The 57671-nt window shown below is 52.8% G+C and carries 54 protein-coding genes and 1 tRNA gene (2 of these 55 cut by a window edge); 25 read left to right on the plus strand and 30 right to left on the minus strand.

Annotation, left to right across the window (positions count from 1 at the left end):
• From AB1483_06020 to AB1483_06050, 7 genes are all read right to left on the minus strand, one after another.
• Positions 1–1448, minus strand: the 5' portion of a protein-coding gene (locus tag AB1483_06020; protein MEW6412017.1) for a UvrD-helicase domain-containing protein. It extends 754 nt beyond the left edge of the window; the window shows 1448 of its 2202 coding nt (coding positions 1–1448); the start codon lies at positions 1446–1448; its stop codon lies off the left edge, out of view.
• 161 nt (positions 1449–1609) lie between these two features.
• Complete coding sequence (gene rpmA / locus AB1483_06025) at positions 1610–1876, minus strand: 50S ribosomal protein L27 (GenBank protein ID MEW6412018.1); 267 nt, start codon at positions 1874–1876, stop codon at positions 1610–1612.
• A gap of 210 nt (positions 1877–2086) precedes the next feature.
• Positions 2087–4540: an ATP-dependent Clp protease ATP-binding subunit gene (locus AB1483_06030; GenBank protein MEW6412019.1), complete on the minus strand. Its 2454-nt coding sequence runs from the start codon at positions 4538–4540 to the stop codon at positions 2087–2089.
• A gap of 75 nt (positions 4541–4615) precedes the next feature.
• Complete coding sequence (locus tag AB1483_06035) at positions 4616–5671, minus strand: protein arginine kinase (protein ID MEW6412020.1); 1056 nt, start codon at positions 5669–5671, stop codon at positions 4616–4618.
• Between the two features lie 20 nt (positions 5672–5691).
• Positions 5692–6222 (minus strand): UvrB/UvrC motif-containing protein, encoded by a 531-nt coding sequence (locus AB1483_06040; GenBank protein MEW6412021.1) that lies wholly within the window; start codon positions 6220–6222, stop codon positions 5692–5694.
• Between the two features lie 14 nt (positions 6223–6236).
• Positions 6237–6929, minus strand: a complete 693-nt coding sequence (locus AB1483_06045) for an ABC transporter ATP-binding protein (protein MEW6412022.1) — start codon at positions 6927–6929, stop codon at positions 6237–6239.
• A gap of 104 nt (positions 6930–7033) precedes the next feature.
• Positions 7034–8260, minus strand: a complete 1227-nt coding sequence (locus AB1483_06050) for an ABC transporter permease (GenBank protein MEW6412023.1) — start codon at positions 8258–8260, stop codon at positions 7034–7036.
• 121 nt (positions 8261–8381) lie between these two features.
• Between AB1483_06050 and AB1483_06055 the strand changes: the two genes are divergently transcribed.
• Positions 8382–8582, plus strand: coding sequence for a DUF1858 domain-containing protein (locus AB1483_06055; GenBank protein MEW6412024.1), 201 nt, complete (start codon positions 8382–8384; stop codon positions 8580–8582).
• 77 nt (positions 8583–8659) lie between these two features.
• Here the strand turns inward: AB1483_06055 and AB1483_06060 are convergent, their stop codons facing one another.
• Positions 8660–9025: a hypothetical protein gene (locus AB1483_06060; GenBank protein ID MEW6412025.1), complete on the minus strand. Its 366-nt coding sequence runs from the start codon at positions 9023–9025 to the stop codon at positions 8660–8662.
• 516 nt (positions 9026–9541) lie between these two features.
• On the opposite strand from AB1483_06060, the gene AB1483_06065 reads away from it, so the two are divergent.
• The 11 genes from AB1483_06065 (at position 9542) to tsaD (ending at position 20051) form a co-directional block, all read left to right on the plus strand.
• A complete protein-coding gene (locus AB1483_06065; protein MEW6412026.1) occupies positions 9542–10309 on the plus strand; it encodes a sulfite exporter TauE/SafE family protein in 768 nt (255 codons plus the stop codon).
• Between the two features lie 109 nt (positions 10310–10418).
• Positions 10419–10500, plus strand: a tRNA-Leu gene (locus AB1483_06070).
• 90 nt (positions 10501–10590) lie between these two features.
• On the plus strand, positions 10591–11859 hold the full coding sequence (tig, locus tag AB1483_06075) for a trigger factor (protein MEW6412027.1): 1269 nt from the start codon (positions 10591–10593) through the stop codon (positions 11857–11859).
• Positions 11860–11920: 61 nt separating this feature from the next.
• Positions 11921–12538: an ATP-dependent Clp endopeptidase proteolytic subunit ClpP gene (gene clpP / locus AB1483_06080; protein ID MEW6412028.1), complete on the plus strand. Its 618-nt coding sequence runs from the start codon at positions 11921–11923 to the stop codon at positions 12536–12538.
• A 63-nt stretch (positions 12539–12601) separates the two neighbouring features.
• Positions 12602–13879 carry an ATP-dependent Clp protease ATP-binding subunit ClpX gene (gene clpX / locus AB1483_06085; protein MEW6412029.1) on the plus strand — a complete coding sequence of 426 codons (1278 nt, stop codon included), beginning with the start codon at positions 12602–12604 and terminating at the stop codon, positions 13877–13879.
• 145 nt (positions 13880–14024) lie between these two features.
• Positions 14025–14366, plus strand: a complete 342-nt coding sequence (locus AB1483_06090; GenBank protein ID MEW6412030.1) for a carboxymuconolactone decarboxylase family protein — start codon at positions 14025–14027, stop codon at positions 14364–14366.
• A 160-nt stretch (positions 14367–14526) separates the two neighbouring features.
• Positions 14527–15282: an endonuclease V gene (locus tag AB1483_06095; protein MEW6412031.1), complete on the plus strand. Its 756-nt coding sequence runs from the start codon at positions 14527–14529 to the stop codon at positions 15280–15282.
• Between the two features lie 4 nt (positions 15283–15286).
• Positions 15287–16489, plus strand: a complete 1203-nt coding sequence (locus AB1483_06100) for a M20 family metallopeptidase (protein ID MEW6412032.1) — start codon at positions 15287–15289, stop codon at positions 16487–16489.
• Complete coding sequence (locus tag AB1483_06105) at positions 16486–17961, plus strand: two-component regulator propeller domain-containing protein (GenBank protein ID MEW6412033.1); 1476 nt, start codon at positions 16486–16488, stop codon at positions 17959–17961. Before AB1483_06100 ends, AB1483_06105 begins: the two co-directional genes overlap by 4 nt.
• A 95-nt stretch (positions 17962–18056) precedes the next feature.
• Positions 18057–18977 carry a CdaR family protein gene (locus tag AB1483_06110; GenBank protein MEW6412034.1) on the plus strand — a complete coding sequence of 307 codons (921 nt, stop codon included), beginning with the start codon at positions 18057–18059 and terminating at the stop codon, positions 18975–18977.
• A 6-nt stretch (positions 18978–18983) separates the two neighbouring features.
• The gene (gene tsaD, locus AB1483_06115) at positions 18984–20051 is read left to right on the plus strand and encodes a tRNA (adenosine(37)-N6)-threonylcarbamoyltransferase complex transferase subunit TsaD (GenBank protein ID MEW6412035.1); all 1068 of its coding nucleotides are present in this window, start codon (positions 18984–18986) and stop codon (positions 20049–20051) included.
• 13 nt (positions 20052–20064) lie between these two features.
• Here tsaD and AB1483_06120 read toward each other — a convergent pair whose 3' ends face one another.
• The 7 genes from AB1483_06120 to AB1483_06150 all read right to left on the minus strand — a co-directional run bounded on the left by AB1483_06120 (position 20065) and on the right by AB1483_06150 (position 28419).
• Positions 20065–22077, minus strand: a complete 2013-nt coding sequence (locus AB1483_06120) for a tetratricopeptide repeat protein (protein ID MEW6412036.1) — start codon at positions 22075–22077, stop codon at positions 20065–20067.
• Positions 22074–24089 carry a tetratricopeptide repeat protein gene (locus AB1483_06125; GenBank protein MEW6412037.1) on the minus strand — a complete coding sequence of 672 codons (2016 nt, stop codon included), beginning with the start codon at positions 24087–24089 and terminating at the stop codon, positions 22074–22076. Before AB1483_06125 ends, AB1483_06120 begins: the two co-directional genes overlap by 4 nt.
• Positions 24090–24255: 166 nt before the next feature.
• A complete protein-coding gene (locus AB1483_06130; protein ID MEW6412038.1) occupies positions 24256–26274 on the minus strand; it encodes a tetratricopeptide repeat protein in 2019 nt (672 codons plus the stop codon).
• A gap of 206 nt (positions 26275–26480) precedes the next feature.
• Positions 26481–26669 (minus strand): hypothetical protein, encoded by a 189-nt coding sequence (locus tag AB1483_06135; protein MEW6412039.1) that lies wholly within the window; start codon positions 26667–26669, stop codon positions 26481–26483.
• A complete protein-coding gene (locus AB1483_06140; GenBank protein MEW6412040.1) occupies positions 26662–26892 on the minus strand; it encodes a hypothetical protein in 231 nt (76 codons plus the stop codon). Before AB1483_06140 ends, AB1483_06135 begins: the two co-directional genes overlap by 8 nt.
• Positions 26885–27541, minus strand: coding sequence for a hypothetical protein (locus AB1483_06145; GenBank protein MEW6412041.1), 657 nt, complete (start codon positions 27539–27541; stop codon positions 26885–26887). Before AB1483_06145 ends, AB1483_06140 begins: the two co-directional genes overlap by 8 nt.
• A gap of 14 nt (positions 27542–27555) precedes the next feature.
• Positions 27556–28419, minus strand: a complete 864-nt coding sequence (locus AB1483_06150) for a DUF4388 domain-containing protein (protein ID MEW6412042.1) — start codon at positions 28417–28419, stop codon at positions 27556–27558.
• A 315-nt stretch (positions 28420–28734) separates the two neighbouring features.
• On the opposite strand from AB1483_06150, the gene AB1483_06155 reads away from it, so the two are divergent.
• The 7 genes from AB1483_06155 to AB1483_06185 all read left to right on the plus strand — a co-directional run bounded on the left by AB1483_06155 (position 28735) and on the right by AB1483_06185 (position 36385).
• Positions 28735–29382: a regulatory protein RecX gene (locus tag AB1483_06155; protein MEW6412043.1), complete on the plus strand. Its 648-nt coding sequence runs from the start codon at positions 28735–28737 to the stop codon at positions 29380–29382.
• Positions 29345–32005: an alanine--tRNA ligase gene (alaS, locus tag AB1483_06160; GenBank protein ID MEW6412044.1), complete on the plus strand. Its 2661-nt coding sequence runs from the start codon at positions 29345–29347 to the stop codon at positions 32003–32005. The genes AB1483_06155 and alaS overlap by 38 nt, the downstream gene beginning before the upstream one ends.
• Positions 32006–32009: 4 nt before the next feature.
• Entirely contained in the window at positions 32010–32777 is a 768-nt protein-coding gene (locus AB1483_06165) for a geranylgeranylglyceryl/heptaprenylglyceryl phosphate synthase (protein MEW6412045.1), read from the plus strand.
• Entirely contained in the window at positions 32774–33361 is a 588-nt protein-coding gene (locus AB1483_06170; GenBank protein MEW6412046.1) for an SIS domain-containing protein, read from the plus strand. Before AB1483_06165 ends, AB1483_06170 begins: the two co-directional genes overlap by 4 nt.
• Before the next feature lie 2 nt (positions 33362–33363).
• Positions 33364–34650, plus strand: coding sequence for an O-antigen ligase family protein (locus AB1483_06175; GenBank protein ID MEW6412047.1), 1287 nt, complete (start codon positions 33364–33366; stop codon positions 34648–34650).
• Positions 34651–34685: 35 nt separating this feature from the next.
• Positions 34686–34940 (plus strand): hypothetical protein, encoded by a 255-nt coding sequence (locus AB1483_06180; protein ID MEW6412048.1) that lies wholly within the window; start codon positions 34686–34688, stop codon positions 34938–34940.
• Positions 34941–35206: 266 nt separating this feature from the next.
• Complete coding sequence (locus tag AB1483_06185; GenBank protein ID MEW6412049.1) at positions 35207–36385, plus strand: class I SAM-dependent rRNA methyltransferase; 1179 nt, start codon at positions 35207–35209, stop codon at positions 36383–36385.
• Positions 36386–36629: 244 nt separating this feature from the next.
• Here AB1483_06185 and AB1483_06190 read toward each other — a convergent pair whose 3' ends face one another.
• Both AB1483_06190 and AB1483_06195 read right to left on the minus strand, forming a co-directional pair.
• Positions 36630–37424: a DUF3800 domain-containing protein gene (locus tag AB1483_06190; protein ID MEW6412050.1), complete on the minus strand. Its 795-nt coding sequence runs from the start codon at positions 37422–37424 to the stop codon at positions 36630–36632.
• A gap of 58 nt (positions 37425–37482) precedes the next feature.
• Positions 37483–38229, minus strand: a complete 747-nt coding sequence (locus AB1483_06195; protein MEW6412051.1) for a hypothetical protein — start codon at positions 38227–38229, stop codon at positions 37483–37485.
• 118 nt (positions 38230–38347) lie between these two features.
• Here AB1483_06195 and AB1483_06200 point away from each other — a divergent pair, with 118 nt between their 5' ends.
• On the plus strand, positions 38348–39487 hold the full coding sequence (locus AB1483_06200; GenBank protein MEW6412052.1) for a glycosyltransferase family 4 protein: 1140 nt from the start codon (positions 38348–38350) through the stop codon (positions 39485–39487).
• On the opposite strand, the gene AB1483_06205 is transcribed toward AB1483_06200, so the two are convergent.
• The 7 genes from AB1483_06205 to AB1483_06235 form a co-directional block, all read right to left on the minus strand.
• The gene (locus tag AB1483_06205; GenBank protein ID MEW6412053.1) at positions 39475–41976 is read right to left on the minus strand and encodes a sugar phosphate nucleotidyltransferase; all 2502 of its coding nucleotides are present in this window, start codon (positions 41974–41976) and stop codon (positions 39475–39477) included. The genes AB1483_06200 and AB1483_06205 overlap by 13 nt on opposite strands.
• A 29-nt stretch (positions 41977–42005) precedes the next feature.
• On the minus strand, positions 42006–42665 hold the full coding sequence (locus AB1483_06210) for an MtnX-like HAD-IB family phosphatase (GenBank protein ID MEW6412054.1): 660 nt from the start codon (positions 42663–42665) through the stop codon (positions 42006–42008).
• A complete protein-coding gene (locus AB1483_06215; protein ID MEW6412055.1) occupies positions 42662–42949 on the minus strand; it encodes a hypothetical protein in 288 nt (95 codons plus the stop codon). The genes AB1483_06210 and AB1483_06215 overlap by 4 nt, the downstream gene beginning before the upstream one ends.
• Positions 42946–43722 (minus strand): sulfite exporter TauE/SafE family protein, encoded by a 777-nt coding sequence (locus tag AB1483_06220; protein ID MEW6412056.1) that lies wholly within the window; start codon positions 43720–43722, stop codon positions 42946–42948. The genes AB1483_06215 and AB1483_06220 overlap by 4 nt, the downstream gene beginning before the upstream one ends.
• Positions 43722–45293, minus strand: a complete 1572-nt coding sequence (locus AB1483_06225; GenBank protein ID MEW6412057.1) for a S41 family peptidase — start codon at positions 45291–45293, stop codon at positions 43722–43724. The genes AB1483_06220 and AB1483_06225 overlap by 1 nt, the downstream gene beginning before the upstream one ends.
• The gene (tmk, locus tag AB1483_06230; protein ID MEW6412058.1) at positions 45290–45931 is read right to left on the minus strand and encodes a dTMP kinase; all 642 of its coding nucleotides are present in this window, start codon (positions 45929–45931) and stop codon (positions 45290–45292) included. The genes AB1483_06225 and tmk overlap by 4 nt, the downstream gene beginning before the upstream one ends.
• A 74-nt stretch (positions 45932–46005) precedes the next feature.
• Positions 46006–47220 carry an inositol-3-phosphate synthase gene (locus AB1483_06235; GenBank protein ID MEW6412059.1) on the minus strand — a complete coding sequence of 405 codons (1215 nt, stop codon included), beginning with the start codon at positions 47218–47220 and terminating at the stop codon, positions 46006–46008.
• A 144-nt stretch (positions 47221–47364) separates the two neighbouring features.
• Between AB1483_06235 and AB1483_06240 the strand changes: the two genes are divergently transcribed.
• A complete protein-coding gene (locus AB1483_06240) occupies positions 47365–48024 on the plus strand; it encodes a TetR/AcrR family transcriptional regulator (GenBank protein MEW6412060.1) in 660 nt (219 codons plus the stop codon).
• A 76-nt stretch (positions 48025–48100) separates the two neighbouring features.
• Here AB1483_06240 and AB1483_06245 read toward each other — a convergent pair whose 3' ends face one another.
• From AB1483_06245 to AB1483_06270, 6 genes are all read right to left on the minus strand, one after another.
• The gene (locus AB1483_06245; protein ID MEW6412061.1) at positions 48101–48442 is read right to left on the minus strand and encodes a tRNA-binding protein; all 342 of its coding nucleotides are present in this window, start codon (positions 48440–48442) and stop codon (positions 48101–48103) included.
• Between the two features lie 3 nt (positions 48443–48445).
• Positions 48446–50128 carry a hypothetical protein gene (locus AB1483_06250; GenBank protein ID MEW6412062.1) on the minus strand — a complete coding sequence of 561 codons (1683 nt, stop codon included), beginning with the start codon at positions 50126–50128 and terminating at the stop codon, positions 48446–48448.
• A gap of 174 nt (positions 50129–50302) precedes the next feature.
• Entirely contained in the window at positions 50303–51871 is a 1569-nt protein-coding gene (locus AB1483_06255) for a hypothetical protein (GenBank protein ID MEW6412063.1), read from the minus strand.
• Between the two features lie 218 nt (positions 51872–52089).
• On the minus strand, positions 52090–52644 hold the full coding sequence (locus AB1483_06260; GenBank protein MEW6412064.1) for a nitroreductase family protein: 555 nt from the start codon (positions 52642–52644) through the stop codon (positions 52090–52092).
• Between the two features lie 38 nt (positions 52645–52682).
• Positions 52683–53618: a PfkB family carbohydrate kinase gene (locus tag AB1483_06265; GenBank protein ID MEW6412065.1), complete on the minus strand. Its 936-nt coding sequence runs from the start codon at positions 53616–53618 to the stop codon at positions 52683–52685.
• A 100-nt stretch (positions 53619–53718) separates the two neighbouring features.
• Positions 53719–54342, minus strand: coding sequence for a CDP-alcohol phosphatidyltransferase family protein (locus AB1483_06270; GenBank protein MEW6412066.1), 624 nt, complete (start codon positions 54340–54342; stop codon positions 53719–53721).
• A gap of 246 nt (positions 54343–54588) precedes the next feature.
• Here AB1483_06270 and obgE point away from each other — a divergent pair, with 246 nt between their 5' ends.
• The 4 genes from obgE to ptsP all read left to right on the plus strand — a co-directional run.
• Complete coding sequence (obgE, locus tag AB1483_06275) at positions 54589–55572, plus strand: GTPase ObgE (GenBank protein ID MEW6412067.1); 984 nt, start codon at positions 54589–54591, stop codon at positions 55570–55572.
• Entirely contained in the window at positions 55553–56671 is a 1119-nt protein-coding gene (gene dprA / locus AB1483_06280; protein ID MEW6412068.1) for a DNA-processing protein DprA, read from the plus strand. The genes obgE and dprA overlap by 20 nt, the downstream gene beginning before the upstream one ends.
• Positions 56668–56937, plus strand: a complete 270-nt coding sequence (locus AB1483_06285; GenBank protein MEW6412069.1) for an HPr family phosphocarrier protein — start codon at positions 56668–56670, stop codon at positions 56935–56937. Before dprA ends, AB1483_06285 begins: the two co-directional genes overlap by 4 nt.
• Positions 56938–57015: 78 nt before the next feature.
• On the plus strand, positions 57016–57671 hold the beginning of the coding sequence (gene ptsP / locus AB1483_06290) for a phosphoenolpyruvate--protein phosphotransferase (protein MEW6412070.1). The gene runs 1108 nt beyond the window's last position; only the first 656 of its 1764 coding nucleotides appear in the window; its start codon is at positions 57016–57018; the stop codon falls past the right edge of the window.

Genomic DNA, 57671 nt, shown 5'->3' on the forward strand with positions numbered 1-57671 from the left:
TCCACCAGGTCTTGCGCGAGCAGATCTATCGGCTCGGTGTCTCGCTTCTGGCGATACTTCTCGACCAATTCGACGAAAGGCGCTATTCGTTTCGCGCGAGATGACAGTTCGGGTATCTCATCGAGTTTAAGTAACAGCTCGTAAGCGGAGACACCCCGCTCGCGTGCCAGAGCTTGGATGTCGGAGAAAGTTTTGGCGCCGATACCTCGCTTGGGATAGTTTATTACCCTCTCCAAAGCGACATCATCCTTGATGTTTACGATCAGCTTGAGATAGGCCATGAGGTCCTTGATTTCCTTGCGCTGATAGAAAGAAATGCCGCCGACTATCTGGTATGGGATATTGTTTCGTCTGAGTTGTTCCTCGAAAGCTCTTGACTGCGCGTTGGTGCGGTAGAGCACCGCCATATCTTTCAGGTTCGTTTCGGCCCGCTCCCTGCCGAGGAAGTCAACAACCGCAATCGCTTCTTCTTCCGCCGAATCCACCAGAAGCAACTGCACCCGGTCGCCTCCCTGTCTCTCGGTCCACAGTTTCTTAACCTTGCGCGCCTGGTTGTTGGCGATTACGCTCGAGGCGACGCCGAGAATTACTGTGGTCGAACGATAATTCTGCTCGAGCTTGATTATTTTAGCGCCCGGGTAGTCTTTTTCGAACTCGAGGATGTTTCTTATATCCGCTCCGCGCCAGCCGTAGATAGACTGGTCTTCATCGCCCACCACGCAGATATTGTTGTGCTCTCCAAGCAGATGCTTAAGAAGCAGGTACTGAACGTGGTTGGTGTCCTGGTACTCATCGACAAGCAGGTATTGATACCGCGACCGGTATCGCTCGCCGATTTCTTCGCTGTTTTTGAGGAGCATGACGGAGTTGAAGAGCAGATCATCGAAATCCATGGCGTTGCATTCGCGAAGACGGCTCTGGTAGAGTTTATAGATGTTGGCCGTGCCGGTTTCGAAGTATCCGGAGGCGCGCTCGGCGAAGGTATCGGCGCTGATGAGCTTGTTTTTGGCGTTGGATATTTTCCGCATCTGCGCCCGCGGCGCAAATTGACTGCCTGTCAGACCAAGATCTTTGAGACAGTTTTTGACCAGTGTCTCCGAGTCGCTGTCGTCGAAAATCGTGAACTTGTTATCGTAACCGAGAATCTCTCCCTCACGCCGGAGAAACCGGGCGCAGAAGGAGTGGAAGGTGGAGACGTTGAGCGATGGTATCTCGCCTCCCAGAAGCGCGTTGACGCGCTCTTTCATCTCCCCGGCGGCTTTGTTGGTAAACGTAACTGCCAGCACCTGGTGCGGCTGGGCCAGCCGCTCGAATAGAATGTAGGCGACACGGCGGGTCAATACCCGCGTCTTGCCCGAGCCGGCTCCGGCGATGACGAGAAGCGGCCCCGATGTCGTGGTTACCGCCTCAAACTGGTCGGGATTGAGGTCTTTCAAAAGTCTGCTCATAGCGATAAGTCTGAATATATGAAGGTTGAAGACATGTGCAATCGCTTTGTGACTTTTTCAGACACGATTAAGATCGATTTTTTGCGGATTAATAAAAGAAAGGGTTGATCGACTATTCAATCAACCCGAAATCTTCTGTGTGTCGTCAATCAAATCGCTGATTAAGCCTGCGGCTCGATCTCGTAAACGGAAACTCTCTTGCCGCTGCGACCGACACGCTCATACTTGACCACGCCGTCAACTTTGGCAAAGAGAGTGCAGTCCGTACCCGTGCCAACGTTGTAGCCGGCCCTGATGGGGGTGCCGCACTGGCGCACCAGAATCGAACCCGCCGTGACAGTCTCACCACCGTAGACTTTGGTGCCCCGGCGTTGTCCCTGAGAGTCGCGACCGTTCTTTGATGAACCTACACCTTTTTTGTGTGCCATATCTTACTCCGTCGAATTTTCCCTATTTCAAATTGTGCCGATTGAATCGGCGCAAGAGCCTGTAATTATAACCAATCCCGACAAAAAAGCAAACGAAAATTATAATCTTTTATCTGACAACAACTTAAAGACAAAGGCGTACGCTCCGTCAGCAAAACAGCCGGACTATATCCGGCTGCCTGCTTTTATCGATATTATCCTGACCTCTGACTATTTCGTCACTTTCTCCTGCGACTCCTGTTTGCTGTCGTTGAAGGTGAAGGTGAGGTGTTCTTCGGCGGCGCCGATAATCAGGTCGCAATCGCCGGCATACTGCCCGCGAAGAATCTCTTCAGCCAGCGGATCTTCGAGATATTTCTGCAGAGCTCTCTTCAGCGGACGAGCGCCATAAGCCGGCTCGAAGCCTTTGTTGACCAGGAAATTCTTGGCTTCATCGGTCAGCTTGAAACTGATGCCCTTCTCGGCCAGACGTTTGGCGATATCGGTGACGAGAATCTCGATAATCTCCTTGATGTGGCCGCGATCAAGAGCGTGGAATATTACGGTTTCGTCGATGCGGTTGAGAAGTTCCGGGTTGAAGAGCTTTTTGAGCTCATCTATAATCCGTTTCTTCATCGTGCCGTGGGAGCTATCCACCGACTGCGAATCGAACCCAACCGTTTTGGAATCGCTGATCTGACGCGTTCCGATGTTGGAGGTCATAATCAGGACGGTGTTTCTGAAGTCAACCTTGCGTCCGAACGAATCCGTCAGCGAGCCATCATCCATCAACTGCAGCAGGATGTTGAAAACATCGGGGTGGGCTTTCTCGATTTCATCGAGCAGCACCACCGAGTACGGTTTGCGACGGACTTTCTCGGTCAGCTGGCCGCCTTCCTCGTAACCGACATATCCGGGAGGAGCGCCGATCAGGCGGGAGACCGCGAATTTCTCCATGTATTCGGACATATCGATCCTGATGAGCGAGTCGACATCCTCGAACAGGAAATTCGCCAGGGTGCGGGCCAGTTCGGTTTTCCCCACGCCGGTCGGGCCGAGGAAGATAAATGTTCCAATGGGACGACGAGGGTCGGACAATCCGGCGCGGGCGCGGCGAATCGACTGCGAGATAACGCGAATCGCGTCTTCCTGACCCACGATGGACTTTCTCAACTCGTCTTCCATCCTCACCAGACGTCGGGATTCGCTTTCCTCGAGACGGAACAGCGGAATACCGGTCATCTTGGCCAGCACTGTCGCGACATCATCGGCCGTAAGCACGACCTTTTCGTTATTGCGCGTTTCTTCCCAGCTTTTCTGAAGCTCGGCGAGTTTTTCCTTTTTCATTTTTATTTCATCACGAAGCTGCGCGGCGGTCTCGAACGCCTGATTCTTGACAGCCTTCTCTTTCTTTTCCTGAAGCTCGGTGATGGCGGTTTCGATTTCGGCGAACTCCCCCGGGCGCGTGTAAGTGGCCAGGTGAGCGCGCGACCCCGCTTCGTCGACGAGGTCAATCGCCTTATCGGGCTGGAATTTGCCCGACACGTAGCGGTTGGACAGCTTCACGGCCGCCTCAATAGCCTCATCGGATATAATCAGCTTGTGGTGTTCTTCGTATTTGGTCCGAAGACCTTTGAGAATCTTGATAGTGTCTTCTTCCGACGGTGGTTCCACCATAACGGTCTGGAAGCGACGGTCCAGGGCGCCGTCTTTCTCGATATACTTGCGGTACTCGTTCATGGTGGTGGCGCCGATACAGCGCAGTTCACCGCGCGAGAGCGACGGTTTGAAAATGTTGGAAGCGTCGAGGGAACCCTCGGCGCCGCCGGCGCCCACGATAGTGTGAATCTCATCGATAAAGATGATAACATCGCTGGCGTTGATGATTTCGTTCATGACCGCTTTGAGGCGTTCTTCGAACTGGCCGCGATACTTTGTTCCGGCCACCAGAGAGGCCATGTCGAGCGTGACGACTCTCTTGTTCTCGAGAGTCTGCGGTACTTTGTTATCGACAATGCGCTGGGCCAGACCTTCAGCGATAGCCGTCTTACCCACCCCCGGCTCGCCGATAAGAACCGGATTGTTCTTTTTGCGGCGGGAGAGAATCTGCGCCACGCGTTCGATCTCGTCTTCGCGGCCGATAATCGGGTCGAGTTTTCCGCGGCGGGCCAGTTCGGTCAGGTCGCGGCCGAAATGATCCAGGGCGGGCGTTTTGGATTTTTTGCGTTTCTTTTTGAACGATGACGGCTTGCCGCTCTGTATGTTCTTAAGTTCTTCGTAAGCTTCCTTGTAATCGATCTCATATGTGGACAGCACCTGAGCGGCGACTCCTTCTTCGTCCTTGAGAAGCGCCAGAAGAATGTGCTCGGTGTCGATATCCTTGGACTTCAGCGCCCGTGCTTCTTGACCCGAGACTTCGAGAGTCTTTTTGGCCCTGGCCGTAAGCGGCAGTTGGCCCATGGTCATGGTCCCGCCCGACGGCTGCACGACTTCTTCGATAGAGGTCTTCAGATCAGCGGTATCGAGACCGAGATTGGAAATGATCTCGTTAGCGCGACCCTCGCCAAGCCGGATGAGACCCAGCAAGAGATGCTCCGTCCCGATATAATCGTGCCTCAAGCGAGCAGCTTCATCGCGAGCGAACTCAATCGCTTTTCGGGCAGCTTCGGTAAACATCTCGTTCATGGTCTATATTCCCTTATGTTATTGTATTCCCTTGTTCTCTTGCTTAACAAAATAATCCCGAAATTGTTGCATCGGCTATTTGTTTTGTTCCCTGAGTTTTTCCCTAACCATCTGAGCCCGAACGAAATCACGCTTGTTGGCATCCATCTCATAACCATAGAACTTCTGAAGGTGCGCCGGCTGAGACAGAAGCAGGATATCGTTAATCAGGGCGATATTCAGAAAATCGATAATCTTCATGGCATGGCCGAGCCGGACGGCTGACAGAAGGTTCATGACCTCATCGGAGGTCAACACGCGGGCGTGTTTTAAGATACCATAGGCGCGCCAGATCTTATCTTCGATCATATCCTCGGCTTCATCGCGCAGCCGCTGACGCGCGGCAGCTTCTTTTTCGATAATTTCCTTAGCGACCCGTTCTATTTGATTGAGTATTTCTTCCTCGCTGATACCGAGCGTGTTCTGGTTGGAAAGCTGAAACAGATTCCCCAGAACATCGGAACCTTCGCCATAAAACCCTCTGACAACCAGACCGCTTCGGGTGATGTGCGAAATGACTTTGTCTATTTCGCGAGTCAGAACGAGACCGGGAAGGTGTATCAGTACCGAGGCGCGCATCCCCGTTCCGGCGTTGGTCGGGCAGGCGGTCAGATAACCGAAATCGCGATCGTAGTCGAATTCCAGATAGCGCCCGACTTCTTCCTCGTATTTAATAGCCATTTCGTAGGAACCTTTGGGGTCCATACCGGAGGACAACGCCTGGATACGCAGGTGGTCCTCTTCGTTGACCATAATCGAGACGCGGGCGTCGGGATCGATAAACAGCGCCTTGAACGCCTCGCCGTTGAGAAACGCGGGCGAAATCAGGTGACGTTCGATCAGGAAGTTCTGGTCGAGTTCGTTGATATCCGACGCTTTGTAGTATGATCCCTCGCCGAGCATTTTCGAACGTGCCAGACAGGAGTCGAAATAATTGATTATTCTCTTGCGGGTTTCTTCGTCGGCCGATTCGGGATAACCGCATCCGGCGATATTTCGCGCCAGCCTCACCCTGGTTGAGAGAACGACCAGCGACTCATTGCCTTCGCCGGAAAGCCAGGCCGCCGGATTTTTCGCCATATCTTCAAACATCGTGCTCAAGCTCTGCCCTCTTATTTATTCCCGGATAGTGATTCCCTGTACGTTTTCAGTTTGTCACGAAGCTCGGCGGCCCGCTCGAAATCTTCCGCTTCGATAGCCTTCTTCAATTCCTCTTCCAGCCGTTCTTCTTCGCGCACCGAGATAGTGCCGGCGGTCTCGCCTTTTTCCACCTTAATCTCCGGACCCCGCCCGCGATGCAGCGAGGCGCCGTGAATCTTGCGCATTATCGGTTCCAGACGAGCGCGGAAAGCGCCGTAGCAGTCACCGCAGCCGAATCTCCCCTGCGTGGTAAAAGCATCGAATGTCAGTCCGCAGGTCGGACAGGTGATTGTCTCGCGGCCTTCCGCCTTCAAAGTCGCCGGAACGTTGGCGGCCATTCCCGAGAGTACCTCCGCCAGCGGGAAAGGTACGTTCTCCAGCGGCGAATGAAACCCCCGCGCCGCCGCGCACTCCTTACACAGCGATAACGTCATCTTCTCGTTATTGACTATCTGCGTAAGATGCACATGCGCTTCACGTTTTTTACAGTCCTGACAAAGCATATATCTTCACCTTCTCAAGCTATCTCCCGAATAGCTCCATCGACAATTGTAAGATTACGGTCGCACCGCCGGGCCAATTCCTGATTGTGCGTCGCGATCAGGAAGGTGATACTCTGTTCGGAGTTCAGCTCGAATAGCAGCTCGTGAAGACGTCGGCCGGTCGCCGTATCGAGATTTCCCGATGGTTCATCGGCAAGCACGATATCGGGTTCGTTGGCCAGCGCTCGCGCGACGGCTACCCGCTGCTGTTCACCTCCCGATAACTGATGCGGACGGTGCTCCGCTCTATCTTTTAAACCTACCTGCTCCAGCAGCAGTTCCCCCTTGCCAAGCGCGTCGCTTTTCTTCTCTCCAGCGACCAGCAATGGGATCATCACATTCTCCAGAGCAGTGAAATCTTCAAGCAAGTAATGGAATTGAAACACGAAGCCAATCTTCTTGTTTCTGAACATCGCCAGCGACTTCTCCGACTGCCCGGTCAACGCCACTCCACCTACCAGTACTTCTCCCTTAGTAGGACGGTCCAGACCTCCGAGAATGTGCAGCAGGGTGGATTTGCCCACTCCCGACGCGCCGGTGACGGCCACAGTCTGGCGCCGGCTGATATCCAGATCGACACCCGTCAGCACCTTCAAAACGGTGTTGGCCGTGCGGAACTCGCGATGTATGTCTTTGGCCGACAAAATGCTTTCTTTTGCGTCAATCAAGATTACGAAACTCCGATTTCATTTCAATCCCATTTGGCCTGCTATAGTACTATTTTCGCCAAATACGGGCAAAGTTTTAGCTAACAACGCCTTTTTCAAAAACCTCATTTACGCAGGACATCTATCACCGATACCCGCGCCGCCTGATAGGCCGGATAAAGCGCGGCAAAAAAGCAGATGATAAATGTCGCGATTCCTGTGCCCATGAAATCTAACCAGTGAACCTCTATAGGTAAATAACTAATAAAATAAATATCGGGCGGCAGCGAGATCAACTCGAACCGGTTCTGGATATAAGCCGCCAGCAAAGCGATAATCCAGCCGCCGACCACACCAACGGTGCCAATTGTTAAGCCATTTAGCACGAATATCTTACGCACAGAGCCGGGGGTTGAGCCGATGGTCTTCAGAATGCCTATTTCAGAGCGTTTTTGCATAGTCAGCATGACCAGTGTAGAAATTATCGAGAAGGCCGCTACCAGAACGATAAGAATGAATCCGAGAAATAATATCAGTTTTTCGAACGCGATCCATCCGAACAGATTCTGGTGGAGCACATTCCACGGGACAACATCGTAACGATACCCCAGCGTTGAATCAATCAGCGGCGTCATTTGCTCCGCCAGGAAGATATCATCGAGCTTCAGATGCACCGCGGTGACAGCATTGTCCACCTTGAAGAGTTTCTGAGCCGATTCAAGGGATATATAAGCCAGTTGAACATCGAATTCATAAAGCCCGGTCTCGAAAATTCCGGATATGTAGAATTTGGCCACCCGTGGACGCGTGTTGCGGTGAAGATCTTCTCCCTTTAATGAGTACAGCACTACCGGCTCACCCAGAAAGACTCCGAGGCGTTCGGCAAGGGTTGCCCCTATGACCATCCCCGGAATAGTGTCGTCATCGACAATCACCTTCTTGAAATCGTACTCTCCGGCGGTGATATCCGCGGCGATGTTCGACGTTTTAGCCTCGAGGTCAGGGTCGATGCCTCGAATGATGATGCCGTCCTCCCCGGAGGCCGATGCGATCGCCGCCTTGTAGTAGATAAAGGGCGATGCCGCCGCGACACCATCGATGGATTCCAGCGTATCGACCAGTTCGTAGTAGTTTTCGATGCGCCCCCCTCTCAGGGGAAAAATGGAGATATGCGAGGTGGTGCCGAGCAGGCGGGAGCGGATTTCGGACTCGAACCCGTTGTGCATCGACATCACGAAGCATACGACCGCCACGCCCAGAGTGACGCCCAGGATGGTTATCCAGGTGGAGACGGAGACGAAAAACCGTCCGGACCGTAGATATCTTCGGGCTATAAACGTTTCATATCGCACCGAGTCATTATACACCTGAGTTCAAGTCAAAATCAACCATAATTGGGGCAGAGCCGGATTATCGCATTTGACGTTGCGACACAGACATTGCCACTTTTGCGGCGGCGGTGTATATTCAGGCATGCCGATCACGAAAGACATAGCGATTGAAGATCTTGTCGAGGAATTTCCGCAGGCGATAAAATATCTGATGAAACAGGGTATTGTGTGTATTATCTGCGGGGAGCCTATCTGGGGCACGCTCGAAGAGGCCGCCAAGAAAAAAGGCTTCACGGATGAAGACATCGCCAAATTCGTGGAGGATTTGAATAAGCTGGCGTGATAATTTTGTAAGCCAACCCCCTCCGTCTTTGGGTGGCATGCTCAAGCTTGCCTTGGGCATGGCCCAGAGCCTAGCTCCTATTCAAGATCATCCAACCTTCTTTTGAGGCCCTCAGGCATTTCTTCGTCGAAGCTCTTAACCACGGCGGCTTTTTTCCATTTCGAAAGTGACCTGCTCATCATATCGTTAAGCAAACTTTGCATGTAGCTCAAGAAATTGTCCGGCGCATTTCCAAACCTATTATAGACGTAAGAATCTAGGTGGGTAAGGAACTGGCCACACGCTCCTGGATACCACTCGTAGAGAGCTTTGCCCTTCAAATCAGTATTCTGGTTGGCTAGTTCCTCAACCCAATCCGAGAAGTAGGGCTCGAACTCCTTAGTAACTTGATTAACTGAATCTGCGAAATCATACGCTTCATCGGACTTGGAAAAAATCTTCAACAGCCAATCCGATAGTGCATTGCGCGCCGTTACGATCATTGCCCCCGTCGTATGGGTGCTAACTCCAGGTTTGCCTATTACGAATGAACAAATTGCATACGATTCCCTCAAGATGTACACTGTGTCAGGAAGCTTGACCTCGCAATCGCTTTGGATCAAGAAGTTGACAATTTGCCCGCATAATTTCCCTGCCTCCGAGGCCAGTCTTCGCCCGCGCAATATCCCTCTCAGATAGCCAAACATCGCTTAGGTCCCTTTCTTGGATTTGTATTCTAAAAGGACACGTTCAATGTTGTCTTGCGATTAGAGATATGTCAAGAAAATGATTTCACCGCCTACATGTCAATTCCAAACAAAGTTTGAACCTGCCACCCGACCGCAAGTATTTTGAAGGTGGTCACAAATTGTGACCACCTGCTGTTTATCGCGACCCGTAAAAAGTTATGTCACCAAAATACCCTCCCACAACATTTCCTTCCCCTCGACCTTCATTTTGCGTACCTTCAACCCAACATTATGGAACTGTACCTCTACCCGCTGGTCATCGCCGCCGGTTTTCTCGCCGGCTTTATCAACACCTTCGCCGGAAGCGGCTCGCTTATCACCCTTCCCATGCTCATCTTTCTGGGTCTTCCCGCCAACATCGCCAACGGCACCAACCGAATCGCCATCATAATGCAGAACGCGGTCGCTGTCGGAAGTTTCGGTCAGCAGAAAGTGCTCGATGTCCGTCGCGGCGTGATACTTGCTATCCCGGCAGTAATCGGCGCTCTGGTGGGTGCGCAGATTGCGGTGAGCCTCGATGAGATGATGATGCGCCGGGTGATCGGCGTACTTATGCTTGTCATGCTGGTGATAGTGCTGGCAAGGCCGCGACGATGGCTCGAAGGCCGGCCGGAGAGACTGCAAAACCGTCCCGGCTGGATTCAGATGCTGATCTTTTTCGCGATCGGGATTCACGGCGGATTTATTCAGGCCGGGGTTGGTATTTTTCTTCTGGCGGGTCTGGTGCTCAGCGCCGGTTATGAACTGGTGCGAGCCAATGCTGTCAAGCTGCTGATCGTGCTTTGCTTCACTCCGATAGCTCTCGCGGTGTTCATCTACAACGGCCATGTTCAATGGTACGCCGGGTTGATTCTCGGAATCGGCAACATGCTGGGGGCGTGGGTTGCCTCGCGGATGGCTGTGAGGCGCGGGGCTGTTTTCGCCCGATGGATGCTGATCGCGGTGCTGGTGATCGCCTCGGCGTTCCTATTGGGCCTGCGCGACATGATCGGGCTGTGATATTGACGGACAGCCTTCGTCGCTGCTCTCCTGAAACCCCGCTTTCTCCCCCCCACAAATCCCTTACTTGACTTAGATTTTGCACCGGACTATATTGTCTGGCTAAGTTGCGAAAGTGGCGGAACTGGCAGACGCGCTGGACTTAGGATCCAGTGCCGAAAGGCATGGGGGTTCAAATCCCCCCTTTCGCACATGCTGTGCATGTTTTGTTTGTGACCCGCTTTGGCTGAAAAAAACGGCCCAAAAGCAGGCGAAATACCCGTTAACCGGAGCAAAAGAGAGTGAAAGTCGAAATAAAACAACTCGATGGTCTCGTCAGAGAACTTTCGGTCGAGGTACCGGCCGAAACAGTCAACGCCAGAACGGAACAAAAACTCAAAGAAGTCCGCCGCGATGCCTCGTTGAAAGGCTTCCGCAAAGGCAAAGCGCCCATGAACATGATCAAATCCATCTATGGCGAACAGGTCAAGATCGATGTCGCCGAGGATTTGATCAAATCCACCTATCCCGAGGTCGTCAGGGAAAACACCCTCAAAGTTGCCTCCTACCCGCAGGTGACCGACCTGAAGTACGAAGACGACGGCAGCCTGTCCTACACCGCCACGGTGGAAGTTTTCCCGGAGATCGATAAGGTGAATTTCGATGGTCTCACTCTGGTCGGCGAGGATATCGAGGTCAAGGACGACGAAGTTGACGATATAGTCGAGCATCTGCGCAAACGCAGCGCCGAAGTCCGCGCGGTGGAACGCGCCGTCGGGGAAAACGACCTGGTCACGCTCGATATCGAGGTAACATCGGACCCCGGCAAAGTGCTGAGCACCGATCGTTTCGATGGATCCGAGGTCGATTTGAGCAACAAACTGACGGTCAAGGAATTCCGCGAAGCTCTGCCGGGTCTGAAGGCGGGCGATGTGAAAGAGATCGAAGTCAAGTACGACAAAGAGTATCCCGATGAAGTTTTCGCCGGCGCCGAGCTGAAGTACAAATGCACTGTCAAGGCGGTCAAAGAGAGAATTCTGCCGGAATTGAACGACGCCTTCGCCAAATCGACCGGTCAGGCCGAGACGGCTCTGGAGCTGAGGATAAAGATTCGCGAGCGGCTCACCCGCCAGAAAACCGATGACCGCAACCGTGGCTTCAAACATCAGGTTATAGAGCAGATGGCTGAAAAAAACCAGGTGCCGTTGCCGAATTCTATTGTGCAGGAATATCTGGACAACGTGATCGAGAATTTCAAAAAGCAGTATGGCGAGGGCGATGATTTCAACGAAGCGGAGGTTCGCAAGAATTATCAGCCGATGGCTGAGACCAACCTCCGCTGGAACATGCTCTTGCACCAACTGGCCAAACAAGAAAAGATTGAAGTTTTATCTTCAGATACCGAAAATTTGATTAACAGGGTCGCTGAGAACTACAAAACGACTCCGGAGAAGGCCCGCGAGGCGCTTCAGCAGTCCGGAAATATAGCCGATCTCCGCGAATCCATTCTGGAAGATAAGGTTATAGACTTTCTGGTGAGCAAAGCCAGCGTCAAAAAGCCCGACAAATAACTGTTGTCGTATAACTTAAGGGCGAAGAAAAACGACTAAAACAAGGATGTAAAGGATTCAGATGAGCGACAAAATCACCTCGAATTTCCTGGTACCTATGGTGGTCGAACAGACCGGCCGTGGGGAACGAGCCTACGACATCTTCTCGCGGCTGCTCAAGGACCGAATCATATTCATCGGCTCGGCCATCGATGACAACGTGGCCAACCTCGTCATAGCCCAGATGTTGTTTCTGGAGGCCGAGGATCCGGAGAAGGATATTTTTATCTACATCAACTCGCCGGGCGGTTCGGTTACGGCGGGTATGGCGATTTACGATACCATGCAGTTTATCAAACCCGATGTGGCCACTACGTGCATGGGCATCGCCGCCTCGATGGGCGCGTTCCTTCTCGCGGCCGGCACCAAGGGCAAACGCGCCGCGCTTCCCAACAGCCGCGTGATGATTCATCAGCCGATGGCGGGTACTCAAGGACAGGTGTCCGATATCATCATTATGACTGAAGAGTTCACGAAGACGAAAAAACGTCTGAACGAACTTCTCGTCAAACACACCGGGCAGCCACTCGAGACAATCGAAAAAGATACCGACCGCAACTTTTTCATGGGCCCGCAGGAGGCTCAGAAGTACGGCTTGATAGACAAGGTCTACGAGTCGAAACGGCAGGAGAAAAAATAACATCGCTGTCTGCCGGAGTTATCCGGCTGATTGCGATGTTTGAAGCCAAGAGGTTGGAAGATTATGCCACGTGACCGCGACCTACCCCCCACCGCGCACCGTTGTTCGTTTTGCGGAAAGGCAGCCGGACAGGCCAAACGCCTTTTTTCCGGACACGAGTCGTTTATCTGCGACGAGTGCGTCGAACTTTGCTATGACCTGATTCAGAGCGCGCCCGATGTCAAGCAACCCAAAGAAATAACCGATCTCCCCACCCCCGCTGAAATAAAGGCCTTTCTCGACCAATATGTGATCGGTCAGGAAAAAGCCAAGCGAACTGTCGCCGTGGCGGTCTATAATCACTACAAACGTATCAACGACCAACTTCGCTCCGGCGCCAACGGGTCGTCGATGCGTACCGACGAGGTGGAGCTGGAGAAATCCAACATCCTGATGCTCGGCCCAACCGGCACCGGCAAAACACTCATTGCCCGGTCACTGGCCAAGTTCCTCAAGGTGCCTTTCACGATTGCCGACGCGACCGTGTTGACCGAAGCGGGTTATGTTGGCGAGGATGTCGAGAATATCCTTGTCCGCCTGTATCAGGCCGCCAATTTCAATCAGCCCAAGACCGAGCGGGGAATTATCTATATCGATGAAATCGACAAGATTTCGCGCAAGGACGGCAACCCGTCGATAACGCGCGATGTTTCCGGCGAGGGTGTCCAGCAGGGACTTTTGAAGATCCTCGAGGGCACGGTTGCGAACATTCCGCCCAAAGGCGGCCGCAAGCACCCCGAGCAATCGTTCGTCCAGATAAACACCAACAATATTCTGTTTATCTGCGGCGGGGCTTTCGATGGACTGGAGAATATCATTGCCCGTCGAATCGGCAAAAAAACCGTCGGTTTTGAGGCCGAGAAAATTCATATCAACGCTAAATCCGATGAGATTTTCGAATATGTCATGCCGGCCGACCTGATGAATTACGGGTTGATCCCCGAACTGGTGGGCCGTCTGCCGGTTACCGCCTCGCTTCAGGCGCTCGATGAAAAGGCCCTGTTGTCCATTTTGACCGAGCCCAAAAACGCCCTGACAAAACAGTATATGCGGCTGATGGAGATGGAGGGCGTCAAGCTGACTTTTGAACCCAAGGCGTTGAAAGCCGCTGTCAAGATAGCGCAGGAGCGCAAAACCGGCGCGAGAGCTTTGCGGTCGATTCTTGAAAAGGCGATGCTTGATGTTATGTTTGAGGTTCCGTCAAAGTCCGACATCGCCGAGGTCATTGTCACCGAGAAGACGATAACCGATGGCGAGAAGCCTAAGCTCATAACCACCCGGGAAACCAAAAAAGCCGGTTAACCGGTCCTCCCTTACAATAGAATTCCGACCGGCCGCTTATAGCGGCCGGTTTTTCTTATGCCCGCCCCTTATGAATCTTCTTGACTTGCATCCCCTTTTTTAAAACGTTTTATATCACTCTTAGCCAAAAACAAAGGAAACTGCCGTGTCAGACAAAGTCGATAAATTCAAGAAGGAACGTGAGCGGCTCAACGAGCACATTCTCTCGCGAGACAATATCAATATCAAACGGTTTTTCGGGATCGACACCGCCGTGTATCGTGATGGCGCCCTGGACGCCAAGACCAAGGAGCTGCTCGGCCTGGTAGCATCGCTGGTGCTTAGATGCGATGACTGCATCGCCTACCATCTCATCCAGTCCAGGGATCAGGGGGTGACCGACGAGGAGTTTGACGAAGTGATGTCGGTGGGGCTGGTCGTGGGAGGTTCAATCACCATACCCCACATACGACGGGCTTACGATTTCTGGAAGGAATTGAACAGCTGACCGGCGACATCAATCGTGTCGTGGCGAAAACTAAATAAATTAGTTGTCCCCTGCCTTCGTATATTCTAAGTTGTATAAGATGTGGTGAGGCATGTATCAAAAGGTCATTCCTACCTTCCTCGCTTGAAACTCCGGCCTTCCATGCCTTTAACTAGAGATTATGGATACAAAAGGGTTGGAATCACACGACCATCTGAGCTGGCCGACCACGGCCCCTGAGGCCATCAAGCACCAGACGGAAATGGCCGAAAAGATCGAGATATTCGGCAATTTCGATGATCTCAAATATGTCGCAGCCGTCGATACCGCCTATGGAAAAAACGCCGAAGTCGTTTATGCCGCTGCTGTGGTTTTCGCTTTCCCCGAGATTGTGGAAATTGAACGGTCTTTTCGTTACAACCGGGTGACTTTCCCTTACCAACCGGGTCTGTTTTATTACCGGGAAGGTCCCACCATGCTTGAAGCTCTGGCGCGACTTGAGACTCAACCCGATGTGATCATCGTGCACGGTCACGGCATAGCTCATCCTCGCCGCTGCGGAATCGCCGGGCAGGTAGGCGTGGCGATGGGCAAACCCACCATCGGCTGCGCCCGAAGGCTTCTGGCCGGGACTCATCGGGCGGTATCGGACTTAAAGGGAAGCCAGCAGGCGATAGTCATAAAAGGCAAAGAGGTCGGTTATGCCTACCGAAGTAAGGAACGTGTGAAGCCTATTTTCATTTCGCCGGGGCACCTTTGCAATCTCGAACAGGCGCGCGACATAGTGGTGCGATGCCTGCGCGGCTACCGCGTTCCGGAACCTCTCAGGCTCGCACATCTTTACGCGAATAAATTCAGAAGGCGCACTGAGGCGAAGATGACTCGCACCGACAGCAACACACCACCACAGCTTGGAAGTCCTCAAGCGATGAGGTGATTATATGAGCTTACCTGAGACAACAAAAGACATGATCCTGCGCAAGGCGCGGGAAATTCGCGCCCGGCAGATTCAATGGCGCCGCCATCTCCATCAACACCCGGAATTGTCGGATCAGGAATATGAGACCACAAAGTTCCTCAAGGATAAAGTCAGGGCGATGGGATTGAAGGTTGTCCCGCTGAAAATGAAGTCCGGCCTCATCGCCGAAGCACATGGCAACAATCCCGGCAAAACCGTGGCTATTCGAACCGATATCGACGCCCTGCCGATAACGGAGAAAACCAAACTCCCGTATCAATCGAAAGCCGACGGCATCATGCACGCCTGCGGTCACGATGTTCACATGGCGGTAGCGCTGGGAACGGCCGCGGTGATAAGTTCGCTGAAAAAGGAGTTTGACGGTGCGGTCCGGTTTATCTTTCAGCCCTCGGAAGAGATGCCGCCGGGCGGCGCCCGGCCTATGATTGCCAACGGCGCTTTGAAGGATGTTTCGATGATTTTCGCCTTACATGTCGACCCCCATTTACACACGGGTAGAATTTCGCTGCGGGACGGTGTGGCGATGGGGGCGGTGACGGATTTCAATCTCGTTATACACGGCAAAGGCGGCCACGCGGCGCGACCGCACGATGCCGTTGACGCGATCGCGGCCGCTGCCGAAGTCATAGACTCACTGCAGAAGGTTATTTCACGCGAAATCGACCCGATCAAGCCGGTCGTAATGACGGTTGGGAAGATCGAAGGCGGCACCGCTCGCAACGCCATCTGTGACCGAGTCGAACTTACCGCGACAGCGCGGGCCTTGTCGCAAGATGCTGCCAGGAAGTTACGTACGCTGATAAAGCGAACCGCCGAATCGGTTTGCAAAGCCAGAGGAGCAAAGGCAGAGCTCATGTTCGTGGCCGACTACCCGGTGCTGCGCAATCATCCGCTGGCCAACCGGATTCTGGCCGACAATTTCCAGTCTCTTTTCCGTGGGCATCGTATTGAGCAAACTCCACAGGTGCTCGGTGGAGAAGATTTCGCCTGCTACCTCGAGAAAGTCAAAGGCGCCATGTTTCGCCTTGGAACCATGAACGTCAAGACAGGCGCCAATAAACCGTGGCATTCACCCCAATTCAAAGTCGACGAAGACGCCATGTATTACGGCACGGCCCTCATGGCGGCATCGGCTCTCGATTTTTTAAGGAATAAGTCCAGATGACCCAAATTCGTCTGTCCATAATCGTACTCAGCGTCTGTATTGTTCTCCCTTCCGCGTGCTTTGCATCGATGAACGACGTCGATATGATCACTTACGCCGATTTCACCCGCGTCAACTATATCGCGACATCCATAAGTCATGTCTATTTTGCCACCACCGAGGGCATCATCCGCTACGACAAGTCGATGCGCCAGTGGAATGATCCGCTTACCGGGGCCGAGGGAGTCGATAATCGCGATATCCAGCGCATCTGGTGTGACGTCTTCAATGAGAAGCTCTACATACAGACATCAACCGGCTACCTGGAGTACGATATCCTTTTTGAGCAATGGTACCCCATTTCCGAATTACCATCGCTCAATGTGAATTACGCCCACGTCAGACCACCATCGGTGATGTTCGCTCCGCCGGGCTTGAACTATGCGGCCGAGGGGTATGTCAGCGATATTCATGGCCGCGATTTCCGTTTCAACGATATCGTTGACGACCGGGCGGGCAACCTGTGGATTGGTACCTGGGGATACGGTCCGGCGGTGGCCGACGCCGCTACAGATAACATCGAATTGCTGACCTTCGGTCTGATTCAGAACCGGGTTGACGCTGTTTACGACGACGATGGAGTGCTGTGGATTGGCGGCTCGACGCTGGGAAGTTTTCGTACCGGGATGACCGTCTTCGATACCGAAGAAAACAGTTTCGAACACATAGAGACCGGATGGGAAATCGGTCTGCCCGCCGTGGACGTAAACTGTATCGATGGGGATGATGATTTTGTCTATGTGGGCACGGAGGACGGTCTTTTTGTGTATGACCGTGATGATCGGCGGGTGGCGCGCAGCCTTAGCGGACGTTCGGGCCTGCCGGATGACTATGTCCATAGCGTCTGCGTCGTGGGCGATTCCATCTTCGTAGGCACGGCAAGTGGACTCGCCATGCTCACCTTCAAAGCTGACTCGGTAACATATGTCCAGCCCGGTCAATTTTCCAATGCTGACATTTACGATTTCGAAACCACCGACAGCTCCATCTGGATAGCGTCGTCGAGCGGCGCCTTTCAACTCCACTATGGCAGCGGCAGACTGCAAAAACTCATGGATCCGCACAATGTTCTGTTCGGTCGCGTATTTAAAATCGAAAGGTATGAGACTTCTTTGTGGCTGGCTTCCGATGGCGGCATGGTACGTCTGGACCTGCAGACCGGGGAAACAACGCCTTTCGTTTCGATTTCGTCGGGTAGTCGCGGACGGCCTCTGGCGGTCAACGACCGGATAGCCGCGCTGGCGACCGAACGCGGCGTCACCCTGTATTTCCTCGACCGCGAGGACCATATCTACGAACGGGAGTTCACCAACGCCGACGGATTACCTTCGTATTGGGTCAACTGTCTTTTGCTCGACGGTGACTACCTGTGGATCGGCACCGACCGGGGGCTCACCCGCTTTCTCTGGAACGACCCCGACCGGCTGGATTGATTCCATGAATATCAGTTGCGAGCGATATAAATATTTGTTAGAATGACACCGAACGAGACTCGGGCGCGAATTACACCCGGAACAAAATAGCGATTATGGTAAAGCTTATTTTTGAACACTTCTGGCTCAAAATCACCGCCCTCCTGCTGGGCATCTTCTTGTGGTTCCATGTAGCCACGGAAAAGATATACAATTATCAGTTGATGCTGCCGGTCGAGGAGATCGTGCTGGATCCGGAACTTTCGCTCTGGCAGCCGCCTCCAGAGTCGCTTATGGTGGTGGTGTCGGCCACCGGCAAACAACTTCTCCGTCAAAAGTGGCGGGAAAGCGGGTTGAAAATAACGGCGACTCAATTCAAGCAGGGACGTCACCGGATTGAGTTCACGACCGCCAACACTTCGCTGATTACGCCATCGACCGAGGTATCGCTCGACGAAATACTTCACCCCACCTCGTTCGTGCTCATGATTGACCAACTGGTGGAAAAGAGAGTCCCGGTGGTGCCGGACATAATAACCGAACCGGATGAAGGCTTCGCCCTCGGCGATATTTCCGGCATTACCCCGCCGCAAGTGACTGTGACCGGGCCGCGCTCGGTGGTCAATTCCGTCAATGAGGTTTCGACAGAGGCGAAAGAGCTCCAGGGGTTGCGAAACAATCTCAGCCTGACTCTTCCACTGGCTCTTCCCAAGGGTTATGGTTTGAGTCTCGATCCGGACTCCGTTACACTGACCGTGAGAGTTGTGCCGGTGAAGACGCGGGTATTCGAGGGGATTCCGATCGTTGTTTATAACGCACCTGCCGATAAAAGAATCAGCCATCAGCCATCCTCGATTCGAATTGAACTCACCGGTCCTCCCACCGAAATTGATTTGCTCAACAAAAACGCGTTGATAGCCTCGGCCGATTACGCCAAAGCCGACGGCGGCGGCCGGGCGCCGATCAAAATCGACTGTCCCCTGAAATTCCGCGTCAAAAACGCCTCGGCCGATTCGGTGATAATCACTGTTCAATAGTCTGCTATGCTTGTTCTGGGAATAGAAACCTCTTGTGACGAAACTTCAGCCGCGGTCATCCGCGACGGGCGTGAGATACTGTCGAACATCATCCTTTCGCAGACAATCCACAGCAAATTCGGCGGTGTCGTGCCCGAGGTCGCCAGCCGGGCACATCTCAAAACGATCGTACCCATTTATCAACAGGCGCTAAGTGAGGCAAAGGTGACACTGGCCGACATCGACCTTGTCGCCGCTACGATGGGTCCGGGATTGGTCGGCGCGCTCCTGGTCGGTCTTACTTTCGCCAAGGGCCTGGCCTTCGCCCGCTCGATTCCCTTTGTTGCCGTGAATCATATCGAGGGACACCTGAGCGCCAACTATCTCGAGCATCCCGAAATGGAACAGCAGCATCTCAGCCTTATTGTCTCCGGCGGCCATACTCTGCTCGTACGCGTGAAGAGTTTTGGCGAGTATGAGATACTCGGGCGAACGAAAGACGATGCTGTCGGGGAAGCGTTTGACAAGGTTGCCAAGGTGATGGGACTGGGCTATCCCGGGGGGCACAAACTCGACAAGCTGGCGCAGACAGGAGACGCGTCTTATGTGAAATTCCCCCGGGCGATGCTTAAGGACAAGAGTTACCGTTTCTCATATTCGGGTCTGAAGACCGCGGTGGCGTTATACATCGATAAACTTCCGCGCGACGAATACGAAAGACACAAAGCCGATATTGCCGCCGCATTCCAGGAGGCGGCAGTGGAGGTGTTGGTGGAAAAAACTCTCATGGCGGCATCGCGCCATAAGATTCGCGACATAGCCATCGCCGGCGGTGTGGCCGCCAACAGCCGCCTTCGCTCCATGTTTCAACAGCGATTCGACAGACACGACAGTGACCCAAGATCAAAATCAAAAGGCAGACAGCCGGTCAGCGCCAAACCCCGGTTCAGCCACAGGCTGTTCTGGCCGTCCACGGAATTATGCACCGACAATGCCGCTATGATTGCCGCGGCCGGGTACTACCGGTATCAAAAGAGCGGCCCCGGCGATATGACAGCTAACGCCGTCCCATACCTTCCTCTCGACCGAATGTAGATCTTAAAATCGTCTAACGCAGTTGGGGGTATCGCTCGCGGAGCATTCGAACCTGGCTGGTATCCATGCCGCGACTTATGGCGCGCGGCAACAGACTTGACGCCCGGTCAAATTTGCCCTGGTTGATGTAAATAATGAGCAAATCCTGAATCGGTTTTAGAGGCACATCGCCCATGCAACATCCTTTTTCGAGACAACCGACATACTCCTGGTATCGCCCGGTGGCCTTGTAGGTCATGGCCAGATTCAAGACAGCCGCCACATTTGTCGAGTCCAGTCTTAAAGCTTCGACAGCATGCTCCTCGGCTTCGGCGTAATGACCCAGATAGTAATGAGCGCCGCTCATATTACTGGTCACGGTCGAATTGCCCGGATTGATGCCGTTGGCGATTTCATAGTAGGCGATGGCGCTGTCGTACTGCTTCAAATACAGGTAGGCGCACCCCAGGTTGGAGTAGGCCAGATAATAGCCGGGGTTGATTGACAGAGCCTGACGGAGATATCCTATCGCCTTGCGATATTCGCCGGCGCCGATCAAGTCGGAACCATTCTTATTGAGTTGCCACTCGGGGAAACCATCCACCACATTGTCGAACTCGCTCTGGGCCGCAAGCGTGTCGCCGCGGTCATTGAAATATCCAACCATCACCCAGACACCGGATCTGTTTCTGAGCGGGTCGAGTTCGATGCAGCGGCGCATGCGCCCCACCGAAATTTCGTCGCTCGTCTGGTTATATGCCCGCGAGAATAAAGCCACCAGTCCCAGCGCAATGACCAGCACAGCTATGCTGCCTGCCATCTTGAGGTTGCCGGAATCCTTTAGCAGCATGGAAAAAACGAGGAAAGTGAGCGGTATGGCAAAGAACGCAAAAAGGTCCCAGTCGCGCGGCATACCCAGTTTGGGATCGAACATCACAACCGCCGCCAAAGAGAACACGAGAACCATGAGCAGAAATCGGATCTTGGGCAGCCGCAACGCTCGACGCCCATCAGTCTTCATCAACGCTAACAAAGCGACAGGAAGGCCCGGCAGCAAAAACATCACGAGGTTCAACAGATCCATCAGGTGCGTCACAGAAAACAGCGTGTAACCGTTGAGGGTGAAACGATCACTGAAAAGCGGGACAATAGCAAAGCGAAAATAGTACCTGGTGGAATAGAGATAACTGAAGGCGGCGATGAGAGCCGCGGCCACAACGGACACGATCGCGATTTTAAGAGTCAATGCGGCGTTCGATATTGCTGCCGCAAGACGCGTCCGACGAATCAGAATGTAGCCCGCTGCCGGGATCAACGTCACGCCGAGTACATGAAGAAGCAGCGCCACACCCAGCGGCAAAAGTATCACCCACCGGTTCAACCTTCGGGCCGCTATCCAGACACCCACGGTGCAGAATACACCCACTGTGGCGGCGAACAACGAGTAATTCTCGACATGGCCGAAAAACAAAAGCATATAGCCGCCGGAAACGCCTCCCAGCAGAAACAGGGTTCGATGACGCGACTTATCGACTACCACCTCGGCAGCAGCCGCCACCGAGATGATAAACACGATCCCGGCGACAAAAGAGATTAGGTAAAAAGTTAGAAGCGATGGATCCGGCCCGATGTCGCTCAGCAGTCCATACACGAATCGATTCACAACCACCGCTCCAAAGTTGGTGAACTTGATCAGCGGGTTTTCCTCGGCCAGCATCGATTTTACCAGATACCCGTCACCATCGAAATGAGTCCTGGCGCGGAAGACGTAAAATGACAGTCCCATCACGACTGTCACGGCGCCTGCCACAAGGGGATACGAAACGTCAGAGACCCGGCGTCTTACCGACCATACCAGTGGCGGGACTATTGCGGCAACGACGAGCAGTCCGAGTTGAACCCACCATTCATAATATGCCCAGTGACTGAACCCCCACAACCGGTATTGCGGGAGTAGTGATGCGAGCAGATACAAGACGACAACGAGATAATAGGTTATTGTCGCAAGCAGCCATGCTTGATTGTCGGACTTAGCGCCTGTTGTCATAGCCCCATCTGTGGATATCTTTGACGTATCAGTTCATACTCTTGCTCGGGCATTCCCTTCGCCAGAGCGGTTCTATACTGCGCCGCGGCATGCGAGTACGAACCTCGCGAAACGAAATGATCGCCAAGCTTTTGAAAAACGAAATACGGCGCGTCAGGCCGCGAGGCCAGTTGATAGAGCAAATCGAGATACTCGCGGGTCGCACCACCGAGCTGATAGGTTTGAAGCAACCCGGCATATGTTTGCATGTCGTCAGGGTCGAGGGCTATTGATTTTGTGAATGATTCCTCGGCCCGCCCGTATTGCCTTTCGGCAAGATAAGCCATTCCCAGTTCACGCCAAATCTGCGGGTCATATCGATTGAGCCCCTCGGCTATCTCAAGATTGGCAATGGCGCTGTCGGGATGACCCTGGGCGAGATGACACGATCCCAGGTTCAAATAGGCCGATGCCATAAGGGGGTTATGTTTAATCGCGCCCCGAAAGGCCGCCATAGCCTGATCAGTTCGTCCCTGCTCGCGCAGTCGCAGACCCGTCTGCACCATCTCCCATTCAGGGTAGTGCCTCTCCCACTCGAAATAAAGAAGCGGAGAACGCTCGTAATCACCCCGCTTCCAGAAATAGTCGTGCATTTTCAAAAGCATGAAGATGTTGCGTTTCATATCCAGCATGGCGCTATCGAATGCCCTTGAGGTAGCTATCTGCACGCTCGTCTGTCCCACCGCGCGAGGAACCAGTGACAAAAATCCAAGAGCGACAGCCATCGACACGATAGCCGGGTAGTACCTGACCCTGCGCGCGTTTTTTATCAGTAAATAGTAACCGCCAACCACCAGCGGTATGCCCACAAACGAGAAAAGGTCCCAGTCGCGCGGCATTCCCAGACGCGGATTAAATATCGCCGCCACCGCAACTGTCGACAGCACCATTACCAGAAGGAAAGTATGCGCGGGATTCCTGAAAGATTTGCGGCCGGGCGTCAACAATATGACAATCAGAATTAGCAGCATCGCCGGCAGCGAGAAGAGAATAAGATTGACGATATCCGCCAGATGCTTGGGGGCAAAGAAGGTGTAGCCATCGACAGTGAATCGATTTTTCCACAGGGGCACGAGGGCAAGCCTGAAATAATGAGAAACATTGTAGAAATACCACAGCAGCGCCAACGCCACAACGGCCGCGACAAGCACCATAGTTGTTTTAAAGACAGGACCTCGGTGTGAGAGTTGCCGCCATCCTTTCGTATCGTTCACCAGCAGGTAGAAGGCCGCCGGTGCGAGGGAAACCCCGAACACGTGAAAAAAGATCGCCAGCAAAAGCGGCGGCAGAACAAACCATTTGCTGATCCGGCCGCCTGACGCCATCAGACCGGTAAGCGCGAAAACACCCACGCTGGCGACGAAAAACGAATAGTTCTCCACGTGACCGCAGAAAAGAAGCATATACCCGCCGGATATCATGCCCAATAAAAAGAGGGCGCGATCGGTTGTGCCTTCGAACAATCGGCGTGAGGCGTACGCGATGAACAAACACAGACCGAGTCCCGCCAGACAGGATAATGACTGATACGTGATAAGCGCTTGGTCGGCCCCCCCGCCGCCAATGATATTGTAGAGGGCGCGATGTATCAGTGTCTCACCGAAATTGGACAGCTTCACCACCGGGCTTTCCTCGGCAAGAAGGGTCAGCACCTGGTAACCATCGCCTTCGAAGTGCGTTCGGTCGCGCATGAAGTAGAACAGCACCGCCATTACCAGGATGGCCAACACTGTGGCGATGGTGTAATTCAACCTGAGTTTCCTTCTACTGAGCTGGTACGCCACCAGGGGCAGGATAGCGCCGACCCCAAAAAGGATGACGGGAACTGAATCAGGAAAGTAGGCCCAGTGATTCAATCCCCACAGGCGATACTGTGGAAAAAAGGAAGCTGTCAGAAACGTTGTGAGGGTCAAATAGTAAGCCGCAAAGACAGCTGCCCATAGCTTCTTTTCAGTTACGATTAAGTTGTTCACGACAAAACGATCTTAAAGATTCTGCATTCCCTCGTGATATAATATAACACCCTGTCGGTTTTATAACAAGAGAGATTACATCGGAGTGAATGGATTCGCGCGGCCCATGATTGTCTGTATCACCGGTGCCGATGAAACGCCCTTCGCGCAAGCAAAAGGTCGTGGGCTACAATTTCAGCTGAGGGTAGGTGCGAATGACAGGCTCGAGTTCGTCGCGGGGAAGCCCCTTCTCCAGCGCTATCTGGTACTCCCGTGAAGCATCGTCGAAAAATCTGTGCCGGATATAATAATCACCCAGGAGCTTGAATATCTCAGCCGGTGCGTCATCGAGCGACGCTACCCCCCGGAGGATCTCCAGCTCTTTCTCATCCTGCCCGCTCAGCGAATAGAATTCCGCCAGATTAACGTAGGTCTGCATGTTGGTGCCATCGATCGAAATCGCGGATTCAAAGTGTATCTCCGCCTTGTGAAGATCCCTGACACTCAGGTAGGCGTGCGCCAGATCGTTGTGGATGTGAATATCGTGCGGATTCAAACCGTTGGCGATCTCAAGATAATACACCGCGCTGTCCACCCGGCCAACTGTCAGGTAACACGAACCCAGCCCGTAATACGCCAGCGCCAGGGCGGGGTGTTCCTTGATGGCGCTTTCAAACAGCGGCATCGCCTTGCCACACATGCCATCGGCCTTGAGCTTCAGCCCCGTCTGCACCAGCCCCCATTCGGGGAAATTACCTTCCCAGTCGAAATTGTAGAGTGGCGAGCGTTCGTAGTCAGTGTATTTCCAGCAGTAGTCGTGCATCTGAAAAAGAGCGAACATGTTTTTCTTCTTGTCGAGTTTGGCATAATCGACAGCCTGCCTGAGCGCGATGTCTTTATCCACCTGTCCCGCCACCCGCGCTCCCAGCGAGTACGCGCCCAGCGCTATTGCCAGAATTGCCGCCATGAACGAGATTCTTGACGAAATACCTCGTCGCAGCAGCAGATAAAAAGCGGCGAACACCGTTACGACCGAAGCAAAGGCGAACAGATCCCAATCGCGGGCCATGCCGAGTTTCGGGTCGAGCAGCACGACGGCGGTCAGAGCCGGCAAAAGCAGCAATCCGAAAAAGACTGTCTCCCCCCTGACAAGACTTTGTTTATCCCGCGTGAACCACAGCGCCGCCAGCACCAGCGGAAGGCCAGGGAACAACAGGATGACCAGATTGAAAAGATCCACCAGATGCGGCCACGACAGCAGTGTATATCCCTCGAGTGTAAATCGTCCCTGCCAGAAAGGAACGAAGGCGAGACGGAAAAAGTAGCTGGTCTGATAAAAGAAGAAAAACATGGCGCTGGTGACAGCAACCGCCAGCGATATTATGACGATTTTGATCGGAACTGAAAACCTCGAAAACCTCTCACCCGCGCGGGTACCGGCAGTCAGCAGGTAAATCGCCGACGGTATCAGCATAATCCCGAAAGCGTGAAAAAAAATGCTCAGCATGAGGGGAATCAGCAGATATAAGCGATGGATTCGCCCATTGGAGACCATGATACCGATAAGTGTGTACAACGTCACCGATGGTACGAAGAGCGAGTAATGTTCGGCGTAGCCGAAAAACAAAAGCATGTACCCGCCCGTTAGAAGCCCCAATAAAAAGAGTATCCGCGATTTGAGTTCATCGAACAGTAAACGCGAGGCATAAAGAGCGGTGACTATAAAAGCCGCCCCTCCGATGTACGATACGATCTGGTAGGCGAGCGTTGCCTGTTTTTCCCCACCTTTGCCAATTATGGCGAAAGCCAACTGGTGAGCCATCATCTCGCCAAAATTCCGCATCTTGACTATCGGGCTATCCGAGGCCAGATTCGCTATCAGCGTGTAACCATCGCCCAGAAAATATAGCCTGACCCGCAGCAGATAAAACGAAGCGCCGAACACAACCGCAACGACAGCCGCCCAAAGCCAGAATGATTGATGCCGACGGACATTTTGGCCCCGCGTTTCGCGGCCGAAGAACCTGATTATCGAAGGCGCCAGCAGCGCCGCCGCAAGCGCAGGCAACGCGACGGTTGCCGGAAAATAGGTCCAGAGATTTATCCCCCACAGGCGCGCCTGCGGAAAAAAGTATCCAACGACAAACAGACCTATGACCGAATAGTAACAGGCTTCGATGAAAAGCTGAGATTTGTTTTGAAGCAATGCCCCCACCCTCACTGAGCCCTTTTTACGTTTTTTCTTCCTTGCCTATATGTACGTATAACAGGCGAAGTTGTTGTGCGGTGTCGAAAAGTATTTAGATTTTGTGTTGTGAGATTCAAAGAGATTCGACAATGTGTGCTGAATGCAAAGAAAAAGGGTGGATAAACCACCCTATAATCGGAACAAAACTGTTTCGCTAAAGACGATTAACCATAAACCTCGGCGTTGTTGCATTTGCACACGCCAACGTTCTGGGCGCGGAATTTCCAGGCTCCGTTCTCGCCTTTGACAGCCTTGACATGTTTGACAAACTGCAAAGTCTCGTTACAGACCGGGCATGTCATGGCATGAGCCTTTTTTGAGGACTTATCCGCAAAGCTTTGTTTCTTAGCCATTTGAGAAAACCTCCTCGATGTCTATTTCATCCGCGGTTAAAGGTCGAGCCAATTTCTCTTTCACTTTCACCAGAAGCCGTGTGGTCTCCAAGTAGAGTTTGAATTCCTTGTCCTCTCCGAAGAAAGGCGCGGCGATTTCAAACTGCTCGAGCGCCGTTGTGTAATCCTTGCGTTTCAGCGCCAGTAGAGCACCGCAGTAAGCTTTTTCGCCACCGCTAAGCATCTAACGCACCTTCCTTAAGGATTGTTTCGGCTTCTTTGAGTTTCTTTACGTACGGTTCGACCTTGTAACCGTTTTGCTTGAGGTAATATATGATAAAGGCGGACAAAATCAAGGCATCTTTATTGCGTTGAAGTTTCGCCGCCTTGAGGAGGTCATCGGCAACCGACAACAAATGCTGTTTCCCCTGGCAATAATCTTTGTAAATCGCCGTTAGTCGCTCTAACTTGTTGTCAAACATAATAATAGTGTCTTTGGGAACTATCGGCAAGGATGGAGCTTTGGTCTCCGGACCGCGTTTGAGCACCAGTTTGGGCGAGGTTTTGGGTTGGGCCTCAGACCAACGGTCAATCTCGGTGCGAATCTTGTCCTCAGCGGGAGAGGATTCATTGGATACCCGGAGCTCTTTTTTGAACTCACCCAGTATCCCCGTAATCCGCTGAACATCGGCCGTCCCCAGACTACTATCGGTCAACCATCGGTTGTGCGTGGCAAACCAGTCACCCATCTGATCGGTGATGTCCGTCCCGAGACGGGACATGCGGGCGATGTCATCGAGACGGTTTATCCCTTCGAGAACCGACAGTCTTTCTTCCTTGGATTTCACCACTCGCTCGAGGAATGACTCCAGAAGAGTCTCGAGGGATTTCAATGTCTCCTGCTGACTCAATTCTTATCCAACTCCAGAAATGTGCTTTTCATGCGATTCTCGGCCGGACGCGCTGATGATCTCTCTGTCAGGTATTCTTCGAACAACCCGGCCAACCGGTTAACCATACCTTCGATATCTTTCGTGCCGGTCCCTCTGGGAACATCGGCTTTCGTAATTAGGCCTGCCAGCTTCAACTGAGCAAGCTTTTTTAGCGTTTCGTGGCGATCGTCCGGGGTTGCCCGGCAGATGTCGCTGATCGAACGGTGACCATCGACCAACGCCATCACGTTCCACTCCTGCGCCTGAAGACTCACCTGCCGCGAGCGTCCCCCCTGCGTCGCCGATATCGTGTAGACCTCATCGAGATCCGTGAAGGTTTCGTTGACCAGGTTCATTTCGTCGATGCGCCGAAGTCCCTCGAGGATGACATTCTCCACCGACAACCTCACGGTAATCTCTTCTTCGGTGGGAAACTGGTTCTCGTAAAATTTGAACGAACCGGTGCGCCATGATAGGAGCGAAAACAGAAGTTCTTCTATCTGTTTGGTCACGACTTTTTCAAGATCGGCCCGGTCGATAAATCCTCGTGTGGTTAGTATTTCGCCGAGTCTTTTGCTGTTTTCGGTCTTGGCCTGAATCGCCACCGCTTCTTCAAGCTGCTCGCCTGTGATTACCCGCTTGTCCCTGAGGAGTTGTCCAAGGTGGAAAGTCTGACGAGGACCATAGCCGTAGATTATCTCTCCCTCTTTGAAGTAAACCATGACGATGGAATCGTCCTTTTGAATCCCCAGCGTTCCTGATTTACGGCTCGATGCAATCAGTTGGAAGATTTCCGGCAGTGTGAATTTCTCTATATTTCCCTGTAATCCTAATTCCATGTAAGCTCCCTAATAACCTCTCCGACAATTCAAAAAATGCCACTCGTTTTAGTTACTGAAAGACAATCAAATATGGGGAACCAAATATTGCCTCTGTCAAAACAACGATGTAGTAATAGGTTACCCTCACCTATTTTCGCAGCCTAAAAATACCGCAAACTACATCGACTGTCAACATTGAATTGCGACAACTGACATTTTGTTGGGTGTTTTCGGTACTGTTGGGCACTTTAATGTTGTCTTTAAGCCGATGCGGCTGTTTATAATCTATTACGATTCCTCAAGGTTATTATTTGTTAGAGCGGGTTACGTGATATGAGCAGTCAGATAAAAATCCTGAGGTTGATTCGTTCAGGCAGCAGGGTCAAAATCGTGCTTTCCAACAGCGATCAGTTGCTGGTCGTTTCCGAGGAAACCGTACATCGCCATCGCCTGGTCGAAGGTGTTGTAATCACGCAGTCGCAACACGATGTACTCAGGCAGGAGTCCGAGATGTTTCGTTGCGACAGCGAGGCCGCGCGCCTGCTGGCCCTGAGGCAGCACTCTGTTGGCGAACTGAGAAGCAAGCTCAAGCGCAGACAGTTTGTGGCCACAGTTATTGATGATGTCGTGCGGAAATACCGTCGCCAGGGAGTGCTCGATGACGCTCAGTATGCTTACAAGCTCGCGCAGAAGATGGTCGAAAACCGACCCTGCGGCATGGCATATCTCATGGCCTATTTACAGAAGAAAATGATTGACCGTTCTCTGGCCGAACAGACGGCGCAGATGGTGCTGTCCCGCTCCGATGAAAGCGACCGGGCCATCGCGGCGCTTCACCGGCGGTGGGCGCAGCTGAGCCAGTTTGAGCTTGAAACGGCCCGCAATAAAGCATATAATTACCTCGCGCGGCGCGGCTTTAGCTACGATGCCGCCAGAAAAGCTTTTGAAAAACTGTCTAACTCTCTTGAAAAGGACAACTGACATTAACACCGCCCAACTGAGACAATCGTTCCTCGATTATTTCGAACGAAACAACCATCGCGTCGTCCCCTCGTCACCGGTCATTCCGTTCGACGATCCGACGATTTTGTTCACCAACGCCGGGATGAACCAGTTTAAGGACGTTTTCACCGGCAAACGCAGAGTGGACTATAAAAGAGCCGCCAGTTGCCAGAAATGTATCCGTGCCGGCGGCAAACACAACGACCTCGATAACGTGGGCTTTACCGCCCGTCACCACACCTTCTTTGAAATGCTCGGCAACTTTTCGTTCGGCGATTATTTCAAGGAAGAAGCGATATATTTTGCCTGGGAGTGGGTCACGAAAGTGCTCGAGCTGCCGATCGACAAGCTCTACGCTACAGTTTACGAAACCGATGACGAGGCATTCGCGCTCTGGGAAAAGATCGCCAGTCCGCTGAAGAACGGCCGCGTGATGCGGTTCGGAAAGAAAGACAACTACTGGTCGATGGGCGATATCGGCCCGGCCGGCCCGTGCAGCGAACTTCATTTCGACCGCGGCGAAAAATTCGGCACCGGTCCCGAAGACAAAGTCAACGGCGAGGGCGAACGTTTTATCGAAATCTGGAACCTGGTGTTTATGCAGTACGACCAATTACCGGATGGCACGGTTATAGATTTGCCCAAACCATCGGTTGATACTGGCGCTGGACTGGAACGTATCGCGTCCATCATGCAGGGCGTTGACTCCAATTACGAGATTGACCTGTTCAGGAGGCTGATTAAGGCTATCTCGGAAACAACGAAATCGAAATACAAAGACAACGTGTCCTCGCACCATGTGATCGCCGACCATTTGCGGGCGCTCACGTTCGCCATAGCCGATGGCGCGGGAATTTCCAACGAAGGCCAGGGGTATGTTCTTCGCCGCATTCTCAGACGCGCCGCCCGCCACGGGCGACTTTTGGGAGCCCACGAGCCGTTTATTTATAAGCTGGTGCCGACACTGGTCGATGAAATGGGCGGCGCTTACCCGGAGATTCGCGAAAAGCAATCGCACATCGAGAATGTATTGAAGGCCGAAGAGGAATCGTTCGGACGCACGCTTGAGACGGGTCTCGATCTGTTTGAGAAAATCGCAGAGGGAACGAAGGGTAAGGTTATTGGCGGTGAGGATGTTTTCCGTCTTTATGATACTTACGGCTTCCCGTACGACCTGACCGAGATCATGGCCAATGAACGGGGTCTGACTCTTGACCAGCAGGGTTTCGAGAAAGCTATGGATCGTCAGCGGGAGCAATCCCGTTCGGCTGCGGCTTTCGAGGGTCACCTGTCTTTGATATCGAACACCTTTGACAAAGAGAAGTTGGATTTGCCCGCCACCGAATTCGTGCGCAATACGCTCGCGATACCGGCGAAGCTACTGTTTTCAAAACGTGTTGAGGGCAATGAGCAGGTCTCATATGCAGTTGTTCTCGACAAGACTCCGTTCTACGCGGAATCGGGCGGACAGGTTAGTGATACGGGCAAAATCATTGGCGATGGCTTCGAGCTCGAAGTCCATGCCATGTTTACGTATCAGGACTTTTATATTCATGAGGGTATTCTGATACACGGCGACGCCGAAGCGATTAAGGTCGGTTCGGCCGTAACTGCCGAAGTCGACGCCGAGCGGCGCTGGGATATCATGCGCAATCACACCGTCACGCACCTGACCCACACGGCGCTTCGCAAGGTGCTCGGAAGTCACATCAAACAGTCCGGCTCATACGTGGGGCCGGAGCACATGCGCTTCGACTTCCCACATCATCAGCCAATGACCCTGGCCGAGATTCGCGCCGTGGAAGAAATCGTCAACAACGAAATAATAAAAGGCACGAACGTAAACACCGAAGTCATGGATATCGAGGCCGCGAGAAAGACCGGCGCGATGGCGCTGTTCGGCGAGAAATATGACGAGAAAGTGCGTGTTGTCTCTGTCGGCGATTTTTCAAAAGAGCTTTGCGGTGGGACTCACGTAAGCAGTATCAGCCAGATAGGCCCGTTCTTCATCACGCTCGAAACCGGCATCGCTTCCGGGGTGCGTCGCCTTGAGGCTATCACGGGACGCAAGGCAATCGAGTATATGCTTGACGCCAAGAAGTACCGCCAGGATGTCGCCGGTATAATCGGCCGTCCGGAGCAGGATTCACTTGCTGGCGTTAAGCAGCTTAAGGAAGAGCACAGCGTCCTTCAGAAAGAGCTCAAGAAGACCAAGGCCGAGATGTTCTCCGGCAAAGGCAACTCGGTCGGACAATCGCAAACCATTCTGGGCGGAGTGCTTTACATCACGCACGATTTCGGCCAGACCGACCGCGACATCATGGCCGGATGGCTCGACACCCAGAAAGCGGAAAACAAGCCGGTTTTGGCGGTAGCGCTGGGCAATGTCAACGGCAAAACAACTTACATGGCGGCCGCCAGCAACAAGGCAACCGAAGATTTCAAGATAGATGTCGGCAAAATCACCAAGGAACTGCTTCCCAAATTCGGCGGACGCGGCGGCGGCAAACTGTCGTTCGCCCAGGGTACGGTCGATACGGGCACGGACGCGAAGCAACTATTCGATAAAGTGTTGGAGCTAACCGGCGAAAGCAAAGGATAGTTGTATGAGCAAAGGCGGCGTTTACGACAGTCTGGTGGATATCGCCCAAAAGCGCGGCGCGGGGTTCTTTATCCTGGTCGACCCGGACAAGACCGACGAGAACAATTTCCTGGCAACATGTGAACAGGCCGAAGAATGCGGCGTTGACGCTGTTTTAGTCGGTACATCGTTCATGCTCAACTCGAATTTTCACGCTTCGGTGAAAAAGATCAAAAGCGCGACTTCACTGCCCGTGATAATCTTCCCGGGATCGTTCGCCCAGATAACGCCCGATGCCGACGCTATCCTGTTTTCATCGCTCATTTCCGGACGCAACCCTTCTTTTTTGATAGACGAACAGGTGAAAGGTGCGCCGCTGGTCAAGAAGTACGGCCTTGAACCGATACCGACAGGTTACATGCTCATCGAGTCCGGGCCTTTGACATCGGTGCAGTACATATCCGGTTCGATGCCTATTCCGCGCACGAAAGACGATATCGCCTGCGCCCACGCGATGGCGGCACAATTTCTGGGAATGAAGATGGTGTATCTCGAGGCCGGCTCGGGGGCAGAGCAGCCGGTCCCGGTGGAAATGGTACGGGCTGTGTCGGCTTGTGTCGAAATTCCGATTATTGTCGGCGGGGGCCTGAGAACGCCCGACGATTGCGCTGTCCGAGTCGAGGCCGGAGCATCGTTTATTGTCGTCGGCAACCACCTTGAGAGCGGCCAAAGTCGCAGTCTTCTTCGCGAGCTGACCGCCGCCACTCACACGAGGGAATCAATCGAAGTATGAACAGAGAAGAACAGTTATCGTATTTGCGTAAGCTCGGCGAGGAAACCACTATCCTTCGCAAATCCGTTATCGAGCAGCTTGGTCCGAAAATCCTCGATACCGCCGCGGTGATCTCGGGCGTGCTCGGGTCCGGGGGTAAAATACTCATCGCCGGCAACGGCGGCTCGGCCGCCGATGCTTCCCATTTCGCGGCGGAGATGATTGTGCGATTGACCGCCGAACACAGCCGGCAGTCTCTTCCGGCTGTCGCCCTGTCGGTGGACCCATCTGTCATAACTGCCGCCGCCAATGATTTCGGTTTCGAACATGTCTTCTCGCGCCAGGTCGAAGGACTCGGCGCCAAAGGCGACATGCTCATCGTGATTTCCACCTCCGGTAATTCCGCCAACCTGGTCAAAGCTGTTCAGGCGGCGCACGAGCGCGGTATGATCTGTCTGGGACTGTTGGGCGGCAATGGTGGTAAGCTCGCGCCCATGGTCGATCGCGCCCTGGTCGTACCGCACCCATCGACCCAGAGAATTCAGGAAGAACACAGTTTCATCATACACATGTTAGTCGAGCTGGTCGAAAGAGACCTGTTTTGAGAATGATCAAACAGCACGAAAAGCTTCTGAAAGACTTTCTGTTTTTCTTCTTCGCGCTTTTTGTATTCGGCAGCACTTTCTCAATCGCGCTGGCACAGATTGCCCTGGGTGTATCGCTGGTACTGTTTCTTGTCTTCGTATACACCACAAAATATCAACCGATTATAGAGAATCTCCGGCTGTTTTACATTTTCATCGGCGCTTATATTTTCTGGATGTTTCTCGCCGGCCTGTTCGGTGATACACCTTTCAAATCGATACTCATAATGAAAGAGGAATGGCTGTTTTGTATAATCCCGATCGGCATATATCTGATGAACAGAGAATCGTATCGCCAGAAGCTCGTGGTGGTGTTCGCCGCCGGTGTCGGGTTGTTCGCCCTGTATGGCCTGCTGCAGTTCTTCACCGGCGTGCATTGGTTTAAGAGTGTCGCGCCGAATCCCGGTCCAGAACTTTTCTATGTCATCAAGGGCAATTTCCCCAGCCCGATGACTTTCGGCAATTATTTCGGCACCGCCGCCGGGTTTTTTGCCGGGGTACTGGCGATCGGGTGGATGGAGATGTCCAAACCTCTGAGATGGTTCTACTGGGCTGCCTGTGCTCTGGCGGTCGCGGCAACACTGGGGTCTTACAACCGCGGCGCCATACTCGGTCTGTTTGTCGCGCTCGCGCTTCTGGGAATACTGTTTAACAAAAAGAAAGTGCTCATCGGCACCGGCATCGCGTTTCTCATCGGAGCGGCTGTTGTCGTGAATTCCCCTGAAGCGAAGTATCGTCTTTCGGCCCACCTGGCCAAAGAGCTAAACCCACAATACGAAGGCGGACGCGTCTTTATCTGGAACAACGCGCTGAAAATTGTCTCGGAAAACCCGGTCTTTGGTGTCGGTCAGGGGAATTTCCGATATGAGTATGAGAAGCTTCTACCCGTGGACGTAGAAGGTATCCGCAAGCATGTACATGCCCACAACGATTTCTTTAATATCGCTGCCATCGCAGGGATACCCGCCGCACTGTTTTTTGTCGGTATGTGGGTTACGGCTTTGAGCCATTTCTGGAGGGGTTTCCGCCAGAAAAAGCGGTTCGTGGGCCGAAGACGGCATTTCGTCGGGGCCCTGATAGGCTCGACAGTCTTTCTGGTATCATCGCTCACCGAAGCTACTTTCGCCGATGAAGAAGTCAGGCAGATGCTTATGTTCATCTGGGCGGTGGGACTGTGGCAGTGGTTTGAGGAGAAATCGACCCAGGACAGCGCGGAACCAACTCCGGTTTCCGGGGGTAAAACCTCTTGACAATCAACGGAACTTCCGTTTAAATAGACACAACTATGGCAATTAAAGCAAAAAAGAGAGACGCAAGCGACGAACCCGAGGGCAAGTGGCCCTATGGCAAGAAGAACTATATTCTTTTTGCGGCGGCCTTGATCGTGATTATTTTTGGTTTTGTTACTTTGGGTCAGGGTTCGATGACGCTCGCCCCGATTCTGTTGGTAATCGGCTACTGTGTTTTGATTCCAATGGCGCTTATTTGGAAAGACAAGCCCGAAGAAAACGAAACCGCCGAGACGACCCCGACTGAATAGCCCGGGCATCTGTCAGCCTTAAATTTGAGGACTTCCCATCATACGGAAAGTCCTTTTTTGTCCCGGGTGTTCCACAGCTTGGGGCCTGTTGAATAACCTTTCCGCTATTGTGTCAGGTCACGTAAATCTGCTACGCGGATTTACAGAACCTGCCGCAACCAGACACGAGGACCTTATCAACCTGCCCCTTGCGGTGGGATTCTTCGCTATGCTACCATTTCCTTTCAACGCTTGACACCTTCCCCCACAGGCAGCATCTTCCGGCCATGGAAATCGGCAAGCTCATTTTAAAGCCCAAAGAGGACCGTCGCGTCCGCTCCGGACATCTGTGGATTTTCAGCAACGAAATCGCCGAGGTTCACGGGGGGGATTCCGATGGCGGCATCGTCGACGTTGTTGGCTCGCGCGGTCAGTTTGTCGGTCGCGGCTATTATAATCGGCACACCCTGATCGCCGCCCGAATACTTTCACTCCATCAGGAGGCTATCGACACCGAGTTTTTCTCCAAAAGATTCCACAAGGCTCTCGCCCATCGCAAAGCCACTCTCGGTCCGGTTCGATCGGCGAGAGTAGTTTACTCCGAGGGTGACCTTCTGCCGGGGCTGATTGTCGACCGATACGAAGATTACCTTGTTGTCCAGTTGTTGACCGCCGGGATGGAATCGATGCGCGAGATAATTTTGGAGGCGCTCATCGAGGTCTTCAAGCCGAAAGGCGTACTTCTTCGCAATGATACTTCCTACCGTGAACTCGAAGGACTCCCGCTGGAGGTTGGGATTGTCCACGGCGAGGTGCCGCAGAGAATCACAATAGATGAAGCCGGCGCGAGCTTTATTATCGACCCGCACTCCGGGCACAAGACCGGCTTTTATTTTGACCAGCGCGACACCCGTGCCGCGGCGCGGGCAATGGCCAAAGGACGCAGGGTACTCGACTGTTTCTCTTATACCGGAGGTTTCGCCATCAATTACGCCCTCGGTGGGGCATCGTCGGTGCTGGCGCTCGATGAATCCCAACCCGCTTTGGACATCCTAACCGAGAACGCGAATCTGAACAAGGTGGCCTCTATCGTCACTACCGAAAAGGCGAACTGTTTTGATAAGCTTCACGCTCTGACTGACGACGGAGAGAAGTTTGATTTGATAACGCTCGACCCACCGGCTTTTGTCAAGAGCAAGAGTCAGCTCAAAGCAGCTTTGACCGGCTATCGTGAGATAAATCTCAGGGCGATGCGTCTGTTGTCGCCGGGCGGGATTCTGGTGACGTGCAGTTGTTCGATGAATCTCACCGATGATGCTTTCCAGTCAGTTCTTCGCACGGCTGCCCGTGACGCTCGCCGGCGGTTCCGCGTGCGGGACTTTATAACTCAATCCGCCGATCATCCCATCCTGCAGGCCATGCCCGAAACCCAGTACTTGCGGTGTTATGTGCTGGAAGCGGTTTAGGGCCCTGCGAGGCCGATCTTGCATTTCGCCTCAACGTATTGAATCACAAAAGGGTAGGGCACATCAGCATGGTCAGGCATGCGGTACTGTTGGTGATCAGTGAATATGTGATGCCAAAAATATAAAAAAAGCTTGACACTTTGGGGTGTTTTCCGATGTATTATTAATGAACCACTGAAAGTACGAATGTACCGTAGGTGGTGTACCAAAAATCTGAGGCGGCTTTCGGGCCGCCTCTGGTTTTTTATGAAGGATGAAAATAGACCCCGTAAGGATCGGTTCTGCTGGCAAACGTGTTAAGGCTCGGTTTAAGCCGATCCATCCAATCCAATACGTTCGACCGTTTTACGTAGCCGCTAATTCTGCTTGCGATCACATTGGCCGTTCCCTGTGAATAGCACGCATATAAGTAGATGATCAGTGAGACCAGATCGGCCGATTGAACAAAGTATGATTGCTCAGAATTCTTTGGGAGAGGATCCTCAATGAGTGTCTTTATGTCTATCGGCTGAGGAGCTCCGCCAAAACGAGATGGAACGTAATTTATTCGACGCATCCTTCGAGAAGTCTTCCTCATTTTGCCGTGTCGCCCTTCGTCCGTTATAATCATGAATTTGCTTTCGGGATTGTCCTTTGGTTTAAGATCGTTGTGAATCCTCTGGATTGAGAACGTCAAGGCTTTGTCAAGAATCTGATAATCTGATTTGATTATCTTCTTCTTCACTATACAGACATTTATGATCTTCACCTTCAGGGAGGAGATTATGTCGCAATAGGCCGATATGATATCAAGCCTATCCTGATTGGAGAGCCCGTAGCCGGTGAATGGTTTTTTCTTTTTCAGAAAGTGGGTAGTATGAAAATCCACCTTCAAGGGCAGGCCGTATTGTGACCTCAGTTGCTTCCGAAACGACAATAATTGATCCAGAGTCTCTTCCCAATGAAGGTAATGAAGGTATAATGCCGTCAGTACGAAGTAGTTTGAAGAGAAGGTGGGATATCCGTCATCACCTGCTTCATCATAGTACGCCAGCCGCATCCATTTCCTCCCTCGTGTTCTGTTTTAATATTTGTTGTAGATTGATGCCAAGATTTCCTCACTCTGCCATGTCGACATCGATGTCGATTTCCCTTGCTGTCTCGCCCTCTGCGTTGCGGATGACGAGCTTGCCCGTTATGTTGGTGGACCACACCATCTCCAGAGTCTTCCCAGACAAGTTATATCCAAGACCGTCCACACGGTTGGATAAGTCAGGGGTATTCACGTTAGCAGCATCCGCGGGAATCTTCGGCTGAATAGAAAGAATACCGACTGAGGCGTTAGTGAGACCTACTACCGTGACGCCAGTGTCGACCAAGAGGCAGTGGGTGCCATCCGGACTGCACGAAGCGTACTGGTAAGATCCTTGCGGCCCAATCCTCTCCCCCTCGGGATAAGCAGTACCGAACACTCTTATCCCCGATATGACTAGAGCAACTCCTTGCTGGACTAACTCCAATGCAAATACGCGAGGGGACTCGAGTTCAACAGAACAGATCAAATATTGTCCGCTTGAAAATGCCGTCAGATGTTCCACCCGCACACTCGGAGGACTGGAGCTGCGAAGAAGTATCGCAGTATAACCGGGTGGACAATCGTAGCACATTTTCTCCACCACCTGGCGCGAAATTGTACAATCCTTACCACACAGAGAATCAAGCGACGTGGTAAATCCCCCCTGCGTCGTGTCTATCACGCGGATCATGTCGCCGGCATTAACGGACTGGACTATTGTGGAAGTGAGAATTACAAGGACAAGCAGAGTGGTCGCGAAGACCACCTTAGAGAAATTACTGTTTACCAATGCGAACCTCCCTCTCTTTTGAGAAAAGTAAAGGTTAGCCGCCGGGAGGTCAACATCAAAATAAGTTGCCATTTCAAGTTGTGTAAGCCCTCATCAAAACATATAATCTTAGCATCGGATGAAAGACTATAACATCGCCTTCATATGCCCCTCGAAATCATGGGGCGGGTTGGAAATGAATGTCTTCCGGCTGGCCAAATGGCTGACCGGACGCGGACATCATATCATCCTCTACGGCTACCCCGGCTCCACCCTCTATGACTCATGCGAAAAAGAGGGTATCGCGGTCAGAGGACTGCGTTCCAAATCGAAATTGGGCGATATCTTCCTCGCCTTTTCTTTGGCCAGACAACTTCGCCGTGACAACGCCCGCATCGCTGTCTTTCACCTCAACAAGAACATGATTCTAATGGCGCTGACAAAAGTCTTTGCCGGGCGTTTTCTCAGAATAGTCTATATGCAGCATATGCACGTGGGACCATCGAAAAGGGACATCTTCCACACCTGGCTCTACGGCTGTCTGAGCGCCTGGATCACTCCGCTGGACTGGCTGGCCAGGGCCGTTCGCGAAAAGACCCGCATCGAACCATCCAAAGTGCGCGTAATCCCGTTGGGCATAGAGGTTGACAGGTTCACCGACAAGAAACCGGGGAAGCAGCTCGCCCGTAAACTTCTCGGCGTCCCCAAAGACGTTGTCATAGCCGGTGTGGTCGGAAGACTCGATCCCCGCAAAGGCCAGCACATTCTGATCGAGGCCTGCCGCAAGGTTCATGACCGCGGACATAAGCTGCATTTGCTTCTGGTGGGAGATCCATCGCTCAATGAATACACCGGCTACGATGAGACCCTCCGCAAGCTGACTGTAAAGCTCGGCCTCGACGCCTGTGTGCATTTCAAGCCACACCTGGATAATATCGAATACGCCTATGCCGCGATGGACATATTCGCTCTCACGTCGAAGTCGGAAACTTACGGGATGGTGACACTCGAGGCGATGGCATCGGGCCTGCCGATTATAGCCACCGCCGAAGGCGGCACGCTCGATATCATCCAGCACGAATCCAACGGACTGCTGGTCAAGCCGTATGACCCGGTGGAACTTGCCGATGCACTGGATAGAATTCTGCGCGATAACGATCTGGCGGTGAAATTGGCGTCAAAGGCACAGTCCGATGCTGAAAGCACATATTCCAACACGCGACAGTGTGAGCTTCTCGAGAGTTTATTTGATGAAATCCTGACCGATCAGGAAAGTTGATACTGCTCGACCAACCCCTTGTACTGTTCCAGTAGCTTCGACGCGTGATCTCTGTCACGGGATTCAGCGAAGATATTAAACGCCGCGGTGGTTCTGTCCGGCGCGACAAGCACCCAGCCGTTATCCTCGAATATCCTGACGCCATCGATAAGCTGACGGTCCTTGTTTTCGGAGTTAATAATCAACTGACGCATGACCGTTCCCTTCTTTGACCAGGGACAGGGCACCGAGGCGCTCTGACGGCTGAGGTATTCGAAGCGGCTGCGGATAGTGCCGAACCGGCTCTTGGTCATGGCCATCATTTCGAGCAGCTTGACAGTGGTCAGAATGGCGTCGGACCCCATCTGGAATCCCGGGAAAATAAAGCCGCCCCTTGTTCCACCGACAAAGTCCACGTCGCCGCGGCGGAATATCTCCATCATCGAAAGATGGTCATTGGCCACGCGGATAACCTCAATACCGTGTTGATGGGCGACATCCTCGACACCCATTGACGCACCCACCGGCACCGCGATCTTTTTGCAGTCGTTTGTCTCGATAAACAGGTAGGTGCCGATCAGCAAAAGCAAATGACTGTCGACCGGCTTGCCGTTTTCGTCGACAACAACCAGCTTCTCGGCGGCGGGATTTATCAAAAAACCGATATCGGCGTTGAGGGTGGTTACGATCGAAGCAAGCTGCACTATGGCCTGGGCGTTTTCCTCGGGCGAGGTCGAGAACTTACGCGGGTTCAGACTGGCGTTAAGCTCCGTGGCCGAAATGCCGAGCTGCGAAAACAGGGTCGGGAAAACCTGACTGGAGGAGCCGTTGTTGTGATCGATGACAATCTTGAACCCGGCCTGGTTGATAACCTCGGAGTTGACATTGGCCATGAAATCCTCGCGGTAGCTTTCCAGCACGTGCGGGAGCTCATCGAGATGGCCGATATTATCCAGCGAGGCGCGCTCAAAATCCTCTCCGAAATACATCCGCTCCACCTTCTTGGATTTCGAGGTAGGCAGATCCAGTCCGCTGCCATCGAAAAATATCATATCCAGTTGGCGGTAATCATCGGGATTGTGCCGGATATAGATGCCCGCGGCGTAGTTGCCCTTTTGCAGGCAGTATCTCACGATCGGCACCGGCATGGTCTCGATGTCATCGACATTGGTGCCCGCGGCCAACAGACCGGAAATCAAACCGCGTTTGATCAGGCGGGAGGTATCCGAGGCATCGCGGCTGACCACCACCCTGCTTTTCTGGCCCACGAACGCACCGAAGGCCGCACCCACTTTGAGGGCCATCTCGGGGGTGATTTCGGTCAGGGCCAAACCGGTTATCTTGGCGTTGGTGAACAACTCCCGGTTCCACTTTTCGCCCCAGACTATCGACATCGACACAATAGCGCCGTCATCAACCGTCTTACCCGGCCATATTTTGCAGTTAGCCTTGACGGTGGCGAAATTGCCAATCGAGCTTTCATCGGAAATAACTACATGGTCGAGCAATTGGACATTGTTGCCTACGCGGGTATTGTTGCAGACGATAGCAGTGTTCATGACCGTATCGCGGCCAATTCTGTTGTCATACCAGATGATACTGTTGTTCAACTCGCAACCATCGCCGACCTGGCTGCGATGTCCGACACAGCAGTTCTGAAGATAGGCGCCATCGCCGATCGATACATCGTTGCCCAGCGCCACCCGTCCGGCGAAACGAACATCGCGCCCTATGGTCACATTGCGGCCTTTATAAACGACGGCTTTCTCGGTCTTTTCGGCTTCGGTCTTCAGGTCAAGACTGAGTTTGCGCTCGAAGAAATCGATATGGACAAGCTGGTATTCATCGACATTGCCGATATCGCGCCAGTAACCATCCATAATCTTACCGTACAAGCCCATACGTTTTGACAGCATGAGCGGATAAAGGTTCTGCGAGAAATCGAAATTCGTTTTCGGCGGGATGAGTTTGATAGCCGGTGGTTCGAGAATATAGATGCCGGTATTTATGGTATCCGAAAAAGCCTCGCCCCACGATGGTTTTTCCAGAAAACGCACGATGCGGCCATCGTTATCGGTTATTACAATACCATACGCGAGCGGGTTCTCCATGCGGGTGAGCAGAATAGTCGCTTCGGACTTTTTCTGTCTGTGCCAGCTGATTGCCTCGGAAAGACTGAAATCGGTAATCAGGTCGCCGGAAATAATCAGAACCGGTTCATCGGCCGACTGCAGCGCGTAGCGCACTGCCCCGGCTGTCCCGTAGTCATCATCGGGCTGAACATAGTCCATATTGACGCCGAACGCGCTGCCGTCCTTGAAATAGTCCTGAATAGTCTTCGGCTGGAAATACAAAAGCGATGTTATCTCGGTTATGCCGTGCTGCTTGAGCAAAGACACCACGTGTTCCATGATGGGAATATTGGCGATAGGCACCATTGGTTTGGGGATATTTATCGTGAGGGGTCTTAGCCTCGTGCCGAACCCGCCGGCCATTATAATCGCTTTCATTGGAGCTTTCCTCGTCTATAGAAACGGCGTTAACGCGCCAGATATCCCTGCTCGATCAGGTGCCGGGAAACATCAAAAAAAGTGTCATAGCTTACATACGGAATATTACTGTCGCGGCAGTATTGTTCAAGGTCTTTTTTGGCAAAAATTAGATCGGCCTCGCGGGTGGCGCAGGCATCCGAATAGCCATCACCCACAAAGACAATCTTGTACTCGCCGTCGGTCTTTTGGCGAAACTGCTGTATCCTCTCCCCTTTGCACACCCCGCAGCGCGGGCAGGAGATATTGTCATAGGGGAATTCCACCTTAAGCGTGCCATTTTCCAGTTTGCCGACATTGGTTTTTATGTCCAGGTGGCTTAGGTTGTTCTTATCGAGGATATACCTGATATAGAAATCGAGCCCGTCGGACGCCACCAAAAGCGGCGCTCCGTTGGAGTCACACAAGGCGACAAAATCGATAAACCCTTCGTCGATTTCGAATTGATCGATAAAACGATAAACCTCTTCGGGGGTGGCTTTCACCAGCTCGGCTTCGAGGGTCAGGCAGGCGCGGGTGGTCATGCGGCCGGCTTTCCAGTCGGGCAACAACTCATCGTTGCGTCCGCCGGAAAAATGGTGAAAGATAGAATAACCGACATCCCGCCGGGTAATAGTACCGTCAAAATCACAGAATATCGCTGTCTTCATAGCCACAATTTCAGGGCTGCCACGGCCGCGAGAACCACAACGAGAAAATAGCTCAAGAGCCAGAAGCGTTTAAGTTTTGCCAGACGGAACTGTTCGGCCATCACAATAAGCTGTGCGATCGCCACCGCCAGGATGAGAATTATGCCGTACTTCGTGTAAGCGAAAACATTTTCAAAATCAAGCATGTACAGAATCGTGATCGCCAGAAAGTAGGCCAGCACCAGATACCATCCAATCTGCTGGATTCTGATCAAAACACTCACGTTGAAAATCGTCTCTCTCATAACAGCCTCATCAGCCTCATCACCGGTTCCTGGGCCAGTTCGTACGCGAGGTAAAGCATGATAATAAAAAACAGTACTTTCACCACCACCGGCTTGGCGATAGTACCTAGAAAGCCGCCCAGCTTGCCTCCGAGCACGATCCCCAGCACTACGCCGGTGACAATTTTCGGGTCGATCTGCCCGTTGAGAAAGTAAACCGTGGCGGCAGCGGTAGCGGCGAAGCCGGTCATGATCGATGATGTTCCCCTGGCAACCGTTAGAGGCAGCCCGATAACGAGATAGATAATCGGCACGAGAATCACGCCGCCACCAATACCCACCAGCGCCGAAAGCACCCCGGTCATAAAGGCCAGCACGGTACAGATCATCAGGTATTTGCCCCGGTTGTCTTCGTAAGTCAACTGCTGCGAATTTTTCTTCTTTCTTAAAAGCGAGAAAGCGGTGTATATCAGCACTGCCGTCAGAAGAAGTCGGATCAATTCCGCCGGGGCGATGGCGTTAAGCTGGCTTCCGGCAATACTTCCCAGCGCCGTGAACACGGAAAGAACTATCACCAGCTCCAGGTCCACCATCCCTTTTTTGAGATACTCGTTTGACGCCGAGAAAGAACTGACCACGATCGCAGTCACGGACACGGGCACAGCCGCCTTGATATCCACTCCGGTTACGACCGTCAAAAACGGTACCATAATAATTCCACCCCCGATTCCAAGATACCCGGCGAGGAGCCCCGCCGACAGCCCACACAGAATGTACAAAAAGTAATCAAGCATCAGTCACGCTCCACGAGAAGTTGCGAGGCAAAGTTGATCTCCGGACGGGTCTCGAGCAGAACGTCTTTGTAGGTGCGATAAGTGCCATATTTTCTCTCGTAGGCTATCTCTCTCAGCCTGTTCTTGATATAATCCTTATTGTTGTCGAATTCGTTTACATCCGCCGTCAGAGATTTGTCTATGACGCTCGTTATCATTTTCTCGGTAGCCGCCGAGCTTTTTTCATCGAGCGCGCTGACCATCAACTCGCGCGCGGACTCTGTCAACGGGGAACTGTAACTGAATCCCTGTTCCATAGCATAGTCGCGGAACCGGCGTACCCAGAAATCGCCGAGGGTGTCCCCCTGAGAGGCCTCGACAATCTCATCCTGATGCCGATTGGCGAATCCGCTCATCAACAGCGAGTTTTCAAGTTTCCTTCTGAACGGGTTCATGCGGCGCACATCGAACAGATAATCCGGCACCAGGCCGTGACCAATGTCGTTTAAGGTCGAATCAAAATCGTTGAGATAGATCGGTCCTGCGAAATAGTAACGTGAGATCGTCAGCTTTAACCCGTCGCCATCGGGAAACCTCACAAACCCCTGCACCAGCCCTTTGCCGAAAGTCGTGTCTCCCACCAGGAAGGCTCTTGCGGAAGCCTGAAGTGACCCGGCCACGATTTCCGCCGACGAGGCGGACCCGCGGTCGACTATCACCGCCATCGGCAGCCCCCCGGTGATATCATCGCTCTGCGCATAAAACTTGTGGTCGTTCCAGCGCGAGCGACCATCGGTCCCCACCATGAAAACGCCCTCATCCAAAAACAGGTCGGCGGTTTCGTATGCTTCAGCAAACAACCCGCCCGGGTTGCCCCTGAGATCGAGGATAAGACCCCGCGGATGAGCACGGCCTTCGAGCAAGCTGTCCAGCGCGACAGCGATATCTTCGGTGGCGCCGGCCTCAAAATCCAGAACCCGGATATACAGCACACTATCAGCGGTGTAGCCGGCAAACGGTACGTGCAAAAGAGGAATGCGCCGGCGCGTTATATCAACATCAAAGGTTTCGTCCGTCACCGCGCGGTAGACTGTCACCCGCACCTTGCTGCCCTCCTCCCCCCGAAGCACACCTATCGCCTTATCGCTGGTCAACTCTGCAAATGAAACCGAATCGGCGGCTGTCACCAAATCGCCCGGCAGAAGTCCAACCTCCGCCGCCGGGCCGTTCTCGCGCACCGACATTATCAGAAGACCGTCTTCCTGATAGATGATACTCACGCCAATCCCCCCGTAAGCACCCGTCAATTCCTCATCGAGATTTTCGAACTGACGAACGGGAACATAATCGGAGTAGCGGTCGAGTTTATCGAGCATGGCGTTGCGGCCCGACTCCACCAGCGCCTGCCAGTCAACCTCGCCCTGATAGGCTTCCTGTATCATTATCGCGGCCAGGCTGATTGACAGCGCCTGCGAAATAGATGGATCCGACAGGACATACACAGCCATCCCGCCGGCAGTGATGACAATCAGCACGATGAGAATCATCGAGACCAAAAAGGATTTTCTATCGAGGACGGGAGAGTTGTTCATCGCTCCAGTTTCTTTAGCAGCAATTTTCGCACGTTGTCAAAGATTTCTTCGATCGGGCGGGTGGCATCGATAACTTTTACGCGCCTTCTTTCCTTGCGCGCGATTTCCAGAAAGCCCAGCCGGACCCGCTGGAAGAAGGCCTCCGATTGCGATTCGAGCCGATCGCGCTTTTTGCCGAGGCGCGCAAAAGCCGTCTTGAGATCAACATCGAAAACAAAAGTGAGGTCCGGCGTCACGCCGCCGACAGCTATCTTGTGAAGTTTCTTCACCATAGCGATATCGAGTTTGCGCCCGAACCCCTGATACGCGGTGGTGCTATCGTAAAACCGGTCACACAGAACAATGGTTCCGTTGGCCAGAGCGGGAGCGATCTCTCTGGTGGTTATTTCGGCACGGGCCGCCTCGTAAAGAAAAAGTTCGGTGAGGTCGGTTATCTTGAGACGCTTGTTGAGCAGTATATCGCGGATTTTTTCGGCAACCACTGTCGAGCCGGGTTCACGAAGCATCTTGACCTGGTACTTGCGCGACACCAGAAACTGATACACCAGAAGCGCCTGGGTGCTCTTACCGCACCCATCGATACCCTCAAAGGTGATCAACATCGGCTTGTGTTTTACGGTAGTAATTGGTGCTCGCATAGTTACGCAAAAAAACCGGCGATAGACTCATTTCTATCGCCGGTAAAGTTAGGCAAAACTATAGTTTGAAAAAACTATTTTTTCTTGCGGACCACCCGCTTTTTCGAGGCGGTTTTGGCCGACTTTGTAGTGGTCGGTTTCACGGCCGGTTTAGCCTTGGCCGGCTTTTTAGCCGCGACCCGCGTGGCCGTCGGAGCTTTCACCGTGGCATGCTTCCAGCCGTACTTGGTGATAAACTCTTCCGTCAGGCGGCGAGCCTCATCATCGGTATACTGGACCGGAGGAGACTTCTTGAAATACGATGACGGCTCAATCAGGGCGCCCGATAGACCATTGTCCAGAGCCAGTTTACAGCACCGGATAGCGTCGATAACGACACCGGCCGAGTTCGGCGAATCCCAGACTTCCATCTTCATCTCGATATTCAGCGGCACATCGCCGAAAGTCCGGCCTTCCATGCGGATATAAGCCCACTTGCGATCATCGAGCCAGCTGACATAGTCCGACGGTCCGATGTGAATGTTGTGGGCGCCGATATCATAGTTGAGCTGGCTGGTCACCGAACAGGTCTTGGAAATCTTCTTGGACTCCAGACGCGAACGCTCCAGCATGTTCAAAAAGTCGGTGTTGCCGCCCACATTGAGCTGACTGGTGCGCTCCAACCTCACGCCGCGATCGAGGAAAAGACGGGTGAGTATACGGTGCGTGATAGTGGCGCCCACCTGCGACTTGATATCATCACCGATAACCGGCAGACCTTTCTCTTTGAAACGGTTCTGCCAGTACTGCTCCTTGGCGATGAAGACGGGGATACAGTTCACGAAACCGCAGCCGGCCTCGAGAATCTGCTCGACATACCACTTGGTGGCCTCTTCCGAACCGACCGGCAGATAGCTCACGACTACATCGGTCTTGGTGTCCCTGAGAAGCTTCACGATATCAACCGTGTCGCCGGGGGCTTTTTCGATAATCTGGGAAAGATAGTACCCCAGACCATCGTGGGTCATCCCGCGCTGGACAGTAACGCCGGTTTTCGGCACCTTCGCGAACACGTAAGTGTTGTTCGGCTTGGTGTAGATAGCTTCAGCCAGATCCTTGCCGACTTTGTTCTTGTCGATATCGATAGCCGCGGAGAACTCGATGTCGCGGATGTGGTAGCCGCCCAGGTTGACGTGCATCAGGCCGGGCACGAAATCATCGTCCTTGGCCTTCTTGTAATACTCGACACCCTGCACCAGTGATGAAGCGCAGTTGCCGACGCCTATAATGGCAACTCTTACTTTGCCCATAAATCAGATTCCTTTCTAGAAGTGGAAGTTAACACGCTTACACCGGCAATACTAAAATCAGGCGCGACCCGTGTCAAATATTTATTGACTCTTTAGATATATAGTTTATATCTTATGACTAAACAGTCATATTGGAGTAATATTGTGCCGTTAATACCACTTGATGAAAACCTGATCAGCGAACTGGTAAGCCGCGGGATCGTGGCGGATACTTTCCGAAGGCTCCCCGCCGACAAGAAAAACCGCATTTACCGCGTGGCGATAAACCTGTTCGGCGAATACGGCTATGACGGCCTGGCCATAGACCAGCTCTGCCAGCAGGCGGGGATTTCCAAAGGTTCCTTTTTTCAGTATTTCCCCTCCAAGACACATCTTTTGGAGTTTGTCATTTTGGTGTTCGATGACTACCTCGCCAAGTGGATCGCCGAAATTAGAGCCAGCGAGACAGCCGTGCTGGCGCGCGACCGGCTTTTGTATGTTTATCAGGCGATGGTGGTCAATTCGAAACTGTTTCGCGATGAAGAGCGGTTTTTCTTGTTTATCACCGGCGCGATGCAACACTCGGCGGTGGCCCTGGAGGGAATCGACCCGCAGCGGCATATCTATGATTACGTGGGCGAGATTATCGAACGGGGTGTGCAGACCGGTGAGATACGCCGGGATTTTGAGGTTGAGACGACTGCTTATCTGGTGTCGCTGATAATCGAGGGTCTGGTTCGCCGTCAATTTACCGACAAGAAACTATACCGGCGTCAGACAGAGGAATATTTGGTTTCATTTCTGTTTGACGGGATAAAAGCGTAGCAAAAGTAGGTCGGATGAGCGTCGCGAAGTAGAAACCCGATATCAATCCTCTACGCGACGACGACTCCCGTAATTCTCAATACAACCTTGCGCCGAGCACGGCTTCGTGAACCGGACTGGTCAGGGAAATCCCTCCACCTACTTTATCGACACCCAGCACCAGAACTTCAGAGAGAAACCCGGCGATGTTTTTGGGCGCAAAATTGACCACTGCCAGGCACTGCCGGCCCAGAAGGTCTTCGGGGGTATAGTCTTCTTTGTACCGCCCCGATGACTGCTTGACGCCTATTTCCGGCCCGAAGTCGATTTTGAATTTGTAGCTGGGGAACCTGGCCCGTTCAAAATCGGTAACTTCGATTATCCTGCCCACCCGGATATCGACTTTTTCGAAATCCTCAAAAGATATTGTCTTTTCCATACCTCAATATAGGTAATGGTCAAGTGAGGCGGAAATGGTATATGAGTTATTTGTCTCCGAAGTCCCATAATCGTCCCAGGTTAGCACATCCGGTTGAGAGCGAGTGTAATAGGCCCTTATTGAGAAAGATGTGGAAATCGCTATCCGGTAAGTGAGCCTGCCGTCGAAACGCAGAATGTGATTGTCCCTTTGATCGGTGGTCCAACCATCATAAATTTTGTCAGGGTCATATTTGATCTTTTCATACATGTAATTGGCGCCGAATGACAGCCATGTCCGCGAATTATAAATGTAATCCGTGTTGGCATCGAGCACGAGCCGGTACTGCTTCTCTATTTTACCTTCGTTGGAGCGGGTATATGTGTCGCTAGAGTACACATGTTCGCCGTCGCTGTATTGTGAGTCTCTGTATCGCGTGGTCCGGTAGCTCCGTCCCTCGCGCGACGCAAAAAAGTATCTCCAATCGGCTGATAAATCGAGTTGCCACTGACGTGAAAGCGGGCGGGAGTATTCGGCCAGGCCCCTGAAGTAAACATCACGCGACCAAACTGTCTCCGTTGTGGATGTATATTCGAACAGGTTCGACCAGGAAACAGTGTCGATGTCGCCGGCGATCCGTTCATCGCTCCAGGTTCGTACCCTGGTCATAAACTCATCTTCCGATATGTTAGTGCGATACCAAGAATACTCATATCCCGGTCCGGCGCTGAATCTCAGTCCAAACCGCCGAGCATAGGTCGGGAAATAATCCCAGACATCCTCAATCAACAGATGACCATAGTACCCGGACGCATCGGAGATTCCCCGCTCGACAAAATAACCAATTATCTCATCGAAAGTCTCGATCCTGCGGATACGCTTGTCGACCGCATGTTCCAGGCGATTCTGATATATCAGCTCTGTCAACTCAAGCATTTCGTCACGCGTTGGCTCGCGAAGCAGGGCGCCGTGCGAGCGAAGTTCCTCGATCATATAAAGGGCGGTGGACGCATAATCACCAACGTACATCCTCCCCCAGCCGGGCATAATATCGATAGAAATCTGATAGTCTTTTCGTATATAGGAACTCTCGGTCAGGCGGTCGTCTGTGTAGGTCGATTTCGAAGTATCAGTATACTGAACCGTCTCTTTCCAGTAATCTGTCTCTCCGCCCGGTCGCTCCCGGTAGCCGAGGAGGAGAGAGATGTCGGCCGATGCAAAGAAGTCGCCAAGGAGGTAACGCCCCCAGTTCACGCTGGGCCTGACATCAGCCTCAAGAGTTTTTTCAAAGCCATCCTCTTGCGTTACGCTGTACCCCGCCGGGCAGCAGTCATAATCCTGGTATCTCGACTGGTTGGTGTTGTTGTACAGGTACGAAGCACTCAGGCCAAGCCTCCCCGTAAAGAATTGGGTCAGAGTCTCGTACCGGTAATTGAGATCAGTGGTGAAATCGTTGTCCCAATATGCAGTCGTTCGGTTCGTTGTCGAGATATCACTTCTATAATCCTCCGGATAGATAAGGTCTCGTCCGTAATCGCTCCCACTCAGTCCGATACTCCCGCCGAGTCGCCACTCAAAGTCCTCAAACCGCTCCGGTATGTAATCGGTAATTTTGAATTCATCAGTGTCCTCGGCCTTCACCGAGCCGGCCGATATTAACGCCATCAAGGCACAAAACAGCGTTACTGTGATAGACAGCTTATGCATGAAGCTTCTCCCCTCGCATTAATGGTTTTGATCCAAATGTACTGCGTGCGATATAGCCGGATCAGGCTTACCTGAAAAAAGGCGACATCTTGCTACATATTATACAACCGATGTCGCCAGGTTCCAATTTATTTTTTGACGGGCGGGAACAGCCCCCGTTGTTGCCCTAGTCCATTAATACAAATAATGCTCGATCGCAACCGATAGAGAAAAGCGATCCCGGTTCGATAATGTTGTCCAATCGGTTCGCGACTTTCGCCTTTCGTAGTCTACCGCCGCCACCAGTGTCGTAGGTATCGCAAGCCGGTATTCAACTTGACCGCCCAGGTTGATTTTCCAACGGTATCCGATGTAATCGTAGTAGTAGTGATCCAGACTCAAAACCACACTGGTGCGGGAATTCGCGATATAAATCAAATCAAAGTTGGAATTGGTTTCCAATTCCCACTTCTGCTCACACTCACTTGAGCTAGCGCTGCAATCGGAGGGTGGTTTCTTGCCTATCCAGGACAAACGCACATAAGTCGCGGTAATTGTAGCATCAAATTGCCACTTTCGAGACAGCGGGTTGAATCCTTCGAACACACCGACCAGCCGATGACGCGAGTAGTCATTCTCGCGGGAAGAGTATGAATACGTATCATAAGAGTCCCAAATGAGGGTGTCCACTACGTCCGTTGAGTCGATAATTGACCGAATCTCCCGATAAGAAAAGTATTTTTCCTGCGCGTTTTCCCTGTGCTCGTGCCGGTAGTCTTCCCGAAAGCCAAGGCTCGCACGACAGCCAAACCGCCTGCGTGTTGTGGGGAAGTAATCCCAGACATCCTCAACAAGGAACTTCCCATATCGCGCTTCTCCAGCCAGCAGTCCGTTGTCGGCAAGAAAGCCGAGTATCTCGTCGAGACTTTCCTGTCGTCGAATCCTTGTGTCAACGGCATGCTCGAGGCGATTGCGACGCACAATCTCGCTGAGATTAAGCACTTCTTCAGGTGTGGGATCCCTGAGCAGGTAGTCATGAGACCGCAATTCCTCGACTATGTACAAAGCGGTAGACGCGTAGGTCCCTTCATATATGTGACCGTACCCAACCGCGAGATCAACAACCGCGCGGTACTGGCGATCAATTTCTGAGATCTTTGTTCTTGAGTAGTCGCTGGTGCGGTAGATATACGGATCCTCTAGTTCGGTTCTTACGTAGGTCTGTGCCGACACATAGTCCGGCATCTCCCGGTAATAACCCGATAGAAATATCTCTCCCGAGACGAAAAATTCACGCAACCAATAGATGCCAGCCCGGGCATCCAGACTGCTTGAAAGGCTGTAATATTCACTTTTCGTCCCTCCACCTACAGTTCTAGAGTAACTCTCCGAATCACGATGTTCTGTGGATGATGCGTCTGAAGTCGTTCTGCTGTACGTTACGCCGCCGCTGCAGCTCAAATTCAGGAAATGGCCAATGGTCTCATGGTCGTACCATAGGTTACTACCAACCGAAAGTCCGTACGAATGTCGGTTGTCGAAGGATTGGCGAACTGTCTCTGTCATTACTCGTGCATCCCCTGAATACTGATCAGAATAGCTACCAGACATAGAAGCAGCTCCGTTGACTTTCCACTCTAAGTCCCTGAAGTAATCCGGTATGTAATCCTCAATCTTAAAATCCAGACTATCGGCAAAACATTGGCCGCAGAGCGAGGCATAGACAACCCCGATTATGCCTATCAGCAAAAGCCTTCTCAGCATGGTCTTCTCCCCTGAGATATGTCAGTTGATAAGTTTATGTACTGCGTTTACCGGCTCCAAAAAAGAGACTGGCCGGGAAAAGCGACTTGATTGTAGATATTATAATAAGAAAAGGCCAAAGCCGCAGGAGCATTGTCGAGGTCTCCGCTGCCGAGATTGGCAGGATCTCTCCCGCAACGCGGGAGACTCTAACGAGCAGGGATCCTGCCCTACAAAGCCTAAAACCCGAACCGATCCATGGCGATAATCTCGCTCAACTCCTTGCGGGTGCGCGGGGATTCGTCTTTTTTGCGCGTGCGTTCATCGAGAAGGTCTATCGGGCCTTCATAGCCAAGCGCTATCACGGTGATAACATGGTATTCATCGGGAACGCCCAGCGCCTCTTTCATCTTGAAAGCGTCATACCCGGCCATCGGGTGCCCCATCAGCCCTTCATCGACCGCCGCCAAAAGTAGCGACAAAGTCGCCATGCCGCTGTCGAACTGGTAATATTTAACAGGGTCATCCTCGCGCGTGTAATCATCGGCTTCCCGCGCGCACATCACCACAATCACCGGCGCTTTTGACGCCCACTGGTTGCCCTTCGAGAGAGCCAGTGCGGCCCTTTCATGCTGCGCCTTATCTCGTACGAAAATCACCCGCCAGGGCTGGTTGTTGTTGCACGATGGCGTCCAGCGGATAATTTCGAAAATGCGGTCGAGAACATCCTGCGGTATCGGTTTGTCCAGATAGGCGCGTTTACTGTGCCGTTTGAAAAAGATGGAGTCTTGCATAGCGGCTCCTTCTGTATGATTTGAGAATTCTTCGGTCGTTAGCCGTTGACGGCCACTTTGACTTTATAATCGGATTTGGCCAGAAGTTGTTCCTGACGCTCGCGAATCATCGCCTCGGTCATCTCGAAATCCGGCCCGACATTCTCGATCATAATCGATGAAGTACACGACGCGTAGCATCCGGCCTTGCGCAAATCGCCGCCGGTTTTCAGATACTCGAACACGAATCCGGCCATGTAGGTATCCCCCGCCCCGGTAGCATCGACCAGATCAATCTCGAACGGAGGAATATCGATGAAATTAGCGCCATCGTAGATGATAGACCCAAGCTCGGCCAGCGTGACGATTACAATCTTCGGCCCCCATGATTTGATAATGCGGGCGGCCTCGTATGGATCCTTCCGGCAATCAATACCCGTGAGCACTTTTCCTTCGAGTTCGTTGGGCTTGACAATATCAAAGGCGCCCAGTGCCCTTTCAATACCGTCGACTTTTTCATGATAGATGCGATTGGAATCATCGGCGCCGCGCAAAAGCCCCTGAGGGTCGCAGAAGAACAGACCGTCAAAGTTGGCGCGAATCTCTTTTATCTGTTCGAACGATACCTCGCCGAGAATCGGGCCGATCAGCACCGCTTTGCAGTCGTGGTACCACTCTTTACTGATGTTCGAAATATTATTAGCGCGTCCCAGTAAATCGAGCGTGCGGTTGCCGAAATCATCGTAATAGATCAGCGAAAATCCTCCGGTCTCTTTCGATGGCGTGATCTCATACTCGATACCGTATTTCTTGAGATCCGCGACAAACCTGTCTCTGTAATCATCGCCCACCGCCCCGACCAGTTTTACTTTTTCGCCCATTTTCGAAAGCGCCAGAGCCGCGTTGGTGGAACATCCGGAGAGAATTCTCGTCTGCGTGTTGACTTTTTGAGTCTTGATATAATCGTAAACCGGGTTGCCGATAGCGGTGATCACTTGACTGCCTTTCTGGTTTGCTTGTCGGGGGTTGATAGATTCATCGGTCGAGCCGGTTTTGCTGATGCTGCGCCATCGCGTAAGAAACAGGCATCGCCGGTCAGACTTCCTTTTTGTCGCCGAGAATTTTGTGGGTATAGACCAGACGTTGAACGGCGGTGATGACCGATGTCACGCCGACGATAATAAGCGCGAACTCCAGCCATCCGCCGCGCGGCCAGGTGCCGGTGGGAAGAAAGTGCTCAACAATCGAGCCGGCGATAATGAGAATAAACTTCTCCAGCCGTCCCATAATACCCACCGCGCAGTTTTCCATTTTTCCCATCGACTCGGCCGCCGCGCGGGTGTAGCTGGCGATAAGCATGCCGAACAGCGCGAACAGTCCCCACCCGGGGTGAACCGCGCCCGACATAGTGATACCGGCCAGAATGAAAAACTCGCCGTAGCGATCGGACACGTGATCGAGGATACCGCCGAACACCGTGCCCATGTTGCCGGCCCGCGCGGTGGAACCATCGAGCATATCCGTGAAGGAAGTTAGAATCATCCAGAACACGCCCCAGAGCATCTGGTCTTTCCAGAAGTATATCCCTGAGACAATCGCGCAGACGAGCGAGACAGCCGTGATGAAATTCGGCCGAAGGCCCATCTTCACGCAGGCGCGGCCCAGGACGAGCGATGATTCCTCGTAGAATTGTCTTTTGCGCTGATTTATTCCCGGCAAGAGCTACAAATCCTTTTGTCTTAAAATTTCAGACAAATATATGGTCTTTTCAGGCGGCCGTCAACGCCCATAATGGATTATTAGCTGCATCAATGGCATTGTAGGACATAACGTTAACCACAATCCCGATAATTCGGCCGGGAGCAGGGGACATCACGACCACACTGACAGGCGGCTTCAGTTTGAGATTGCCCGAACATTAATCGTTAATTGACATTCTTTGGCTTTAGCAGAATATTGACCGCGATGTTTATCGACTATGTTGAAATCGAAGTCGCGGCGGGCAACGGCGGTCACGGATGTATTGCTTTCCGCGCGGAGAAATATGTCCCGAAGGGCGGCCCCGACGGTGGCGATGGCGGTCACGGGGGCAGCGTCATCGCCGTAGCCGACCCAAACCTTCGCACCCTGCTCGATTTCCGTTACAAGAAAAAATACAAGGCGGAAAACGGCCAGCCGGGCAGCGGAAGTCTCAAAACGGGCAGGTCCGGGCAGGATACTATCCTGAAACTGCCCGTAGGGACCATCATCAAGGACCTCGATACCGGCGAAGTACTCTTTGATCTGGATGAGTCGGGAGTCGAATTTGTAATCGCCAAAGGCGGCAAAGGCGGTCATGGAAATGCGTTCTACAAATCGCCGGTAAACCAGGCGCCGCGCAAGGCGCAGGATGGTGTCCCGGGCGAAGAACGCCGGGTCTCACTTGAATTGAAACTCCTGGCCGATGTCGGCCTGGTGGGGCTTCCCAACGCCGGCAAGTCCACCATACTCTCCGCCTTCTCCAAAGCCCGTCCCAAGATAGCCGATTATCCTTTCACGACCCTGACACCAAAGCTCGGCATCGTGCGCCTTCGCGAATTCAAATCGTGCGTAATGGCCGACATCCCCGGTCTCATTGAAGGAGCCTCCGAAGGCAAGGGGCTGGGTCATCAATTTCTGCGTCACATCCAGCGCACGGCGCTGATAATTTACGTGATCGATATCAACGAGCTCGATATCGTCGAGACTCAGAAAATACTCAGGCAGGAGTTGAAGAATTTCGACAAGCAGCTCGCGAAAAGGCCATCACTGGTCGTCATCACCAAAGTTGACACCCTCACCGAAAGTGACTTGAAAGATATTTCGGCCGAGTTGCCTTCGGACTATATTTATATCTCGGCAGTCACGCGTCACAACGCAAACGTTTTCCTTGAGGCAATAGAGAGAGAACTTGACAAACAGCGATCTTAAAAAGCATCTGGCGGACATTATTGGCCTGCTGTCCATTCCGGGTATCGGTCGCGGGCGATACCATCGCCTCGTCAAAGAGTTCGGCTCGGCACAGGCCGCGCTGAAGGCGTCGCGCAGCAAGCTCGAAAAGGTGAGCGGCATATCGCGCGCCCTGGCGGATGAAGTCAAAACCAAATATGATCCTGAATCGGCGCGTCAGATGGCCGCTCGAGTGATACAACTCGGCTGGACCGTACGCTTGTTCGCTGAAGACGGTTTCCCCCGTCGCCTGACGAACATCCCCGAAGCGGATTTTCCCCCCGTGTTATTCACGCAGGGTGATACTGATTTCGAAGCGCCCGCGATCGCTATTGTCGGCACCAGACATCCCACCGAGCAGGGGAAAATCTTCACTTATAATCTCGCCAAAGCGCTTGCAGAAGCCGGGATTACGGTGGTATCGGGGATGGCTGATGGTGTCGATGCTGCGGCTCACAAGGGAGCGCTGGACGCCGGCGGCAAAACGGTAGCAGTCTGGGGAAGTTCGCTTGATATCGTCTATCCCCCTTCGAACAAAAAGCTGGCCGAGAGGATAAAAACCTCCGGCTCCGTTGTCTCCGAGTATCTTCCCGGCACCTCGCCCGAACGCGCCCACTTTCCCGAAAGAAACCGAATCATCTCGGGACTTTCCGATGGTGTCGTGGTGGTTGAGGCCGGCCGCAAATCGGGCGCGCTGATTACCTCGGAGCAGGCCCTGAGTCAGGGACGGGAGTTGTTCGCTGTGCCCGGTCAGCCGGGCTCGAAAATGAGCGAAGGCACCAATGACCTGATAAAAAAGGGCGCGCGGCTTTTGACCTCGATTGATGATATTTTTGATGAACTGCCGCGGCTGAAAGGTGTTGTTTTAACTAAGAAATTCACGCAATTGCCCGATATGACAGACATCGAGAAGAAAATTGTCGATCAGTTTTCAACGGGTCCGCAGCAGATTGACCAACTGGGCCGAATCCTCCGGCTTCCGGTTACCGACCTGATGGAGGTTCTTCTCGCGCTGGAGCTTAAGGGCGTAGTCCGGGAACTGTCCGGCAAGAGATTCATTCTCTCCGAAGAGTATGTATGATTAAGAAAGCAACCACGATTGTCAACAAGCTGGGCCTTCACGCCCGACCGTCTGCCATGCTGGTAACCGCGGCTTCGAAATTTGAATCCGAAGTCTTCATTACCAAGAACGGGCTGCGTGTCAACGCCAAGTCTATCATGGGTGTAATGATGCTCGCGGCGGAGCAGGGGTCCGAAGTAATTGTCGAGGTCAACGGCAGCGATGAAGAACTGGCTCTGAAGGAAATCCTCAGAGTGATCGAGTCCGGCTTCGGCGAAATGGACTGATATTGCACTTGCCTTACCCGTTTAACCACATTTACATTATTTTGATAAGGAATTAGCCTTTTTTGCACAGAGCGCCACATGAACACCACGCGAAAAATCATTAAAGGAATCCCCATCTCGGGCGGCATAGTCCTGGGACACGCCCGGGTGATTCTTCCGGGCGACCTGGACATCACCGAGGTGTGGATTACATCTTCGCACATCGACGACGAGATTGAGGCTCTGGAAAAGGCTGTCGAGACGACCAAATCGGAGATTCACGATCTTCTGGAATCGGCCGGACGCAAGCTTGGCGGACCGGTGGCGAGAATATTCGATGCTCAGCTTCTGATAGCCGATGACGAGCAGTTTCTTGAACAGGTGAAAAAGGAAATCAGGACCCGCCGACGCAACGCCGGTTTTGTCTATAATCAGTTGGTCAGACAGACCACGGCTCCCTTGAAGAGTTCTCCGGACGAGTATATGCGCCAGATGGCGACCGATATCGAAGCGGTGGCGCAGCGCGTCCTTTCTCATCTCAAGGGCAGCGATAAATGTGATCTCAAATTTTCGCCGAATACTATTCTGGTGTCGAAGATGTTGACGCCCGGTGATGTGCTGTCGTTTCGTCAGCGCAAGGCCATAGGCTTTATCGTGGGTGAAGGCGGCCCCAACTCGCATATGGGTCTTATCAGTCGCGCCTTGCGCCTGCCCGTGGTGCTCGCCAGGGATGCTTACCTTGAGATCGAAAACAA

The organism is Candidatus Zixiibacteriota bacterium (assembly GCA_040756055.1).
GTDB lineage: Bacteria > Zixibacteria > MSB-5A5 > GN15 > FEB-12.

Coding starts and splice junctions, on each gene's coding strand:
- AB1483_06190 (MEW6412050.1), bottom strand. CDS start 37,424: ATGCGGCTGGCGTACTATGATGAAGCAGGTGATGACGGATATCCCACC.
- AB1483_06065 (MEW6412026.1), top strand. CDS start 9,542: ATGGAACTGTACCTCTACCCGCTGGTCATCGCCGCCGGTTTTCTCGCC.
- AB1483_06055 (MEW6412024.1), top strand. CDS start 8,382: ATGCCGATCACGAAAGACATAGCGATTGAAGATCTTGTCGAGGAATTT.
- obgE (MEW6412067.1), top strand. CDS start 54,589: ATGTTTATCGACTATGTTGAAATCGAAGTCGCGGCGGGCAACGGCGGT.
- AB1483_06175 (MEW6412047.1), top strand. CDS start 33,364: ATGATCAAACAGCACGAAAAGCTTCTGAAAGACTTTCTGTTTTTCTTC.
- AB1483_06100 (MEW6412032.1), top strand. CDS start 15,287: ATGAGCTTACCTGAGACAACAAAAGACATGATCCTGCGCAAGGCGCGG.
- AB1483_06250 (MEW6412062.1), bottom strand. CDS start 50,128: ATGCATAAGCTGTCTATCACAGTAACGCTGTTTTGTGCCTTGATGGCG.
- AB1483_06210 (MEW6412054.1), bottom strand. CDS start 42,665: ATGAAGACAGCGATATTCTGTGATTTTGACGGTACTATTACCCGGCGG.
- clpP (MEW6412028.1), top strand. CDS start 11,921: ATGAGCGACAAAATCACCTCGAATTTCCTGGTACCTATGGTGGTCGAA.
- AB1483_06035 (MEW6412020.1), bottom strand. CDS start 5,671: ATGTTTGAAGATATGGCGAAAAATCCGGCGGCCTGGCTTTCCGGCGAA.
- AB1483_06105 (MEW6412033.1), top strand. CDS start 16,486: ATGACCCAAATTCGTCTGTCCATAATCGTACTCAGCGTCTGTATTGTT.
- AB1483_06150 (MEW6412042.1), bottom strand. CDS start 28,419: ATGGAATTAGGATTACAGGGAAATATAGAGAAATTCACACTGCCGGAA.
- AB1483_06140 (MEW6412040.1), bottom strand. CDS start 26,892: ATGCTTAGCGGTGGCGAAAAAGCTTACTGCGGTGCTCTACTGGCGCTG.
- AB1483_06205 (MEW6412053.1), bottom strand. CDS start 41,976: ATGAAAGCGATTATAATGGCCGGCGGGTTCGGCACGAGGCTAAGACCC.
- AB1483_06095 (MEW6412031.1), top strand. CDS start 14,527: ATGGATACAAAAGGGTTGGAATCACACGACCATCTGAGCTGGCCGACC.
- rpmA (MEW6412018.1), bottom strand. CDS start 1,876: ATGGCACACAAAAAAGGTGTAGGTTCATCAAAGAACGGTCGCGACTCT.
- AB1483_06185 (MEW6412049.1), top strand. CDS start 35,207: ATGGAAATCGGCAAGCTCATTTTAAAGCCCAAAGAGGACCGTCGCGTC.
- AB1483_06165 (MEW6412045.1), top strand. CDS start 32,010: ATGAGCAAAGGCGGCGTTTACGACAGTCTGGTGGATATCGCCCAAAAG.
- AB1483_06155 (MEW6412043.1), top strand. CDS start 28,735: ATGAGCAGTCAGATAAAAATCCTGAGGTTGATTCGTTCAGGCAGCAGG.
- AB1483_06245 (MEW6412061.1), bottom strand. CDS start 48,442: ATGGAAAAGACAATATCTTTTGAGGATTTCGAAAAAGTCGATATCCGG.
- AB1483_06235 (MEW6412059.1), bottom strand. CDS start 47,220: ATGGGCAAAGTAAGAGTTGCCATTATAGGCGTCGGCAACTGCGCTTCA.
- clpX (MEW6412029.1), top strand. CDS start 12,602: ATGCCACGTGACCGCGACCTACCCCCCACCGCGCACCGTTGTTCGTTT.
- AB1483_06170 (MEW6412046.1), top strand. CDS start 32,774: ATGAACAGAGAAGAACAGTTATCGTATTTGCGTAAGCTCGGCGAGGAA.
- AB1483_06255 (MEW6412063.1), bottom strand. CDS start 51,871: ATGCTGAGAAGGCTTTTGCTGATAGGCATAATCGGGGTTGTCTATGCC.
- AB1483_06120 (MEW6412036.1), bottom strand. CDS start 22,077: ATGACAACAGGCGCTAAGTCCGACAATCAAGCATGGCTGCTTGCGACA.
- AB1483_06200 (MEW6412052.1), top strand. CDS start 38,348: ATGAAAGACTATAACATCGCCTTCATATGCCCCTCGAAATCATGGGGC.
- tmk (MEW6412058.1), bottom strand. CDS start 45,931: ATGCGAGCACCAATTACTACCGTAAAACACAAGCCGATGTTGATCACC.
- AB1483_06260 (MEW6412064.1), bottom strand. CDS start 52,644: ATGCAAGACTCCATCTTTTTCAAACGGCACAGTAAACGCGCCTATCTG.
- AB1483_06215 (MEW6412055.1), bottom strand. CDS start 42,949: ATGAGAGAGACGATTTTCAACGTGAGTGTTTTGATCAGAATCCAGCAG.
- AB1483_06220 (MEW6412056.1), bottom strand. CDS start 43,722: ATGCTTGATTACTTTTTGTACATTCTGTGTGGGCTGTCGGCGGGGCTC.
- tsaD (MEW6412035.1), top strand. CDS start 18,984: ATGCTTGTTCTGGGAATAGAAACCTCTTGTGACGAAACTTCAGCCGCG.
- AB1483_06285 (MEW6412069.1), top strand. CDS start 56,668: ATGATTAAGAAAGCAACCACGATTGTCAACAAGCTGGGCCTTCACGCC.
- AB1483_06180 (MEW6412048.1), top strand. CDS start 34,686: ATGGCAATTAAAGCAAAAAAGAGAGACGCAAGCGACGAACCCGAGGGC.
- AB1483_06040 (MEW6412021.1), bottom strand. CDS start 6,222: ATGCTTTGTCAGGACTGTAAAAAACGTGAAGCGCATGTGCATCTTACG.
- AB1483_06030 (MEW6412019.1), bottom strand. CDS start 4,540: ATGAACGAGATGTTTACCGAAGCTGCCCGAAAAGCGATTGAGTTCGCT.
- AB1483_06135 (MEW6412039.1), bottom strand. CDS start 26,669: ATGGCTAAGAAACAAAGCTTTGCGGATAAGTCCTCAAAAAAGGCTCAT.
- AB1483_06110 (MEW6412034.1), top strand. CDS start 18,057: ATGGTAAAGCTTATTTTTGAACACTTCTGGCTCAAAATCACCGCCCTC.
- AB1483_06225 (MEW6412057.1), bottom strand. CDS start 45,293: ATGAACAACTCTCCCGTCCTCGATAGAAAATCCTTTTTGGTCTCGATG.